Source organism: Tsukamurella sp. M9C (assembly GCF_020169415.1).
In the GTDB taxonomy this organism is placed as follows: Bacteria; Actinomycetota; Actinomycetes; order Mycobacteriales; family Mycobacteriaceae; genus Tsukamurella.
Map to the genome: position 1 here is coordinate 55837 of NZ_JAIULG010000005.1, position 57209 is coordinate 113045.

The following is a 57209-nucleotide window of genomic DNA, read 5'->3' on the forward strand; positions in this document are numbered from 1 at the left end:
CTGCTTGTTGGTGAGCCCTTCGGCGAGCAGCTCGAGCACCGCCTCCTCCTGCCCGGTCAGGCCCGTCGGTGCCGGCGGCGCCTCCTGGCCCCGGCGGATGCGCTGCAGCACCCGGGCGGTGCTGGCGGAGTCGAGGAGGGAGCCGCCGGCCGCGACGGTGCGGATCGCCGATACCAGCTCGGTCCCGCGGATCTGCTTGAGCACGTAGCCCTGTGCGCCCGCGGTGATCGCCTCGAGCAGGGCCTCGTCGTCGGAGTACGAGGTGAGCACGAGGCAGGGCAGGTCGGGCAGCTGGTCGCGGAGCGTGCGGACGAGGTCGATGCCCGAGCCGTCGGGCAGGCGCACGTCGACCACCGCGACGTCCGGGCGCACGGCGGGGATGCGGGCGAGGGCCTCGCGGACCGTCGACGCCTCGCCCACCACGGTGTGGCTGCCGTCGGAGGCGAGGAGGTCGGCCAGGCCGCGCCGGACGATCTCGTGGTCGTCGACCAGGAATACCGAGGACATGCCTTCAGCGTAGGCCCGTACGGGGCGTGGGCCCTCCTCGGCGGACCGTCGCCGGGCGAGGACGGGACATACGTCCCGGCCCGCCCGGTACGCACGTCCCCACCTGCGGTGACGCACCGCCGGGCCGGGATGCGGGACGCCGTCGGGGACCATCGCCCCTGCCCGTGCCGGCCGCGGCGGGCCAGGCTGGGAATCATGAGTGATCTGACCGACCTGGAACTGCTGTACGAGCTCTCGGAGACGGCCGAGCGGGAGGTCGACCGGCACCTCCGGCAGGCGGTCGACTGGCACCCGCACGACTACGTGCCGTGGAGCCGCGGCCGCGATTTCGCCGCGCTCGGGGGCGAGGACTTCCGGGAGAGCGACTCCGCGCTGTCGCCCGTCGCCCGGGCGTCGCTGGTGATGAATCTGCTCACCGAGGACAACCTCCCGAGCTACCACCGCGAGATCGCCGAGAACTTCACCCTCGACGGTGCCTGGGGCTACTGGGTGCACCGCTGGACGGCGGAGGAGGCGCGGCACTCGATCGTGCTGCGCGACTACCTCACCGTGACCCGCGGGGTCGATCCCGTCGAACTCGAGGGCCTGCGGATGACGCAGATGCAGCACGGCTTCGCGCCGGGGATGAACTCGATGCTGCTGTCGGTGAGCTACGTGACCTTCCAGGAGCTCGCGACGCGGATCAGCCATCGCAACACCGCCGCGGTCTGCGACGATCCCGTCGCCGACCGGATGCTCGCCCGGGTCGCCGCCGACGAGAACCTGCACATGCTCTTCTACCGCAACATCCTCGGCGCCGCGATCGAGGTCGCGCCGGCGCAGGCCCTCGCCGCGATCCACGCCGTGCTCACCAACTTCCAGATGCCCGGTGCCGCGCTCCCGCACTTCCGGCGCGACGCCGTGCTCATGGCGAAGAGCGGCATCTACGACCTGCGCCAGCACCGCGACGCCGTGGTCGTGCCGGTGCTGCGCCATTGGCGGCTCCTCGAGCGCACCGACCTCACCGGCGAGGCCGCGCGGCTGCGCGACCTGATCGGCGACTTCGTCGACGAGCTGGACGTCCGGGCGCGGAGGTTCGAGGCCGCGCGCGACCGCGCACTCGAGCGGGACGCCCGCCGCCGGGAGCGTGTCGCGGGGTGACCGGATTCGGCTAGATTCGACGGCATGCAGGTACAGCTCCGTCACAACCCGTCGTTCTCCATGGCCCGCTGCCAGCTGGCGCCCAACGAGCCGATGACCGTGGAGTCGGGCGCGATGGTGGCGCACTCCGCGGGGATGAACCTCCAGTCGCAGTCGCAGGGCGGCATCATGCAGGGCCTCAAGCGCAGCCTGCTCTCCGGCGAGTCGTTCTTCGTCTCCACCTTCACCGCGCCGCCGCAGGGCGGCTGGGTCGACATCGCGGGCACGCTGCCCGGCGACATCGCCGTCCTGCAGATCCAGCCGGACCGGCCCTACTACGTGACCCGCGGCGGGTGGCTCGCGAGCTCCCACGGCGTGCAGACCACCACCCAGTTCGGCGGCGCGAAGACCTTCTTCGGCGGCGAGGGCGCGTTCGGCCTGCAGGCCGCGGGCCAGGGCGAGGTGCTCGTCGCCTGCTACGGCGCCATCGACGTGATCGACCTGCGGCCGGGCGAGCAGGTGGTCATCGACACCGGGCACGTCGTGGCCTACGACCTCAACATGCAGTTCACCATGCGGCGCGCCGTGCAGGGGAAGTGGATCCAGTCGATGAAGTCCGGCGAGGGCATGGTCTTCGAGTTCACCGGCCCGGGGCGGGTGCTGCTGCAGACCCGGAATCCGCGCGGCCTCGAGGGCTGGGTGCGGTCGGTCGTCCCGTCCGGTTAGACGTCGGAAGGTTTCTCCGGCGTACGAACGCCCAGGTCGGGCAGTGTAGTTCGCCGCGTCAGGGCCTGTGGGACTTCACCGGAGATTTGACCGGTGCCATGTCCACTGTGATCTAGTGGGATCATGGCTACTGTAACTAATACGACAGGAGACCATCGCCGGACGACCGACTGGGTCGTTTTCGGTGTGACGGCCGCCGCGGTTCTGGCGTTCGTCCTCTGGGGTTTCCTGGATTCGGACGGGTTGAAGAAAACGACCTCCGATGTCCTCAATTGGATCATCACCGATTTGGGTTGGCTGTTCCTGATCTCAGCCAGCTTCTTCGTCCTTTTCGCAGCTTTCCTCGCCTTCTCCCGATTCGGTCGCATCCCGCTGGGACGCGACGGTGAGAAGCCCGAGTTCAAGACCGTCTCGTGGATCGCGATGATGTTCAGCGCGGGCATGGGCATCGGCCTGATGTTCTTCGGCGCCGCCGAGCCGATCTACCACTTCGTCGGCGCGCCTCCCGGTATGAACGGCCACGACGTGGCCGTCGCGATGGCGACCACCATGTTCCACTGGGGCTTCCACCCGTGGGCGATCTACGCCGTGGTCGGCCTCGCGATCGCGTACAGCACCTACCGGTGCGGTCGCAGCCAGCTGATCAGCTCGGTCTTCGCGCCGATCTTCAATCGCACCGGCGGGCACGGCGTCGGCGGCCGGATCATCGACATCCTGGCCATCTTCGCCACGCTGTTCGGCACCACCGCCTCGCTCGGCCTCGGCGCCGCGCAGGTCGGCGCCGGCCTGGAGCGGCTCGGCTGGGCCGAGGACGGTTCCAGCAAGCTGCTGCTCGTGGCCATCATCGCCATCCTGACGCTGGCCTTCGTGGCCTCGGCGGTCTCGGGCGTCGCCAAGGGCATCCAGTGGCTCTCGAACACCAACATGGTGCTCGCGCTGGTGCTGGCGGTCTTCGTCTTCGTGGTCGGCCCCACCGTGTTCATCCTGAACCTGCTGCCCACGTCGATGGGCGCGTACGCGGCCGACTTCATGGACATGTCGGCCCGGTCCGCCGCCAACGAGCCGGAGGCCGGCAAGTGGCTGGCCTCGTGGACCATCTTCTACTGGGCCTGGTGGGTCAGCTGGACGCCGTTCGTGGGCCTGTTCCTCGCGAAGATCTCGCGCGGCCGCACCATTCGCGAGTTCGTGATCGGCGTCATGGCCGTGCCCACCCTGGTCTCGTTGGTCTGGTTCGCCGTCTTCGGCGGCACCGCGATCAACCAGGAGCAGGCGGGCCTCGGCATCAGCAAGGCGGAGAACGAGGAGGTCATGCTCTTCGACGTCCTCGGCAACCTGCCGTGGCCGACCATCACCGCCTTCCTGGTGGTGCTCCTCGTCGGGATCTTCTTCGTCTCCGGCGCCGACTCCGCGTCCATCGTGATGGGCACGCTGTCGCAGCGCGGGGCCGAGGAACCGAACCGGATGATCACGATCTTCTGGGGCGTGCTCACCGGTACCGTTGCGGCGCTACTGCTCTGGGTGAGCGGCGACGATGCGCTGACCGGCATCAAACAGATGGCGATCATCGCGGCGGCGCCCTTCCTCGTGGTGATGGTCGGGATGTGCGTGGGCCTGATGATGGACCTCTGGCACGATCCGCTGATCGTGGCGGAGCGGGCGCACCGCGACGAGCTCGGCGAGCGGATGCGCTGGCACGCCAACACGCTCGCGGTGACCGACGACAGCACCGACGTGCTGCCCTCGGACGACCTGCCCGTGTACTCCGACGGCGAGGTCCCGGAGGACCTCTACCACCCGCCGCACACCGGCGAGCTGGTCACCGTCGAGGTCTACGACGCCGATCACTCCGGGCCGATCGAAATCGATCCGAAGGACGACGCCTCCCGGTAGACAGGGAGGCATGACCTCCTCCGTCACCGCCGAGACCCGTTCCGGCCGCGTCCGCGGCACCGTCGAGCAGGGTGTGGCCCGCTTCCTGGGCCTGCCCTACGCAGCCCCGCTCGACGGTGCCGGCCGGCTCCTGCCCGCCGCGCCGCCCGCGCCGTGGGAGGGCGAGCGCGACGCCTCCGCCTTCGGCCCGACGGTGCCCAAGCCCGGCTACCAGGGCCCCGTCGCCGAGATCCTCACGGCCGAGCCGGACTTCCCCGGCGCCGAATGCCTCAACCTCAACGTCTGGGCGCCCGAGGGCGCCGACGGGCTGCCGGTCTTCGTGTGGATCCACGGCGGCGCCTTCCGCAACGGCAGCGGCCGCAGCGGCTACTACGACGGCGCCGCCTTCGCCCGCGACGGCGTCGTGTGCGTGACCATCAACTACCGGCTGGGCGCGCTCGGCTTCCTCGACACCGGCGATGAGCACACCAATCTCGGCCTGCGCGATCAGATCATGGCGCTGGAATGGGTGCGCGACAACATCGCCGGCTTCGGCGGCGACCCGGCGCGGGTCACCGTCGCGGGCGAGTCCGCCGGCGGGATGAGCGTCGGCTCGCTGCTCGGATCGCCCCTCGCACAGGGCCTGTTCGCCCAGGCCGTGCTGCAGAGCGGCGCGGGCCACCACGCGATCACCCGGGAGACCGCGCAGAAGGTCACCCGCGCCCTCGCCGAGCGACTCGGCGTGGAACCCAGCCGTGAGGGCTTCGCGACGGTCGAACCCGCCGCCCTCGTCGACGCCACGACGGCCCTCGACGCCGAGATCCAGGCGAACCCGGACCCCGCCGCGTGGGGCGAGCTTTCGCGGAACGTGATGATCTTCGAGCCGGTGATCGACGGCGACGTCCTGCCGCAGCTGCCGATCGACGCGATCCGCGCCGGCTCCGGCGCCGGCGTACGGGTCCTGGTGGGCGCCAACGCCGACGAGGCCCGCTTCTTCATCGTTCCCGGCGGGCTGATCGACCTGCTTCCCGAGGAGGCGCTCGCGCCCACCGCCGCGAAGTACGGCCTGCCCGACCCGGCTGCCGCGGTCGCCGCGTACCGGGCGACCGAGCCCGCCGCGTCGCCCGGGGACCTGTTCTGCCGCATCATGGCCGACTGGTTCTTCGGCATCCCCGCAGTGCGGATCGCCGAGGCCCGCGCGGACGCGCCGGCGGAGACCTTCTTCTACCGCTTCGACGAGCCGTCCACCGCGCTCGGCGGCCGCCTCGGCGCTTGCCACGCCGTCGAGCTCGCCTTCACCTTCGACAACCTCCACGCCGACGGGGTCACCAACCTGACCGGGCCGGACCCCTCACAGGCCGTCGCCGACGAGACCCACGGCGCCTGGGTGCGTTTCACCCGCGGCGAGGACCCGGGCTGGGCGCCCTACCTCCCCGCCCGCACTGTGCGGGTGTTCGGCGGGGAGGGCGGCACCGTCGTCGATCCCGCACCGGAACTCCGCGCCCTCTGGGACGGAGTGCGCTAGCTGTACTGACCCCGGCCGGTGCGCCGGCGCCGATCAGTACGGCGCGGAGCGCATCGGACCCGGCGTGTACCAGCCCGTGCGGGTCGTGGTGCCGAGCTCCAGCTGCGCCGGTTCGGCCGCGGTCCACGGGGTGAATCGGATGAGAGTGCCCCAGTCGATCGCCCACTTGCCCGTGAGATAGGTGGGCACGATCTGCTCGTGGTACAGCGCGTCGGTGACGCCCAGCGGGCCGCCCGTCTTCCAGCCCTGCCAGGTGGCGGACGTGGTCGAGGTTGCACCGAAGTCCGGCGTGATGCGGTACTCGGGTCGCTCGAATACGCCGTTGACGGCGCGCACCTGGTGCTGGCACGGGAAGGCGAAGGCCACCATGAAGTCCAGCGCGACAGGGGTGTCGGTGCCCAGGAACTCCTGCAGCGTCTTCATCTCCGTCATCCGCGGCGGCGTGACCACGACGGGGTCCGGTGAGGGCACCTTGTCGTCGATCACCACGCGCACCGTGTTCGTGCCGCGGGGCAGGTCGGCCGTCGGGAAGCGCAGGTTGCGCCAGTTGTTGTTGGTCCACGCGTCGAGCGGGACCATCCGGCCCAGCGGCTGTACCGCGCCGTTCTCGGACCGGTGCCCGGCCTCGAGGAACAGGGTCCGGCCGTCTCGTGCGACGTCGTTGTTCCCCTTGGCCGCGATGGGTCCCGCGACCGACAGCGTCACCAGGGGAGTGCGATCCGTGACCGCGCCGAGCGCGTACCAGTCGGTGGTGAGGTTCGCCAGCCCGGTGGCGCCGGAGGACCCGAGCACCGGTGTGGTCTCCGGGTTCAGGCCGAACGGCAGTGGCACGCCGTCTTTCTTCGGGTCCGGGTTGCGCTTGCCACCCACCACCTCCGGCTGGTCGACGTTGGTGACGTCGTTGTTGTGCCCGGGGTTGGACTTCGTCGGTGAGAGCCAGCCGGGGATGCCGGTGGGGGAGAAGCCCGTCGACTTCCCGGCGAGCGCCTGCGCCGCGCTCGGCACGGAACCGTCGGGCCGCGGCGCGGGCCGCAGCAGCCCCGCGTTGGGGTCGGTCTCCATCAGTGCGTAGTCCGCCATCGAGCAGATGTCGCCCTGCAGCGCACGGACGTTCGACGCGGTCCAGGAGAAGCTGCCGCGTTGGACGTACGCGCCCTTGGCCATGGTCGCGACGTCGAACAGGGCCAGGATCACGGTGATGATCGCCAGCGTCGGGAGGGTCCGAGATCCGGGCTTGGTGGGCTCCGGCGCGTAGTCGCGGCGGTAGTGCAGCCACAGGCCGTACAGCGTGGTCACGACGGCAGCACCGAAGAACACCCAGGACAGTTTCACGCCGAACAGCTGCGGCGGCATGGTGTTCCACGGGATGCCGTAGGTGCCGACCCAGTAGTAGCCGACGCGGGCCGCGAAGGAGATCGCGACGACGAACAGCGCTGCGGCGGCGAAGAAGACGCGGTTGCGTTTCGAGCGCATCATCGGCGCCATCGTGAGTGTGGCCGCCACCGCGGCGATGCCCGCGGCGTAGCCGGCGAAGAGACTGAGGTGGTGGGTCCATTTGGTGGGCGTCCACGCCAGCAGCACGATGGTGGCGAAGAAGACCGCCATGAGCCGCCACACGGGGCCCGCGGAGATGCCCGCCGGGCGCTTCCGCCGCAACATGATCATGAGCACCGTGAGCACACAGAGGAACGAGGTGAGGATGCCGATGCGGCGAACCATCGAGCCGTCTTCGGTCTCGAGCATCAGGTAGTAGTACCGGACGCTCTCCTCGTACCAGTCCAGCGTGGGCCCGGTGACGCCCTTGACCGTGATCGCCTCGCGGAGCGAAGCGAAAGTCGGCGTGTAGAAGGCGTAGAACAGGTAGGCCATGCCCGCGGCCAGGATCGGCGCGAGCATGGGCAGCAGCCCGTCGCGCCCCCGGCGCTTGACGATGCGCGTGATGATCTGGCGCGACGCGGCGAGCAGGGCGGCCACGGCGACGAGTCCGCCGGGCGCGGCGCCCACGCAGAGCGCGGCGCACGGGACGGCGATCGCGAGCGGCAGCAGTCGACCGGTCGCGATGGTTCGCTCCACCGAGACCCAGGTCAGCAGGGAGAAGAAGACCACCGCGGGCTCGGGACGCAGCCCGTTGTTGAGCGGCAGCCAGAGCAGCAGGAAGCCGCCCGCGCCGGCCCACAGCGCGGCGGGGTTGTTGCGCACCGCGCGCCCCAGCCGGGGAATCATCTCGCGCGAGATCACGAGCCAGGTCAGGAGTCCGAAGACCAACGCGGGCAGGCGCATCGCGGGCGCCGCCGTCGTGAAGTGCGAGATCGCAGTGAAGATGTAGTCGTTCCAGCCGACCGGGTTCTCCGGCACGCCGAAGCTGCGGAAGTAGTTGATCAGATAGCCGCTGTACTTCGTCTGCGTGGCCATCGTGAGCTGGTAGCCGTCGTCGGACGTGTTCGGGCCGATCAGCCACCAGAGCCCGAGGATTCCGATCACGGTGAAGTCGACCGGCCGCGGGCGCAGCCAGCCCTGGGGCATGAAGCGGATGTGGCCGCGGCCGTCCCGCAGGTCAAGGAAGCCCAGCGCGACCAACGCCAGGATGGTGGCGGCGATGCCGACGATGATCGCGATCAGCTTGATCGTCGACGGCGTGGTGTTGAAGCGGGTGTCGACCTGAGTCGAGACGGCGATTCCTGTGGTCGGGACGCTCGCGGGGATGTCCGTGTAGAAGCCGGCGATCTGCGGCCGCAGGTTGGGGTCGTTGACGCTGACCGAGAGCTGGTTCGCCGCCGGGTCGGAGGCCGTGACCCCGGTGAACGAGGCGCTCGTCGACTCCGGAGTCGAGACGAAGCGGATCGCACACCCGGCACCCGCCCGTGCGACGTCGGCCCGGCTCGCGGTCGCCAGCGCGACGTCGCGGTCGGCGATGATGACGTTCTTGGCGTCGGCCCGGATCACCAGGCCCTGCAGGCCCGGTCGCGGTCCATCGGCAGGAAGCGTGCGCAGGAGCGTGCCGCCGGCTGCCGGCAACTCGTTCACCAGGGCGCAGGGGAGCGAGACGTCCAGCCGGACCGGCGTGTACGAGACCAACGGGAGTTCGACGTTGGAGATCCGGCCGTTCTGGGGCCAGTGCACCGCGGTCGTCGTCTCCTTGACCGGCAGGAACGGGGTGAGGATCGCCAGCACGAAGCCCACCACGCCCGCGACGGCGGCGACGATCCGCCACTTCCCGTAGCGCTGCTCCGGCGGCACCGTCGCGGGTGCGGTCGAGTTCTCGCTGCTCATCATCGATTCCTAGTTCTTCACGGTCTGGTTGGTCAGCGCGCGGATCGGGCCCTGGCGCCACCACCCCGACCGCGTCTGGACACCGACCGTCAGGTTCGCCGCGGGGGCGTCGTCGGCGAGGGGCGTGTACTGCTGCAGCTCGCCCCAGTCCCGGGTGAGGTCCCCGGTCATGTACGTGGGCAGCGTCGTGGTCCGCAGCAGCGTGTCGGGCACCGTCAGCAGGCCGCCGGCCTCCCGCGCCTGCCAGGTCCCCGACGTCGAGAGCGCGTCCTTGCGGGTGGGCAGGATGCGCCATTTCGGGACCTCGTAGGTACCGTTGCGGATGGCCAGCGGGCGCTGGCACGGGAACTGCTGTCCCACGAGCAGGTCGAGCAGGACCGGGTCCTCCTCGCCCACCACGTCCTGCAGGGTCCGCAGGCGCGGCACGCGCGGCGGCGTCACGCCGACCCACTGCTGGTCGCCCAGGTTCGGGTCGCGCACGTGGATGCGGACCACGTTCGCGGCCGGCGGGATGGCCTCCATCGGCACCCGCAGGTTGCGCCAGGGCTTGTTGGGGCCCGGGTCGATCGGGTCGATCACGCCGCGGGCGCCGATCGAGCCGTCGGCGCGGCGCTCGGCCCACTCCAGCGTCACGGGCTGGCCGTACTCCTTCTTGCCGGTCGGGCCGACCGAGGAGATCGCGCCGGAGGCGGCGAACGCCACGAGCGGCCGGTCCACCGACCGCGCGGGGAGGCTGTACCAGTCGCTGAAGAGCTCCGCGGGCACGGTGTTCTGGCCGTACGAGCCGACCACGGGCGTACGCGCCGGGTCGAGCCCGAAGGGGAGGGCCGCGGTGCTGCCGTTGACGGTGCGCGGACCGGTCCCGCCGCCCGTGCCCGCCGTCGCCGCTGTGGAGGTGAACGGCGAGGTGATCGGCGACGCCATGTTGATCTGGCCGGGCGCTGAACTGATGGCCAGCGGCTTGAGCTCGTTCGCGATGCCGTCGGGAGTGAAGCCGTAACTGCCGGGCCCCGTCAGCGCCTGCGCGGCTGGACGGCCCTCCGCGGAGGTCAGCATGTCGGCGTTCGGGTCGGTCTCCACGAGCACCGAGCCCGCCATGCCGCAGCTGTTGCCGCGCAGCGCGTCCAGGTTGCCCTTGGCGACCGTGTACGTGGCCGGGTTCGAGACGTAGGCCTTCGCGAAGATCGCGCCCTCGCCGAGCACGAGCAGCCCGAGGACGACGACGAGCGGCATGGAGGCCAGCTGCAGCCGGCGCCGGCTGCGCAGCGCCTGGTCGCGGTCGGCCCGGGTGTGCGTGGCGAGCTCCGCGTCGTCGAGCGCGGATTCGTCGACGGTGCCGTCCTCGACCAGGCCGCCCTCGCCGCGGCTGCGGAAGTCGATCCGGAAGTGCTGCCACGCGGCGAGCGCGCCCGCCAGGCCGGCCAGGATCAGGAAGGCCTTGCTGAAGGTGATGCCGGCGACCTCGGGCTGCCGGTCGAACCACGGCACGCCCCACAGGTAGGGCCAGGACCACAGGTTGAAGCCCGCGAAGGCGGCGGCCAGCGCGAAGAGCATCCCGCACAGGAAGAAGGTGAAGTTCCGGACGGAGGTGCGCGCGGCCTCGACCACCGCCACCGTCGTGACCGCGGCGAGGGCGGCGGCGAGTCCGGCGTACACGCCGAAGTGCACCGTCCACTTGGTGGGCGTGAGCGTGAGCAGGGCCGCCGCGATGAAGACGGCGCCCACCAGGCGCCACACCGGGCCCGGCGCGATCCGCGGGATCCGGCTGCCCCGGAGCATGACGAACAGCGCGACGAACAGGCTCATGATGAACAGGTAGACCGGCACGCGGCGCACGAGTGTGCCGTCGGTCGTCTCGTTCGTGAGGAAGAAGTAGCGCAGGTACTCCTGCGTCCACGGCGCGGCCGGCCCCACCTCGAGCCGGATCCGGATGGCCTCGGCCACCGACGCCAGCGACTGGTCGCGGAAGGCGATCGGCACGATCACCGCAGCGGCGGCGAGCACCGGCAGCACCAGCGCGGCCAGCCCGGCCTCGCGGCGGCGCGCGACGAGCACGCGGAGCACCGCGGCCGACGAGGCCAGCAGCACGGCCGCCGCGACGACGCCCTGCGGCGCGAGGCCCAGCGTCAGGCCCGCGGCCATCGCGGCGACCGCCGCCGGTAGCGCGCGGTGCGTCGCGACGGACCGCTCGACGGCGGCCCAGGTGACGATGGTGCCGAGCACGATGATCGGCTCGGAACGCAGGCCCGAGGCCAGCGGGAACCAGAAGGCCAGGAGCATCGCGCCCGCGGTCCACACGGCCAGCGGGTAGCGGCGCACGCCCGGGCCGAGGCGCGGCAGTAGCACGCGGCTGAGCAGCAGCCACGTGAGTGCGCCCGCGGCCAGCATCGGCAGCCGCATCCAGATCGCGTTCGCGCTGATCGAGCCCCAGTGCGAGAGGAAGGTGTAGTACCAGTCGAAGGGCGCCTCGGGGGCGCCGAAGAATCGGTAGTAGTTGGCCGTGTAGCCGGCCTCGGGCGCGACCTTGCCCATCGACAGGATGTAGCCGTCGTCGGAGCTGCCCGCGCCGAGCACGGTCCACAGGGCGAGGCCGCCGAGCACGGCCACGTCGACGAGGCGGGGGCGCAGGATCTGCCCGACGGTCCGGTGCGGCGCGCGACGGTGGTGGCCGAAGTTCCGGTCCAGCAGCCACAGCGCGATCAGCGAGGCGAGCACGCTGAGCAGGCCGATGCCGATCGCCGCGGCCTTGAGGGGCGACGGCGACAGCTCGAAGCGGGTGTCGAGGTCCGCGTGCAGGCGCAGGCCCGGGCCCGCGGCGGCGACGTCGGCGGCCTTCAGGGAGGTGAAGACGCCGCCCATGACGGGGCGGTTCTCCGTGGGGATGGACCCCGCCACGTCGATGCCCTCGAAGCGCGCGCCCACCTCGGCGGCGTTGGACCACAGGCGCAGCTGCGAGCAGCCGCGCAGCCGGTCGACGGGCGCCGCGGCGATGACGGTGTTGCGGGAGGAGACGGTGACCGCCTGGCCCGGCCCGGGCGCCCCGACGGTGACGTTCAGGCCCAACTCGCGGGCGGCGCCCGAGCCCACGGGCAGCGTCGAGAGGACGGTGCCCCCGGAGCCGGCTGCGCGGGCGATCGCCGAGCACGGCACCGTCGCCGTGAGGTCGGCGGGCGACTGCGTGACGAGGGAGGCCGTGACCTCCGCGCTCTCGGCCCCGGGTCGCAGCTGCGGCCAGTCGAGCGAGGCGGTGGCCTGCTGGACGGGCAGCAGCGGGGTCAGCAGGCAGAGCAGCAGGCCGACCGCACCGGCGACGACCGCGGCGAGGCGGGCAATACCGGCGGCTCGCGGCGGCGCCGCGGCGGCGGCTCGACGCTGGGGGCCGGGCTCCGACTCGGAGCGGGACGTAGGCACGGACACGGGTGCTCATGGTATGCGAGTCAGCTGCGAGAACCGATTCGCCGTCCGGGGAAGACGGGATCGCTTAAGGGATTCTCAGTCCGTGCGATGCCGCAGGTCAGGAAAGTCCGTCAGGAATCGGTCCGGTCCTTGCGGATCGGCGCCTCGACGTGCGTGCCCCAGACGGTGCGGGTCCCGAGTGTGAGATCCGCCGCACGCGCCTGGGAGTACGGAACGAGCCGCATCACGTCGCCGAAGTCCTGGCCCAGGTCGCCCTGGAGGTAGCCGGGGATCTTCTCCTGCTGGAGCAGCATCTGCGACCAGCCGAGCGGGCCGCCGCCGAGGGTGCCCTCCCACTCCGTGGTGACGGGCGACAGGTTCTGATCGGGGGTGATCCGCCACTGCGGCACCTCCGCGACGCCGTTGGCGTGGCTGAACGGCCGCTGGCACGGGAAGGCCAGGCCGGACGTCCAGTCGAGCAGCACCGGCTCGGTGGAGCCGATCAGTTCCTGCGCCGTGACCAGCTTCGACACCCGCGGCGGGGTCACGGCGAGCCAGTGGTCGATCGCCAGGTCGTCGTCGAGCGCGACGACCCGGATCGCGGTGGCGTCCGCGGGCAGGTCGGTGCGGGGCAGGCGCAGGTTCCGCCACGCCGGCTTCGGCCCGATGTCGATGAAGGACTTCTTGCCCGCGACCTTCGGCTGGGCGCCGGCGGCCGGCGCATCGGTGGAGTACTCGACGTACAGCTCGTCGTCGGTGAACTTCCCGGCGGCGGAGAGCGTGATGAGCGAGCGGTCCGCGGCGTTCGCCGGCAGCGGGTACCACTTCGAGACCACCTGGGCCTTGACCTGGCCCTCCTGCGAGTAGGAGCCGAGCACCGGGGTGCGCGCCGGGTCCAGGCCGTAGGGCAGGCGCATGTGCGAGCCGTTGATCCCGGCCGTCGACGTGCGGCCCGACGTGGTGTCCTGCGGCAGCCGCGCCATCGCGTCGAGCGAGGTGCTCGAATCGTCGGTGTTGGAGCTGGTGGTGGCGTTGATGATGGTCGGCACCCCGTCGGGCGAGACGCCGGTGGTGCCCGGCCCGGCGAGGCCGTCGCGGATGTTCCCGTCGAGCGGCAGCAGCAGGCCCGACGTGGGATCCGGCTCGGTGAGCACGTAATCGGCCAGGTTGCAGCCGTCGCCGCCGAACGCCCGGAGGTTCGCCTTGCCGTTGGAGAACGAGGAGAACTGGGTGATGCCGGTCGTCGCGAGCATCGAGCCGACGCACAACACGACCACCGTCCAGGCGGCCCACGTGATCGACGACTGGCGACTGAAGAAGTCGACGACCCGCTTCGCCCGCGGCGGCACCGGGGCCGGATCGGGCTCGTGGAAGTGCAGCCACCCGGCGACCAGCAGCGCGACGCCCGCCCCGGCGAAGAAGACCGTGCCGAGGGCGAGCACCGTCGACTCGCCCCAGGGCACGCCGTAGTTGCTGGCGTACCACCAGCCGTTCGGGCCGCTGAAGGACAGGCCGAGCACCAGGAGGACCACGGAGGCGCTCAGCGCGCGATTGCGGGCGCTGCGCAGGGCCGCGGGGGCCAGCGCGATCGCCGTGAGCGCGGCCAGCGCGCCCGCCAGGCCCGCGAAGGCGCCGAACTGGTGCGTCCACTTGGTGGGGGTGAACATGAGCAGCAGTAGGCCGCCCAGCGTGACGGCCACGAGGCGCCGGCTCGGCCCGAGGCTCGCGCCGGGGATCCGACCCTTGCGCAGGAGCACCGCGCCCGTGAGCAGCAGGCAGGCGATGGTGACGATGACCGCGAACCGTCGGGCGACGCCGCCGTCGGCCGTGAACGTGAACAGGGCCGAGTACCGGTCGATCTCGTTGTACCACTTCTTGGTGTCGACGACGGTGCCCACGTCGGACTGCATCAGCGTCTTCTGCACGAAGGCCGACGCGGTGAGCTTGGAGAAGATGATCGGCACCAGCAGCACCCCGGCGGCGAGCACCGGCGCCACGTACGCGGCGATCGTGAGCCGGAACCCGGCGGGGCTCGTGCGGGCCCGGGCGAGGATCCGCCGGCCCACCGGCCGCACGCCGGCCAGCAGCGCGGCCACCGTCATGATGCCCGTCGGCCCGGCCGCCACCGTCCACCCCGCGAAGACCGCGGCCGCCGCGAAGGGCAGGACCCGGCCCGTCGCGATCGCCCGCTCCACCGAGCACCAGGTGAGCAGCGCGCCCAGCGCGATCACGGGCTCGGGGCGCAGCCCGTTGTTGAAGGCGAACCAGTAGACTAGGAAGACCCCGGCGGCGGCCCACAGCGCGAACCGCGAGCGCGCGGCCCGGCCCAGCCGGGGGACCACCTCCCGGCTGATGATCAGCCAGGTCGCGATACCGCAGATCAGGGCGGGCAGCCGGACCCACGGGCTGGCCGTCGAGAGGTGCGAGAGCCACGCGAAGGCCTGGTAGTACCAGCCGAAGGGGGTCTCGGGCGCGCCGTACCAGCGGTAGTAGTTCGCGGTGTAGCCCGCGGCCTCCGCCGTGCGGGCCATGGTGAGGATGTAGCCGTCGTCGGAGGTGTTCGCGCCGATCACGTGCCAGGTCGCCAGCAGGGCGAGGACGGTGCTGTCGAGCTTCGTCGGGCGCCACCACCCCTCGGGCATGATCCGACGGTGCCGGCGGCCGTCGGCCGCGACGTCGAGCCGGTGCAGGGCGACGAGGCTCGCGAGGATCAGCGCGATCGCGAGGACGATGACGACCCACCGGGCGGCGGCCGGAACCGTCGAGTAGCGCGTGTCGATATCCGCACGGAACTGAATTCGCGTGCTGTCCGTGACTGTGCCATGCAGGTCTGTGAACACCCCGACGACCTGGGGCCGGTAGTCGAAGCCGTTGTCCTTGCCGCCCGCGAGCGGCGTGCCGTCGGGGGCGGAGACGCCCGTGACCTCGGCCTTCACCGTCTTGGTGTCGCCGGAGAAGACGATCGCGCGGCAGCCCGGGGCGCTCAGCGCCGCGACGTCGACCGTGAGCAGGGGGGTGTTGCGGACCACCACTTCCAGCATGCGCCGCTGGTCGGGGAGTGTGTTGACGCCGATGGTCATGCCCCGTCGGACGGTGTCGGGGGAGTCGACGGGGCCCGTCGCGACCAGGGTCCCCGCACCCCCGGGAAGTCCGCCGACAGCGGAACAGGGGATTGTGACGTCGATCCTATCGGGCACGTAGGACATGAGCGGCGCCGTGACGGCCTCGAGCGATCCGCGCTGCGGCCAGTCCAGTGCGGCGGTGGTCTGCTGGACCGGCATGAACGGCGTGAGCAGCGCGAACAGGACGCCGAGCACGCCGGTCAGTGCGGCGGTCCGGGCCGTGGAGCGGACGGTGCGGGCAGCGTCGGACGGTTCGGGCACCCCGCGAGTCTAGACGTCGCGACCTGGCGGAATCCGGGCGAACCGGTTCTATGAGTGGCTTGGTGTACAACGAGCCGACGAACCGACGTATCGTTTCGGTCATGAGGGGATCCGACCGGCCGACACGCGCAGTCCGCGCCGTCGTGCGTGCGGTGACCCCGCAGTCCGGATCGGGTCCGGGAACCGTCGCCGAAGTGGTCGCCGCGTACTCCGAGCATCTCGGCCGGCGGATCGACGTGCAGCGCATGACGCTGCCCGTCGGCGTCTTCGGGATGTGGCTGCGCTCCGACGAACGCGACCTGCTGGTGGTCTCCAGCGGCGTCGCCACCTTCGAGCAGACGCTCGCGCACGAACTGGGCCACCTGGTGCTCGGCCACGAGCAGGGCTGCTCCTCCGATCCCGACAGCGGCCGGGCCGCGCGGTGCGAGGCCGAGGCGGAGTCCTTCGCCACGCTGCTCGTGCGCCGTGTCAAGGCCGGGCACACGATCACCCGCGTCGACTCGGTGGTCGACGAACTGCTCGGATGATCGCGTCGCTCGTCGCACCGATCCTCTGGCTCGGTGCGCTGGAAAGATTCAGCCGGTGGCAGACGAACCGGAACCCTCCGGCGGGCGGTGCGCTGCTCACCGCGGTCGCGCTCGCGCTGATGGTCACCATCGACACCCCGGTGTCCATCGAGGCGCTGGGCCGACTGGGCCTGTCCGAGTACGAAGTGGTGACCATCGAGCGGGTCCTACTGCTCGTGGCCTGCTACGGCGCGCTCGTCTTCGCCTTCGCGCTCGACGGGCGGCTGAGCCGGGCCCGGCTCCTGGTATGGGCGCCGCCGCTCGTCGTGGTCGGCGTGATCATCGTGACCGGGTCCGCCCTCGGCCACCTCGGCGACCCGACGGGCTTGGGCTTCGGCGGCGACTTCGGGCTCGCGGTCGAGACGGCGCTGGTCTACACCTGCCTCGGAGCCACGGCGCTGGTCGTGGCCGTGTCCACGTGGCGGGTGTCCAAGCGCAGCCGGGTGCACCGCGCGCAGCTCCGGCTTCTGGCGCTGGGTGGGGTCCTGCTCGCGGTCGTCGCGGTCGCGAACGTCATCGCCGGCGGCGTCCTGCTCCAGCAGCTGCAGGTGGGCGTGTGGGTGCTCCGGCTGAACCGGTTCATGCTGGACGCCGCGTTCGCGAGCTGGACGCTGGTGCTGATGGCTTCGTGGCTCGCGTCGATCCTCATCTCGGCGCGGGAGTGGCTGCACTTCCGGCCGGCGTACGAGCAGGTCAAGGAGTTGTTCCCCGACCTCGAGGCCGTCGTGCGGCAGGGCGGCGGCTGGGTCGAGACGGCGGAGGCGCGTGCCGTCGTCGTGCTCGACGGCTGGGCGATGCTGGCCAGCCCCGGCGACGGCAAGTTGTCCGACGCCTCGCCGGTCGACCGCGCCGCCGCGGTGGCGCGATGGCTGGATCGTGAGGCGCCGTACGGCTCCGTGCACGCCGTCGATCTGGAGCCCCCGTCGGGCTGGCGGACCTCGCGCTGGACGGCCGCAGTGACGAAAAGGGCCCAGCACACCCCGTCGCCCCTGTTGGAGCGGGTGCGCTGAGCCCCGGTGGGCCGCTGCCGGCCCGGCGGGCCAGAGGCCCGGAGAGGTGCGCGGCCTAGGCCTTGTCGTCCTCCGCCTCGAGCTCGGCGAGCAGGCCGGCGAGCGCGGCCCGGCGGTCCGCCGAGAGCTTCGTCGAACGGCGCGCCATCTCGAGCATGCCCGACTCGCGAAGCTCGCGGGTCAGCTCCAGATCGCCCAGGACCTCACGCTCGTAGAGCGGGTCCGAGAAGTACTCGGCGCGGACGCCGAAGGTCTGTGCGATGGACGCCACCATGTCGTACGCGGGGCGCGAGCTCCGGCCGGAGCGCAGCTGCGACAGATAGGGAACGGACAGCTTGCCGCCGCTCTCCTCGACCATCCTGCAGAACTCCGAGGAGGTGTAGGGCCCCCGGTCTGCGGGATGCACGACCTCGAAAAGTCGATTCAATTTGGCCGCGAACGTTGTCATAAGGCCCTCCCTTCCAGATTGCGAATACTGGGAGATTACATGATCCGCGGGTCAGATGCGCACGGCGTGGGACATGTATCCCATTTCCTGTGATCCACCCCGGGCTATTCTGGGCCCATGGGAGCCCGCATTCTGGTGCTGAACGGACCGAATCTGAACATGCTGGGCGTGCGGCAGCCGCAGGTCTACGGGCAGAATTCGTACGCCGACGTCGTCGACGTTTGCCGTCGGGCGGCGGCCGCGCGCGACGCCGAAGTGGAGGTCCGTCAGACCAATGACGAGGCCGAGCTGGTGGGGTGGATCCACGATGTCGCACGCGACCGAAAATTCTCCGCGATCGTGGTTAATCCGGCAGCATGGACACATACTTCAGTGGCTGTCGCCGATGCTTTGGTGATCCCCGAGGTGCCGATCATCGAGGTGCACATCTCCAACGTCCACGCCCGTGAGGCCTTCCGGCACCACTCCTACGTCTCGCCTATCGCGGCCGGCGTGATCGCCGGATTCGGGATCGCCGGGTACGGCTACGCGGTGGACCGCGCCGTCGACCTGTCCTGAGGTCAGGCCGGCGCGGACGTGCGGGCGCGCAGCCCGTCGACGATGAGGTCGACGCCGCCCGCGAAGGCCCGATCGGTGGCGGTCTGGTCGAGCTCGCCCGCGGCTGCCCCGGCGCGGGCCATCGCCTCGCGGGTCTGCTCCTCGAAGGTGAAACCGACGACGAAGTGCGTCAGCGTGAGGGCGACGGCGCTAGCGTCCGCAGGACCCGCGCCCGCCGAGGCCGCGATCTCGGCGATCTGCGACTGCAGATTGCTGGTGCCCAGCTGCGAGGCCAGCGATGCGGAGACCACCTCCGCGCCGTCCCGGTGCTTGCGGAGCACGGCGCGCAGCGCGTGCGCGTAGCCGGTGAGCTGGCGGTCCCAGCGCATCCGCGACTTCGACGCCGCCGCGGCCAGCGCCGGATCGGCGAGGATGGTGTCGGCGATCGCCGCGAGCAGCGACTGCTTGTTGGGGATGTGCCAGTACAGCGCGCCCGGCGCGACGCCGAGGTCGGCCGCCACCCGACGCATCGTCAGGTCCGGGAGGCCCGACCGGTCGAGGACGCCGATCGCGGAGGTCAGCACGTCGGAGCGGTTGATGGCCACGGACTTGACTCTAGCCGAGCGCCCCGATACTTCTTGAACCGTGTTCAACGCCGCCACGTATCGCGCCACGCCGCGCGATCTCGCCCTCGTCGCCGTCTTCACCGCCCTCACCGCGGTGCTGGCGATGCCCACCATCACGATCAGCGGCATCGCGCCCATCACCCTGCAGACCCTGGGGTTCATGCTCGCCGCGTCGCTGCTCGGCTTCCCGTGGGGCGGGGCCTCGGTGGCGCTGTACGTGCTGCTCATCGTCGTGGGGCTGCCGATCGGCGCGGGCGGCCGCGGCGGCCTGGCGGTGCTCACCGGCCCTACGGGCGGCTTCCTCATCGGCGGCATCATCGGGGCCCTGGTGACCGGCTGGCTCGTCGACAAATGGGGCCGCACGAATCCCTTCACGGTGGGCCTCGCCAACATCATCGGGCTGGTGCTCATCGTGTACGCGATCGGCCTGCCGTGGCTGGGCTGGCGCACCGGCTCGGGCCTGTTCGCCAAGCTCACGCTCGGTTTCCAGTTCGTCCCCGGCGACCTGATCAAGGTGGTCATCACGTCGCTCGTGGTGGTGACGGTGGCGCGGGCGTATCCGGCCATCGCGAAGAAGGGGGCATGACCCCGCGCGGGGTCGCCCGCCGCGCCCCCGCGAGGGCGTGGGCGTGATCCGGCTCGACGACGTCCACCACGCCTACGACGAGCGCCCCGTGCTGCGGGGCATCACGGCGGAGCTGTCGGAGCGGCGGATCGGGATCATCGGGGCCAACGGCTCCGGTAAGTCGACGCTCGCGCGCACGTTCAACGGCCTCGTCGTCCCGGACAGCGGCACCGTCGAGACCCTGGGGCTGGACGTGCGGAAGAAGCGCTCCGAGGTGCGCCGCAAGGTGGGCTTCATGTTCGCCGACGCGGCCGCGCAGATCGTCATGCCGACGCCGGCCGAGGACGTCGCGCTGTCGCTGCGCCCGCCGGGCCGCGGCCGACGGCGGCCCGTCGACACCGATCGGGTGATGGCCGTGCTCGCCGAGTTCGGCCTCGCCGACCACGCCGATTCCCCCGCGCAGCTGCTGAGCTCGGGGCAGAAGCAGATGCTTGCCTTCGCGTCGGTGCTGGTCACCGACCCGGAGATCCTCGTCTGCGACGAGCCCACGACCCTGCTCGACCTGCGCAACGTGCTCAAGGTCCGGGACCGCCTCGCCGCGCTCGACCAGCAGGTCGTCCTGCTCACGCACCACCTCGACATGCTCGACGACTTCGACCGCGTGTTGGTCATGGACGACGGTGCCCTCGTCCACGACGGCCCGCCCGCCGAGTCGATCGCCTTCTACCGCGAGCTGGCGGCCCGCTGATGCTGGGCCGCTACGTCCCCCGCGATTCCCCGATCCATCGCACCCCCGCGGCGGTGAAGCTTCTGGCGATGCTGGCGCTCGTCACCTTCCTGGCGATCCTTCCGCGGCCGGTCCCGCTCGCGGTGTCGGCGCTGGTGGTGGCCGCGCTGTTCCCGGTCGCCCGGCTGCGCCCGGTGCACCTGTGGCGGGCCCTGCGCCCGGCGCTGCTCTTCTCGGTGGTGCTCACGGCCTTCTACCTGCTCAGCCAGGGCCTGTCCGATGGTGCGCGCGCGGCCGTCGGCCCCGTCGGGCAGCTCGTGGTGGGCGTGCTGGCGGGCAACCTGCTGGTCTTCACCACCCGCGCGACGGACCTCGCCGCGCTCGCCGGGCGGGTGCTCGGCTGGCGCGTGGAGCTGCTGATCGCCCTGACCATCCGCTCCATCCCGACGGTGATCGCCGTCGTCCGGGAGACTCGCGAGGCCGCGTGGGCGCGGGGGCAGCGAGCCTCGCTCGTCCGCGTCCTCCCGACGGTGCTGGTCCGCCTGATCCGCGACGCCGACCTCCTCGGCGAGGCCCTCGCCGCCCGCGGCCTGTAGTCGCGAGGACCGCGTCAGCGCAGCGGGTGGGTGAGGAGCAGCTCGCAGTTGCGGTCGGCGGCGGCGCCGAGGAGGGCGTCGTCGCGGTGGATGTCGTTGTAGGACAGCTCCCGGTACAGGCTCGCGAGGCCCTTCGCGCTGAGGTCCGACGGGTTCGCCGTCGCGGGGCTCGCGGCCTCGATGAGCGGCGTGAACAGGCTCAGCGTGCCGTCGCGGTTGTCGGCGACCTCGATGATCCGCGCCAGCTGCGGGAAGTCGACGTGGCTGGCGGTGTTGATCTCCCAGAAGCTCTGCTTCGGCGTGGGGCCGGTGTGCGGGATCATCTCGTTCTTGTGGGTGTGGCCGTTCACCCAGGCGATCACGTTCGGGTGGTCGGTGAGCGTCTTCACGACCACGCCGCCGTCGTACTGCTTCTCGCCGGGCTCCTCGGGGTCGGGGAGCTTGGCGGTCATCGACTTCGACGTGTGGTGGCTGAAAACGATGACCAGCTGGTCCGGGTGGGCCTTCAGCTGCGCGATCAGCCAGGCGAGCTGCTTCTCGCCGATGGTGCCCTCGGCGATGCCCAGGTTGTTGGTGGTGTCCAGCGCGATGCCGAGCACGCCGGGCGCGATCTGGAAGGTGTACCAGGTGGGGCCGTCCGGGCTGGAGAAGCCGTGCCCGACGGGGCCGGGGCCGGTCACCGCCGGGTCGAAGTGCCGGCGCACGAAGTCGCGGGGGCTGAACGGAGCCCGCTTGGCATCGACGGTCACGGGGATCACCGGCCCGGAGAGCTTGAGCTTGGTGAGCATCGGCCCGACCTGCGACGGATCCGTCGTGAGCGCGCGGGCGATGGCGAGCGCCGCCGGGTCGGTGTGCGGGATGTCGAGCTTGACCGGCGAGAGGTAGAGCCAGTCGGCGATACCGTTGGGCAGCGTGCCGAGCAGGCTGTCGTCGTGGTTGCCGACCACCGCGTACCAGGGCATGCGCAGCCCCGGGCTGGTGGTCATGGGTAGAGACCCTAGCCACAAGTCACATGAGACACATGAACAACACGCGTAACATCGTTGACCGACGGATGACGCCCGGGTGGTGCCACCCGGGCGTCGCGTCGTGCGCTACTTCGCCAGGTACTCGCCCAGCTGCTTGACGATGAGGTTGGCGCCGGTCGGGCCCAGGCCCAGGTACCAGACGTCGTCGTCCACGCGGAAGGCCTTGCCCTTCTGCACGCCGCTGAGCTGCGACCATGCGGGGTTCGCCAGCGCCGCGGTCTCGCCGGTGTTCTCGGGCTTGCCGTAGCTGGAGTAGAAGATGTAGTCGCCGTCCGCCTGGGAGATGTTCTCCAGCGAGATCTCGGTGGCCAGCTCGTCGACGCCCTGGTTGCCGGCGCGCGGCAGGCCGGCGTCCTGCAGGATCACGCCGATGAGCGACTTGTTGCCGTAGAGGCGCAGCCGGTTCGGCATGAACCGGACGAGCGAGATGGTGGGCTTCTGGCCGGTGAACTTCGCGCTGAGCGCCTTCGCGTTGTCCGCGTAGGAGTTGAGTGCGTCGACGGCCTTCGTCTCCTCGCCGAGAGCCGCGCCGATCAGGCGGAAGTTCTCCTTCCACGGGAAGCCGGGGCGGATGGAGAAGACGGTCGGCGCGATCGCGGAGAGCTGGTCGTACTGCTTGTCCACGCGCAGCTGGCTGCCGAGGATCAGGTCGGGCTTGAGCTTGGCGATGGCCTCGAGGTTCAGGCTCGTGTTCTTGCCGACGGTCTCGACGCCCTGCACCTTGTCGGCGAGGTAGGTCGGGATCGGGCTGGCGCCGTCGGTGACCACGAGGCCGACGGGCTTGATGCCGAGGGTGAGCACGGAGTCCAGCTCGCCGCTGTCGAGCACGACGACGCGCTCGGGCTTCTTCGGGATCTCGGTCACGCCGCGCGCGTGCTTGATGGTGCGCGGGAAGACGCCGGGCGCCGCGTCGGTGCCGAGCTTGGCCGTCTCGGCGTCGGCGGTGCCGAAGCGCTCTCCGCCGGTGGCGACCTCGGTGTTGCCGGGGGTCTTGGCGTCGTCGTTCGAGTTCGAGCAGGCGCTGATGCCGACGGTGGCGGCCAGTAGGACGACCGCGGGCGCGAGCCGGCGGGCGAGGGATCGTTTCATCACGCGCCGAAGCGTACCGCGCACGTTAGGTGAGGCAAATCAAAGTTACGTCGGGTAAGGGGTGCGATCTCGACGGCCGGCCCCGCGCGATGGCTCAGGTCAGCGACGAGATCGTGCGGTCGGCGGTTCCCGGCGACAGGAGGTCCATCACCGGCAGGACGGCGCGCAGCGCCGCGGGCGAGACCTCGACCGGCTGGTGCGTGATCGCGCGGACGATCCACCGGCCCGCCTCGTCGGGCTCGAGGGCGGAGGCCCCGGAGTACTCGGCGGTCGGCGCGATCATCTCGGTGCGGACCAGCGGGAAGTAGACGTTGGTCGCGTGCACGCCGGGGTGCGGGCGCTCGGCGTTGAGGCTGCGGCCGAAGATCGCGAGCGCGCTCTTCGACGCCGCGTACGCGGAGAACTTGGGGAAGGTGTTCGCGAGCAGGCCCCACGTGCAGACGTTGACGATCTGCCCGCGGCCGCGCTCGATCATCCCCGGCAGCACGCCCAGCGAGAGCTGCACGGCGGAGAAGTAGTTGAGGTTCATCGTGCGCTGGTAGTCGTGGAAGCGCTCGGTGGAGTCGGCGATGGTCCGCCGGATGGAGTGGCCGGCGTTGTTGACCAGCACGTCGACCTCGCCGAGGTCGGTGAGCAGCCCGTCGATCGAGTCGGTGTCCGTCAGGTCGCAGACGCGGTACTCGCCGCCGGTGAGCGCGCACAGTTCCTCGAGCTCCTGCTCGCGCCGCGCCACCGCGATGACGTGGGCGCCGCGCTCGGCGAGCTGCAGGGCGGCCTCGCGGCCGATGCCCGCCGACGCCCCGGTCACGACGATCCGCAGGCCGCGCAGCGTCCGGCCCTTCCCGGCGAGGGCCGCGTCGACGGAGTCGGGCAGCAGGCTGCGGCGCTGCATGAGGTCGCGCACGGAACGGGACAGGGACATGGTCACTTCCTCACGATCACGACGAACGGGCCCGTCTCGGTGACGGCGAATCTCGGGTCCTCGAAGAGCTTCTCGGGGAAGACGACGGTGTACCGGCGCACGTTCGGGTCGTTGGGGTAGACGTCCTCGGCGAGGCGCAGGGAGAGGCCGTCGGCGGACCGTCGGAAGACGAAGGCGTCCGGGGCGCGCCACGGCGTCTCGCCGAGGGCCTTGAGCAGCTCGTCCGGCGTCTCCAGCTTCGCCCACGCCTCGATCGCCGCGGACCGGGCGGTGAAGTGCGCCAGGGGGTTCGCGTAGTTCGACGTGAGGTTCTGGAAGCCCCAGTACGGGTAGATCGCGAGGAAGCCGTAGTCGGCCGTGAGCACGACGGTGTCGGTCCGCGGCCTGCCCGTCGCGGCCAGGATGGCGGCGTCCACGTCCTTGTACGACGATTCCGCGCCCGCGGGTCGGCGGTCGCCGCGCTCGCCGTGGCCGTCGGTATCGGAGTAGGCGACGGCGATCTCCCCGGCCAGCTGCGCCGGGATCGTCTGCGCCACACCGATCGCGGCGAGCACGCCGAGGACGACGCCGGCGTCGCGGTACCGGGGGTAGCCGTCGCCGAGCGCGCCGACCATCGTCACCGCGCCGAGCGCGCCAGCGGCGGCGAGCAGGATGTGCAGCACCGGCTCGGTGCGGAAGCCGAGGAGCGTCGTGCCGGCGGGGGAGGCGGCCATGGAGAGGATCGCCCACAGGTACGAGCCGGCGATGCCGAGGCCGAGCGCCTGCGCGGGCAGGCTGGAGCGGGCCTTCACCAGGACCCAGATCACGCCGATCATGCCGAGCGCACCGAGCAGCGTGAAGTGCAGCATCGGCAGCGAGAGAACGGAACCCTGCTCGGGCAGGTAGTGGAACGCGGAGCCCTTGGAGTCGGTGCCGTCGCGAACCACGCGCAGCAGGAACGGCCCGTACGCGGGGAGTCCGATCGCGATGGCGATGACGCCCATTGCCGCGACCCGCGCCGGGTAGCGCCACTCGAACCGGCGCTCGCGGATCCAGGCGGCGATCAGCGCGACCAGGCCCATCAGCACGATGGTGAACGCCGCGACGCCCAGGTACAGCGTGTAGAACCACACCGCGACGCCGAGGTACACGCCCACCAGGACGATCGCCCTGCGGCGGCCGCGGAGGATGGCGGACCAGGCGACGATCAGCGCGGGCGGCAGCAGGATCGCGACCGCGGCGCCGTAGGGCTCGGCGGAGCCGTAGAGCAGCATCGCGACCGTGGTGGCGAGCGTCGCGGCGATCGCGCGCGCGGGACCGACGACGGTGAGCCACAGGGCCAGCGCGACGGCTGCCGCGACGGCCAAGGAGATGATCGACCAGGGCTGGAACGCCGCCCAGCCCTCGAGCCCGAAGAGCTTCGCGAAGCGCCCGCCGAGCCAGAACCAGCCGGGGGAGTACAGCGGCGGCATGTCGATGTAGGTCATGTCGGCCAGCCGCGGCGACGAGGTGAACCGGGTCAGGTACTCGGTGCGGAACTGCTGGTCGACCGAGATGCCGCCGAGGTAGAGCTTGGTGCCGCCCAGCGGCAGGGCCAGGGTGACGGTGACGAACCCGGCCACCGTCGCGAAGGAGAGCAGCCGGGCGACGCGGGCCTGCCAGGCCGGGACGGACCGCGACAGCAGTACCGCGCACGCGGCGAGCACGACGATCGCGATCACCTGGAAGACGGTCGAGAACGCGCGGGTGACGTTGGAGCTGCTGTACGCGGGCCACTCGACGGAGCTGATGGCGAACCACCCGACGACGCCGACCGCCGCCGCGAGGATCGCGGCGGCGGCGAGGTCGAGGGCCAGGTCCCGCCCCCGGGCGGGGGCCTCGGGGGCGTCGACGGTGCGCGTGTCAGTCACGCGGGCCAGCGTAAAGGGTGGTTCCGAGAATCGGACGCGCCCCCTAGATCGGGAGCTTCTTGAAGATCGGCTGCGGGATGTTCTTCAGGCCGAAGCTGACGAAGCCCCACGGCGCGGGCGCGTAGATCAGCGACTTGCCCTTGATCGCGGCGTCGACGGCGAGCTTGCCGATGACGTCCTTGTCGATCGTCAGCGGCGCCTCCTTGACGTGCGCGGAGAACTTGGTGCGCACCATGCCCGGGCGGACCACGAGGACGGAGCCGCCGAAGGGCTCCAGGGCCTGGCCCAGGTTGAGGTAGAAGCCGTCGAAGCCGGCCTTGGAGGAGCCGTAGACGAAGTTGCTGCGGCGCGGGCGCAGGCCGGCGACGGAGCTCATGGCGATGATCTGGCCGTGGCCCTGCTCCTTGATCTTCTGGCCCAGGAGCACGCCGACGGACACGGCGCCGGTGTAGTTGACCTGCGCGAGGAGCACGGCCTTGCGCTGGTTCTGCCACAGTTCCTCGGCGTCGAAGTCGAGGGCGAAGGCCACGATCGCGACGTCGATGTCGCCGCCGGAGAAGGCGGCGTCGATGGTCTTCTGGTGACCGTCGAAGTCGGTCGCGTCGAAGTCGATGACCTCGACCGACGTGGCGCCGGCGGCCTCGACCTGGGCGACGGCCTGCTCGCGCAGCGGGTCGTTCGGCAGCGCGGCGAGCACGACGCGCATCGGGCCCTTGGCGAGGTACTCCTCGACGATCGACAGGCCGATCTCGGAGGTGCCGCCGAGCAGCAGCAGGGACTGGGGAACGCCTACGGCGTTGATCATGTGACTGATTCCTTACGGGTCTTAGGCGAGTTCGAGGCGGCGGCCGAGGTCGGAGATGAAGACCCCCGTGGGATCGATCCGCCGACGGGTGGCGATCCAGTCGTCGATCTGCGGGTACATGGCGTGGAAGCGGTCCGCGGTGGTCCGCGAGTCCTTCGCCGTGTAGAGCCGCCCGCCCATGGCCATCACGCGGCGGTCGAGGTCGTCGAGGAACTCGGCGAGGCCACGCTTCACGGGGAAGTCGAGGCACACGTTCCAGCCCTTGAACGGGAAGCTGAGCGGTGCCTGGTTACCGTCGCCGAACAGCTTGATCACGTTGAGGAAGCTGACGTTGCCCGACGCCTGGATGTGCTCGATGAGCTTGACGAACTCGGGCTCGTTGCCGGTGGGGACGATGAACTGGTACTGGCAGAAGCCGCCGGGACCGTACGCGTAGTTCCAGCCGCCGAAGGCGTCGAGCATGTGGTAGAAGGCCGTGAGGTTCTTCACCTTGCCCTTGCTGGGCGGGCCCGCGCGGTAGTAGCCCTCTCCGACGATCGAGAAGTCGAACTTGTTCGCCAGCCCGGGGGGGAAGACGTTGGGGAGGGTGAACAGCGGCTTGTTGTTGAAGCTCAGCGGGTTCTTCCGGTACTTCTCGGGCAGCTCGTCGAGCGTGGCGAGGTTGCCCCGGGAGAACGTGCCGCGACCCAGCTTCGGCGGCGCGCTGATCGCGTCGAACCAGCCCGACGCGTACTCGTAGCCGTCCTCGAAACCGTCCTGCAGATGCAGGTCGAGGGTCTCCTGCAGCGAACCCGTGCGCTCGGTGTCCGCGATGAAGTACGCACTCTCGGTGCGCTTCATCTGGAGCTTCGCGCGCAGGATGATGCCGGTCATGCCGACGCCGGCAACCGTCGCCCAGAACAGTTCGCCCTGGGGGTCGTCGGACGAGCCCTTCGGGGTCAGGGTGAGCACCTTGCCGTCGGCGGTGAGCAACGTCATCTCGGTGATGTGGTTGCCGAACGAGCCCTGGCTGTGGTGGTTCTTTCCGTGGATGTCGTGGGCGATGGCGCCGCCGATCGTGACCTGGCGGGTACCCGGGAGCACCGGGACCCACAGGCCGTACGGCAGGGCGGCCTGCATCAGGTCGTCGAGGCTGACACCCGCGTCCAGGTCGATGATGCCGGTCTCCACGTCGATGTCGTGGATCGCGCTGAGCGGCGTCATGTCGATGGTGAGGCCGCCGGTGTTCTGCGCCGACTCGTTGTACGAGCGGCCCAGCCCGCGCGCGATCACGCCGCGTCGCAGGTAGGCGGGCTTGTCGGCCTCGGCGTCGGCCACGACGGCGACGGCCTTGGCGATCTGGTCCACGTCGGGCGTGGACAGCACGTGGCCCTCGATCGGCGTGGTGCGCGACCAGCCCACCAGCTTGCGCGTCGAGATGGGCAGATAGGGAAGAGTTGTCTCGGACATCGCCCATCAGATTACCGCGCCCAACCTGAGTCGATGCTGAGGTTGAAGCTGCTGTGACCTCGTCTTGGTCACACGTCGGGGCCGTGCGACCCCGCGGGCTCGGTGCTCACCGACAGTCGCGGTTTGTCGTCCGACGGTGCGCCCGGCTCGCGCAGGTGCTCCCACATCGCGTCGACGAGCGGCTGCAGGAACAGGGTGCCCATCTGGCGGACCATCATGGCGATCACCTGGTCGGACTCCGCCCGGTCGGTGGAGGCGAGGTGCGCGGCGCGCAGGCGGACGACCTCGCTGCGGCCCAGTTCGGTGAGCCGGATTAGGAGCTGCGAGCCCGCCGGGTCGAGGAAGGAGCGCCGCAGGTAGTCGACGACCGCGGGGTGCCGGGCGAGCATCTCGCGGACGGAGGCGTCCCGGGCCGCCGCGACGTCGGCGGGCGGACCCTCGTCGGGGACGCGGGCGATCGCCTGCGCGTGGTACTCGACGATCTGCTCCTCGACGGCGGTCCGGAGGCCGTCCTTGGTCGTGAAGTGGTGTTGCACCAGGCCGACGGTGACCCCGGCCCGCGCGGCGACGGCGCGCAGGGAGACGGCGCTCGTCCCGTGCGCGGCGAACAGCTCGAGCGCGGCGTTGCGGATCCGGGCCTTCGCGGTCAGGTCGTCGTTCGACGCGGGGAGGCCGGCCGCTGGTGTCCCTTCCACCTGCGTGATCCTAGCGGCCCGGGCCTTGCGCTGTACACACGCATCGTGGACTATACGAATGTATTGCCCGATCGTGCGCCGAAGAGAAGAGACCGCCCATGACCGCACTGTTCCCCGACTACCGCCCCGCCTGGGAGACCCCCGAGCACACGGAACTGCGCAAGCACGCCGCCGAGTTCTTCCGCCGGGAGGCCACCCCGAACCAGGAGCGGTGGGCCGAGCAGCACCAGGTGGATCGCGAGTTCTGGAACAAGGCGGGCGCCGCGGGGCTGCTCTGCACCGAGTTGCCCGAGTCCCTGGGCGGCGCGGGCGGCGACTTCGGGCACGACACCGTCGTGCTCGAGGAGCTGGTCTTCTCGGGCGACGGTGCCTTCGGCTACGGCGTGCACTCCACCATCTGCGCGCACTACATCGACGACTGCGGCACCGAGGAGCAGAAGGCCCGGTGGCTGCCCAAGGCCGCGTCGGGCGAGGCCGTGCTGGCCGTCGCGATGACCGAGCCCGGCACCGGCTCGGACCTCCAGGCCGTGCGCACCACCGCGGTCCGCGAGGGCGACGAGTACGTGATCAACGGCTCGAAGACCTTCATCTCCAACGGCAGCCACTGCGACCTGCTGATCATCGTGGCGAAGACCGATCCGAGCCAGGGCGCCAAGGGCATCTCCCTCATCGTCGCGGAGACGAAGGACCTCCCCGGTTTCGAGCGGGGGCGGGTGCTCAAGAAGATCGGGCAGCACGGGCAGGACACCCGCGAGCTCTCCTTCACCGACATGCGCGTCCCCGTGGAGAACCTGCTCGGCGGCGTCGAGGGCCAGGGCTTCTACCAGCTGATGCGCCAGCTCCCCCGCGAGCGCCTGAGCATCGCCATCGGCGGCGTCGACGCGGCGGAGAAGGCGGTGGTCGAGGCCATCGCGTACACCAAGGAGCGCAAGGCCTTCGGCCGTCCGATCGCCGACTTCCAGAACACCAAGTTCGTGCTCGCCGACGCCAAGACCGAGGTCTTCGCCGGCCGCACGCTCATCGACCACTGCATCGGCCGCGCCATCGACGGCACGCTCGACGCCGCGACCGCGTCGATGGCCAAGCTCTGGGCGTCCGACATGCAGTGCCGCGTCATCGACAACGTGCTGCAGCTCTTCGGCGGCTACGGCTACATGATGGAGTACCCCATCGCCCAGCTCTACGCCGGCGCGCGCGTCCAGAAGATCTACGGCGGCACCAACGAGATCATGAAGGAGCTGATCGCGCGCAGCCTCTAGAGGCCGCCGCGGATCCGTTGCAGCGCACGGTGTTGGCGCAGCCGCACCGTCGACGGGGCGATCCGCAGCAGTGCTGCGGTCTCGTCGACGGTGCGGCACTGCACCACGCGCAGGTGCAGCACGCGGTACAGCTCGGGCGGCAGCTCCGCCCGGATTCGCGCGTCGTGCGCCCCGTGCCCCATGCGGATTCACGCTAGGCATCGCGGGGCCCGGGCACATCCGCCGTTCGGGTGATGTCCGCGCGCCTCACGTCGGATCGCGGTACGTTGGTCTGGACCGAAACGGACACCCATCCGAGGAGGTCCGATGAACGATTCTTGGGCCGAGACCGTTGCCCGGGCCACCGAACTCCGACGCGAACTTCATCGCCGCCCCGAGCTCGCCTGGGCGGAGCACGCCACCGCCGCGGCCGTGCGCGCCGAACTCGACGCGATCGGCCTCGCGTGGCGGCCCTGCGCGGACACGGGCACCGTCGTCCGCCTCGCCCCGACCGCGACCGGCCGGCACGTCGCGCTGCGCGCCGACCTCGACGCCATGCCGATCCGCGAGGCCACGGGCCTGCCGTACGCCTCCGCGACCGACGGCGTCATGCACGCGTGCGGGCACGACGGCCACACCGCCGCCCTGCTCGCCGCGGCCCGCTGGCTCCACTCCCACGAATCGAGCCTCCCCGGCCCGGTCACGCTGCTGTTCCAGCCCGCCGAGGAGGGCGGGCACGGCGCACGCGGCATGATCGCCGACGGTGCCCTCGACGGCGTGGAAGTCGTCTTCGGCTGGCACAACTGGCCCGGACTGCCCCTCGGCCGCGCCCTCTGCCCCGACGGGCCCGTCATGTCCGCCAACGGCACCTTCGAGATAGAGCTGATCGGCCGCGGCGGCCACGCCTCGCAGCCCGAGGCCACCCGCGATCCCGTCCTCGCCGCGGCCGCCGTCGTCGTCGCGCTGCAGCAGATCGTCGCGCGCCGCACCTCGCCGCAGCAGGCCGCCGTGGTGGCCGTGACCTCTCTGCACGCGGAGAGCGCCGCCACCGTCACCCCCGATACGGCCCGCCTCGCGGGAAGCGTGCGCGCCGCCGACGACGAAGCCCGCACCGGGGTCTTCGCACTCATCGACGAGATCGCGGGCGCCACCGCGGCGGCGCACGGCGTGCGCGCCGCGACCGTGACGACGGTGCGCTACGGGGCCACCGTCAATCATCCTCGCCCGGCGGCCGACCTGCGGGAGCGCCTGTCGACGGTGCTCGGCCCGAACTGGCCCGAGCCCGCCGCCGCGACGCCCGTGCTCGCCTCGGAGGACTTCAGCTACTACCTGCAGCGGATCCCAGGGGCCTTCGCGCTCCTCGGCTCCGGCACCGCGGCGCCGCTGCACAGCGCCGAATACGACTTCGACGATGCCCTGCTCGACCCCGCCGCGCGCCTGCTGGTGGGTCTCGCGGGGGCGCCGGAGCCGCCCTGACAGAAGAGAGTCGAACGGAACGAAAGGAATTCGCATGGACACTGCTGCGTTCGAGAACTGGGAATCGGAAGTCCGTGGGTACTGCAGGAACTTCCCGACCGTCTTCGCCTCCGCGTCCAACGCGCGGCAGGTGGACGAGGCCGGGAAGAGCTACATCGACTTCTTCGCGGGCGCCGGCGTGCTCAACTTCGGGCACAACAACCCGAACATGAAGCGCGCCATGATCGATTTCCTCGAGGCCGACGGCGTGGCCCACAGCCTCGACACCTACACGACCACCAAGCGCGACTTCCTCACCCGCTTCCACGACGTGATCCTCGCGCCGCGCGGCATGGATCACCGCATGCAGTTCACGGGACCGACGGGCACGAACGCGGTGGAGGCGGCGCTCAAGCTCGCCCGCCTCGCCACCGGTCGCCGCGAGGTGGTGGCCTTCAGCCACGGCTTCCACGGCATGACGCTCGGGGCGCTCGCCGCCACCGCCAACCACGCCTTCCGGCAGTGGGCCGGAGTGCCGTTGCGCGACGTGGTGCGGCTGCCCTTCGAGACGGCCCCCGGCGGCAAGACCGCCCTGTCGGACTACGCCGCGGCCCTGGCAGATCCGTCCAGCGGCCACACCCCGCCGGCCGCCTTCCTGGTGGAGGCCGTGCAGGCCGAGGGCGGCGTCAACGTAGCGAGCGCCGACTGGCTGCACGCCGTGCAGGACCTCGCGCGGGAGACCGGTGCGCTGTTCATCATCGACGACATCCAGGCCGGATGCGGGCGCACCGGAAGCTACTTCAGCTTCGACGGCTACGGCCTCGACCCCGACGTGATCACCCTCGCCAAGGGCCTCGGCGGCTACGGGACGCCGATCGCCATGAACCTCAACAAGCCGGCCGTCGACGCGCACTGGTCGCCCGGGGCGCACACCGGCACCTTCCGCGGCCAGGGCCTGTCGATGGTGGCCGGCACCGTCGCCCTGGACTACTTCGCCGACGACGAGCTGATGACCGCCGTCGCCGCGAAGGGGGAGACGATGCGCGAGCGTCTCGCCGCGCTCGCCGCCGCGCACCCGGACCGCGATTGGGAGGTGCGGGGCAAGGGCATGATGCAGGCCCTCGACACCGGCGACGGGGCCTTCGCCAAGGCCGTCCAGGCCGCCTGTTTCGACGCCGGGCTCCTCGTCGGGCCGTGCGGCAGCGGCGGTCGCGTCCTGAAACTCATCCCGCCGCTGACGATCCCCGACGAGGACCTCGCCGCGGGGCTGGAGATCCTGGAGGCGGCCGTGACGGAGGTGGCGCGATGAAGCGGCGCGACGACATGACCTTCCCGCCGGAGGAGTACGAGCGGCGGCTGACGGAGCTGCGGGAGCGGATGGACAAGCGCGGGCTCGACGCCGTCGTGATCACCGATCCCGAGAACCTGATGTACCTCACCGATTATCAGACCACGGGCTACTCCTTCTTCCAGGCGCTCGTGGTGCCGCTCGACGAGGAGCCGGTGATGATCACCCGCGCGATGGAGGAGTCCAACGTGATCGCGCGGACCTGGGTGGAGCGCACCCGCCCGTATCCCGACACCGGCGACGCCATCCAGGAGCTGGTGCTCACCCTCAAGGAGGGCGGCCTCGGGACCAAGCGGGTGGGCTACGAGCGCAACAGCTACTTCTTCCCCGCATACCAACAGGACCGGGTGCACACGTCCTTCCAGCAGGGCGTGCTCATGGACTGCTTCGGGATCGTCGAGGCGGGGCGGGCCACCAAGTCCGACGCCGAGATCGCGGTGATGCGCAAGGCCGCCCGCGCCGCGGAGGCCGGCATGGCCGCCGGGCTGGAGGCGGCGGTCCCCGGGAACACGGAGAACGACGTGGCGGCGGCGATCAGTGCCGCGATGTTCCGGGCCGGCGGCGAGTTCCCCGCCGTCATGCCCTACGTCGCCTCGGGCCCGAGGTCGATGATCGGCCACGCGACGTGGGAGGGCCGCACCATCGAGTCGGGCGAGCACGTCTTCCTCGAGGTGGGCGGCTGTTACCGCCGCTACCACGCCGCGCTCATGCGCACCGCGGTCAACGGCGAGCTCTCGCCCACCATGTACGAGGCGCAGGAGAAGATGAAGCTGGCGCTCTCCGAGCTGAAATCGCTGATGCGGCCGGGGATGACGGTGTCCGACGCCGACTCGCTGGTCCGGCGGATCATCTCGGACAACACCGTCGGCGCGCGGTTGATCACCCGGTCGGGCTACTCCATCGGGATCGCCTTCCCGCCGTCATGGGACGAGGGCTACATCCTCAGCCTCAACCCGGGCGACTTCACCGCGCTGGAGCCGGGCATGACCTTCCACGTGATCCCGTGGATGTGGGGCGTCGACGGGGACAAGACCGTCGGCATCTCGGACACCATCCGGATCACCGACGACGGCTGCGAGTCCTTCTTCACGCTCGACGAGGATTTCGCCGTGCACGACGGCGCCGGTTCGGGTTCCGCGGTGAACGGCGCCGCGATCGATCCAGGGCCACAGCAGGAGACGACCGAGGCGGAGGTGCTGCCATGACCACGATGCTGACCGCGATCGACCCGTCGACCGGCGAACCGATCCGGGAGGTGCCGGCCGCGGGCCCCGTCGAGATCGAGACGACGCTCGAGCGCGCCGAGACGGCGTACCACGACTGGCGGCGGGCGGGCTTCGCCGAGCGGGCGCACCTCCTGCGCGCGGTGGGCGCCGAACTGCGCCGGGGCGTCGAGGATTACGCCTACGTGATGACCGAGGAGATGGGCAAGCCCATCACCGAGGCGCGGGGCGAGGTGGTCAAGGCGGCGTGGGCCGCCGAGCACTACGCCGAGCACGGCGAGCAGTACCTCGCGTCCGAGTCCGTCGAATCCGACGCCACCTCCAGCTACGTGCAGTACCTGCCGATCGGCCCGGTCCTCGGCGTGTTGCCGTGGAACGCCCCGTTCTGGTTGGCCTTCCGGTTCTGCGCGCCCGCGCTCATGGCGGGGAACACCGCCGTCATGAAGCACGACCCGCACGTCCCGGGCTGCGCCGCCGCCATCGCCGGCGCCTTCCGGGCCGTCGGTGCTCCGGACGGCGTCTTCGCCTCGCTCCCGGTGGCGACGCCCGACGTGGCGGGGGTGATCCGCGACCGCCGGATCCGCGCCGTCTCCTTCACCGGCTCCGACCGCGCGGGTTCCGCCGTGGCGTCGGTCGCGGCCTCGGAGATCAAGCCCGCGGTGCTGGAGCTGGGCGGCTCGGACCCGTCGATCGTCCTGGCGGACGCCGACATCGAGGCCGCCGCCGAGGTGCTCGCCCTGTCCCGGATCATCAACGCCGGCCAGTCCTGCATCGCGGCGAAGCGGATCATCGTCGAGCGGTCCGTGCACGACGAGCTCGTCGAGGCCCTGCGCACCCGGCTCGCCGCGCTGCGGATGGGCGACCCCCGGGAGGACGACACCCAGGTCGGGCCGATCGCGCGCGCCGATCTGCGGGACAACCTGCACCGCCAGGTCGCGGAGACCGTGACCGCCGGTGCCACCTGCCTCCTGGGCGGGACGGTGCCCGACGGACCGGGGTTCTTCTACCCGCCCACGCTGCTGACGGGCGTGCGGCCGGGGATGGCGGCGTGCTCCGAGGAGACCTTCGGTCCCGTCGCCGCGGTGATGACGGCCGTCGACGCCGACCACGCCGTCGACCTCGCGAACGCCACCCCGTACGGCCTCGCCGCGAGCGTGTGGACCGACGCCGCCCGCGGCGAGGCCATCGCGCGGGAGCTCGAGGCCGGGCAGGTCAGCGTCAACGGCATCGTCAAGACGGACCCGCGGCTGCCGAGCGGCGGCGTCAAGCGGTCCGGCTACGGCCGCGAACTGGGCCGCGCCGGCATCCACGAGTTCGTCAACGCCCAGCAGGTCTGGGTGGGGCCGAAGCGGGACTGACGGGAGTTCGACGGTGCGCGGGCCCGAGACCGCGTCGTAGAGTCGGTGCGGTGAGGTACGAGGAACTCGGCGATCTTCCCTGTTCGATCACCCGGCCGCTGGTGGTGCTCGGTGATCGGTGGACGCTGCTGGTCCTCAAGACGGCGTTCGCCGGGGTGCGCAGGTTCAGCGCCTTCCAGGAGTCTCTGTCGATCTCGAAGAGCCGTCTCCAGGACCGGCTGACGCGCCTCGTCGAGCACGGGATCCTCGTGAAGCAGCCCAGTGCAGAAGGCGCCCACGACGAGTACCGGCTCACGCCGAAGGGCATGGACCTCTATCCGATCCTCATGGCGATCAAGGATTGGGGCGACGAGTACATGGCGCCGGACGGCCCTCCGGTGCACTACCGCCACGCGGACTGCGGCGGCGAGGCTCACGCGGTTCTGACCTGCGGCGATTGCGGCGAGCGGCTGACAGCGCGCGACGTGGTGCCGGAGGCCGGGCCGGGCATGACGGCATAGGTCGGTGCGCGAAGGGGTTCCCCTCGGAGGCGATCCCTGCTAGCTTTTGGTCTCAAAATAAGACCGACTGATCGGAGTGCTCATGCCGGGCATCGCGCACGCTCCCCGTCTCGACGACCTCCTGGCCGACCGGTGGACGTGTCGGCAGTTCATCGCCGACCGCGAGGTCCCACTCGAGACCATCGAGGAGCTCCTGGCGGCGGCGCAGCGGACGCCGTCGTGGTCGAACACCCAGCCGTGGGGGGTGTGGGTGACCACCGCGGCGGCGACGGACCGGTTCCGGGCGGAACTGGGTGCGCATGTGGCCGCGGGCGGAGAGGTGAAGCCGGACATCGACTTCCCCGTCGCGTACACCGGGCGGCACCGGGACCGCCGACGGGAGTGCGGGCACGCGCTCTACGCGAGCCTCGGTGTCGAGCGGCACGACCACGCCGGTCGCGCGGAGCAGTTCCTCCGCAACTTCGCGCTGTTCGACGCCCCGCACGTCGCGGTGATCACCAGCCCCGTCGAGCTCGGAACGTACGGGGTGCTCGACTGCGGGCTCTACATCGCCACGTTCCTGCTCGCGGCGCAGGACCGCGGCCTGGCCGCCGCGCCCCAGGCGGCCCCGGCCGCGTACTCCCCGTTCCTCCACCGGCACTTCGGGATCGACGACTCGCGCCACGTGGTGGCGACGATCGGCTTCGGCTACCCCGACCTCGACGACCCGGCCAATCGGTTCCGCACCGCGCGCGCCGCGCTGACCGAGAACGTCGTGCTCGTCAGCGATCGGCCGCACGATGCGGCACCGGTTCGCCTACTCGACGGTGACCGACTTCGCCAGGTTGCGCGGCCGGTCGATGTTGAGCCCCAGGCTCAGCGCCGCGTAGTAGGCGAGTAGCTGGGTGGGAATCATCAGCAGGATCGGGTCCAGCTCGGGCTCGTTCTTCGGCACCGTCAGCGTCACCTTGGCTTCGGGCAGCTCGACGCCCGGGTTGGTGATGGCCACGATGTCGCCGCCGCGGGCCGCGATCTCGTGCAGCGCACCGATGTTGCGGTCCAGCAGCTCGTCGTCCGGGACGATCGCGACGGTCGGCATCTCGGGGCTGATCAGCGCGAGCGGGCCGTGCTTGAGCTCGGAGGCCTGGTACGCCTCGGCGTGGCGGTAGCTGATCTCCTTGAACTTCTGCGCGCCCTCGCGGGCGGTCGGGTAGCCCCGCACGCGGCCGATGTAGAAGAGGCTCGGCGCCTCGGCCAGCAGCTTCGCGGCGTCCTCGACGTCGCCGGGGGAGTCGATGATCTCGCCGATCTGCGCGGGCAGGGCCTTGAGGCCCTTGACGATCCGCGTCCCGTCGGTGATCGAGAGATCGCGGACGCGGCCCAGGGCGAGCGCGAGCAGCGCGAAGCCGACCGCCATGTGGGTGTTGGCCTTGGTGGAGGCCACCGAGACCTCGGGGCCGGCGTGCAGGTAGATGCCGCCCGAGACCTCGCGCGCGATGGTCGAGCCGACCACGTTGACCAGGCCGACGATGGTGCCGCCCTTGCGCTTGACCTCCTGCACGGCGAACGCGGTGTCGGCGGTCTCGCCCGACTGGCTCACCGCGACATACAGGGTGTCGGGCTCGACGATGGGGTTGCGGTAGCGGAACTCGCTGGCGGGCTCGGCGTCCGCGGGGATGCGGGCGAGTTCCTCGATGACGGAGGCGCCCAGCTGGCCCATGTAGTAGGCGCTGCCGCAGCCGAGGATCTTGACGCGCTTGAAGCGGCGCATGGCCTGCGCGTCCAGGTTCAGGCCGTCGAGGCGGGCGGTGGCGAAGCGCTCGTCGAGGCGGCCGGAGAGCATGCGCTCGAGCGAGCTCGGCTGCTCCGCGATCTCCTTGAGCATGAAGTGGCTGTGGTTGCCCAGCTCCAGGTCGTCGGGCGAGATGTCCACGGTGGTGGCGGACTTCGCGACGGCGCGGTTGTCGTCGGCGCTGAACATGCGGAAGCCGGAGGCGGTGACGGTGGCGCACTCGCCGTCGTCGAGGTGCACGACCTGGCTGGTGTGCCGCACCACGGCGGAGATGTCGGAGGCGACGAACATCTCCTTGTCGCCGACGCCGATGATGAGCGGGGAGCCGTTGCGGGCCACGACGATCCGGTCGGGATGCTCGGTGTCGATGACGGCTAGGGCGTAGGTGCCGCTGAGGCGGTGCAGCGTCTGGCGCACGGCGTCCTCAAGGGTCTCGGCGCCGCTGCGGGCGATGAGGTGGGCGACGGCCTCGGTGTCGGTGTCGGAGGTCAGCTCCACGCCGTCCGCCTCGAGCTCGAGGCGCAGGTCCCGTGCGTTGTCGATGATGCCGTTGTGCACGACGAAGATCCGCTCGTGGCCGTCGGCGTCGGGGGCGGAGGTGTGCGGGTGCGCGTTGGCCTCCGACGGGGCGCCGTGCGTGGCCCAGCGGGTGTGGCCGATGCCGGTCTTGCCCGCGAGCCGCTTCGGCAGCGCGGCCTCCAGGTCGCGCACGCGGCCCACGCTGCGGACCCGCTTCGCGCCGGACGGGCCGAGCACCGCGATGCCCGCCGAGTCGTACCCGCGGTACTCGAGCTGGGTGAGTCCGTCGACGAGGATGTCCACGGCCGTCTGGCCACCGATGTATCCGACGATTCCGCACATGCTGGGGCGGCTCCTAGCTGTAGATGAGGCGGCGCAGCTGCCGCTCGGTGAGATCGGGTGCGGCGACGAGCCGGCTGCTCAACTCGTCGGCGAGGGTCGCGAAGATCTCCGCGTTCTTGGCGCCGCGTCCCTGCAGGTCGCGATGCCGGCGGCGGACGAACTCCTCGACCGGTTCCCGGTAGTAGGCCGTGACGTCGTCGATGACACGCACGGCCTCGGTGGCGGAGAGCCCCGTGGTCCGCGCGATGTGATCCACGAGATCGCTATCCGGCACGGCTTCGATCTTCCGTGCCCGACGGTGTCGTGTCAATTATCTGCCCGTAATCGGGCAGAAATGAGATCGATTCGGTCGGGCGAAGCCAACCGAGCCAAGAATGACAAGAATACTTGACACCAAATGTCAAGGCTGCTTGACTCGATGGTGTGGACGACGACGAGAACCCGGTGCGGGCGCGGCGACGCGTCCAGCGCATCACCCAGGCCGAACTGGCCGCCGCCGTCGGCGTGAGCCGGCAGACGGTGGTCTCGGTCGAGAAGGGCGACTACGCGCCCAGCGTGTACCTCGCGCTGAAGGTGGCCCGGGCCCTCGGCGCCACCGTCGAAGAGCTGTTTCCCCTGGAGGAGGACGATCATGTCGGCTGAGAGTCGTATCGAGGACTTCATCCTCGCGCCGTCGGACCCCGCGTGGGGCGACGAGCGCAACCGCGAGGAGTACTACCGGGCGATGGCGGTGGGCTACTACTGGGCGGCCCCGGCGGCGCTCGTGGCCTCCCTGATCGCGGCGGCGGAGGGCGCCCGGATCACCGCGATGGCGGTGCTCCTGCTGCTGCTGGCGACGCAGCTCGCCACCTACCGGTACTGCACCCGGCACGACGTGCCGTTGGCGTCCATCTCCCGCGCCTTCATGACCCCGAAGCGCAAGGCCGTGATGGCGGCGATCCTGATCCCGTACCTCGCGGTGTGGTGTTCGCTGCAGCTGGACCGCGACCCGAGCACGATCGCGGGCGCCGCGGTGGGCGGGCTCGTGGGTGCGGGGATCGCCGCCGGCGCCGTGTTCCTGGCTGCCCGGACCGAGCGTCGGCGGGAGGCCGCGGCGGCCGCCGACGACGACGTATTCGAATAACGAAGGATCCATCGGTACGCTGTGACCTCGTGACCGCCTCCGAAGCCGCCGATCGAGTACCCCTCGATCTCAAGACCCAGCTCGTGCGCTTCGTGCTGACCGGCGGCTTCTCGGCGGTGGTCGACTTCGGAACGCTCTTGATCCTCACCAAGGGATTCGGGGTCGACGAGGCCCTGGCCAAGACCGTCGGCTTCATCCTCGGCACCACCACCGCGTACCTGCTCAACCGCCGCTGGACCTTCCAGGCCGAGCCCTCCGCCAAGCGGTTGATCGCGGTGTGGGCGCTGTACATCGCCATGTACGGCGTGCAGCTGGGCATCTACATGGCCTTCTACACGCTGTTCCCGCCGCCCGAGGACGGCATCGGCAGCTACGTGAACCGCCTCGTCGCCTTCGTCGTCGCCCAGGGCACCGCGACGGTCGTCAACTTCATCGTCCAGCGCACGGTGATCTTCAAGCTGATGTGATGGCCCGGGCAATTCGGCCGCGGCGAACACTGCTCGTCCCCGGGGCCCTCGCGCTCCTCGGCGTCCTGCTGTCGCTCTGGCACGGCGGGCGTCCGTCCGTCTGGTTCGACGAGCTCGCCACCGCCTCCGCCATCGACCGCTCGCCCGGCGAGCTGTGGCACCTGCTGACCAACATCGACGCCGTGCACGGCCTCTACTACTGGGGCGTCCGCACCTTCTCCCTCGTGTTCGGGCTCGATGAGACCGCGCTGCGGGCCTTCTCCGCGCTCGGCGTCGGCGCGGCCGTCGCGGCCTGCTACTGCCTCGCGCGGCGGCTCGGCGGGGAGACCTTCGCGCTGGTCGCGGGCGTGATCGCGCTGATCCTGCCGCGGCTCACCTGGTCGGGCGTCGAGGCCCGCTCCTACTCGTGGGTGATCGCCTCCGCGGCGCTCGTGCTGATCGCGGCGCACCGGGCGACATCGTCGACCGGGAAGCCCGGTGCCCGTCGGGCCTGGCTCGCCTACGGCGCGGCGCTGCTCCTCGCGACGGTGCTCTTCCTCTACTCCGCGACCCTGGTGCTCGCCGTCGCGGCGGTCCTCGTCGCCGACGAGCGGACCCGCACCCGCGCCGTCCTGAAACCCGCGGCGATCGCCTCGGCGGCCGCGATCGCGCTGGCGAGCCCCGTGGTGTTCCTCGCGGCGACGCAGCGCGACCAGGTGTCCTGGCTGCAGTGGCCGGGGTGGCGCATCTTCCAGAACGTGCTGGTCGACCAGTGGTTCGACCACTCGTACGCCTTCGCGATCGCGGCCTGGCTCGTGATCGCCGTCGCCGCGCTGCTGTGGTGGCGGCGCGGCGACGCCGGATCCGCGCGGGCGAGGAACGCTGGACCGGCGGATGCGGCACCGTCGGGCGAGTCCCCCATGGACCTGACCTGGGCGCTGCGCTACGGCCTGGCCGGCGCCCTGGTGCCGCTCGCGGCGATCCTGCTGGTCTCGCCGATCGTCCCGTCGTACGTGGGGCGGTACGTGAGCTTCACGGTGCCCGGCGTGGTGCTCGTGCTCGCGGCCGCGGTCACGACGGTGGCGCGGGCCCTGACGCGTCCGCGGGTCGCCGGCGCGGCGCTGCTCGCCGTGCTGACGGTGGCCGCGATCCCGGGCTACCTGTGGCAGCACAGCCCGCTGTCGAAGCCGGGCGGCAGCGACTTCAGCTACGCGGCGCGCTACATCCGCGACAACGCGCGGCCCGGCGACTGCGTGTTCTTCCAGGTGCAGCCGAGCTGGGCGTGGCCCTCGCTGCGCATCGCGCACGACGGCCTGCCGGGCATGTTCGACGGCCTGCGGGACATGGGGAACGACGGGGACCGCCGCTCCGACGGGAAGCTCTGGGACAAGGAGAAGGGCGTCAACCAGTGGGCGTCGTGGGCGGCCGACGAATGCACCGCCGCCTGGGTGCTCGCCGACGCCGACCGGTCCGAGGACGACTTCCGGCAGGAGAACGGCAACCTGTGGTGGACCTTCCGCCCGTTCCGGTTCATGGGCACCGACATGCAGGTCTCGCTCGACTACGGCGGGCTCGCGGTGGTGCACCAGGAGCAGTTCCACATCCTCCAGGTGGTGCACCTGGTGCAGCCGCCACCCGCGGAGGGGCCGGACCCGCAACCACTGCCGCAGACCCGCCATACCTACTGGTGAACGGTTGCAAAGCGGTTCGTTAGACGTATATACGACTTTGTCCGTCGTGTCCACCCTTGTCCGATGTGACATATGCGGGGTTGTCCGCCGCGCGGACCTTCGCGACGATCGTTACGCACAGGTAACGATCGAGGGGAGAGCGTCGTGGTGTCAGTCGGGATCGTCGGAGGGGGTGCCGCGGCCGTGAGCCTGCTGCGGCAGCTGCCCGTGAGCGACGATCTGTCCGTCTCCGTCTACGCCGACCGGGTCATCGGCCCCGGCCGGGCCTATGCGGAGGAGTCCGATTCCGCCCTGCTCAACCGGCAGGCCTTCGCGATGTCCATCTCCGCGGAGGAGCCCGACGAGTTCGTCGACTGGTGCCGGGCGAACGAGCCGGAGCTCCTCGTCGAGGGCGGGCACAGCTTCGTCCCGCGCTGGGCGTACGGCCGCTACCTGCGGCAGTGCACGCAGGCCCGCGCGGTGGACTTCGGCGACTCGCTCACGCGGATCACCGGCCGCGTCACCGACGCGGCGCGCGAGGGCGATGTGTGGCGGCTCGTCGTGCACCGCCCCGGCTTCGCGCCGGAGACGTACCGGCACGACGTGGTCGTGCTCGCGCTGGGTTCGAGCCCGCCCGCCGACCCGTACCGGCTCGAGGGGACGGAGCACTACACGCAGGACCCGTACCCCGTCGACGAGTGGCTGCCGACGGTCCTCGCCGGGGAGTCCGCCGCGGTGATCGGCACGGGCCTCAGCGCGATCGACGTCGCGCTGGCCGTGCGCTCGCGAAGCTGGGACGGCCGCCTGCTGATGGCCTCGCGCCAGGGCATCCTGCCCGACGTGCGCAGCGACCTCGAGCCGCTCGACTTCGATCCCGATGTGGGCGCGCTCATTCGGCGCGTGCAGCTCAAGCACGGAGGCCTCGAATGGGAGGACGTCGTGAACATCGTCGACTACCTCGCCGTGGGCGAGGGCCTGCGCCGCTCCGAGGTGCGCGCCGCCTTCCGCGCGATCACCGAGCCCGCCGGGCCCCGGCTCGCGGGCTTCGCCGGCCGCCCCGTCTCCATCGCGCCCGAGGTGCAGCGGCTCGTGATCTGCGTGGCCCAGTACTACGCGAACGACCTGTGGTCCGCGATGACCCGTTCGGCGCGGTCGGCGATGGTCGCGTCGGTGCACGCGCCCTTCCAGGCGCTCGCCAACCCGCTGCCCGCCCGGAGCGCGCAGGTGCTGGGGGACATGGTGGTCGACGGTGCGCTGACCGTCCGGCACGGCGTCCGCGACGTGGCCCCGTCGGCCTCGGGGCTGGTGGTGAGCAGCGCCGACGGTGACGAGGCCGTCCAGCACGTGGTCAACGCGACGCGGACGCCGGCCGGTGCGCCCTCGGGTGCCGCGGCGAGCCTGGTCTCCTCGCTCGTCTACGGCGGCACCGCCCGCCGCAATCCCTACGGCGGGCTGCGGATCAACGTCGCCGACAACGCGATCGTCGGCCGCGACGGCACGTCGGTGCCGGGGCTGTACGCGCTCGGCGAGATCGCGTCGGGCGACCTCTACTACATCAGCAGCATCGCCAAGATCCGCCGGCGCGCCCGCGCTGTGGCGCGGTCCATCGCCGAGCGGGTGAATCCGGCGGTGCCGCAGTCGGACCCGATGCCCGCGTCGGTGGCGGTGACCGGTGGCTGAGGCGAGCGCGGTCGCCGACCGGACGGAGGCCGCGGTGGGCACGCCGGGCCGGTGGTCCACGATCATGCTGCTCGTCGCGGTCACCGCGCCGCAGCTGGGCCTGAGCCTGCTCAACCCGTCGACGCCGCAGATGGCGATCGACCTGCACACCTCCGTCTCCGCGGTGCAACTCACGCTGTCCTGCTACATGGCCGGCTACGCGGTCTCGATGTTCGCGGCGGGCGTGCTCGCGGACCGCTTCGACGCGCGGGCCCTCCAGGCGTTGGGCCTCGTGCTGTTCGCGCTGGGCGGGGTGCTCGCGGCCGCCGCCCCGACGGTGGCGGTGCTCGGCGTGGCGCGGTTCGTGCAGGCGGTCGGTGGCACCTCGGCGACGGTGCTGTGCCGCTTGGTGATCCAGCGCCGGTATCCGACGGATGCGCGGATGCACCTGCTCACGTCGCTGTCGATCGTCATCGCGGCGACGCCCGCGATCTCACCCTTCTTCGGCTCGGCGCTGGTCCAGGTCGCGCCGTGGCGCGCCCTCTTCCTCGGCCTGGCCGCGGTCGGTCTCGTTCTGGCCCTCGCGTTCCTGCGCCTGGTACCCACGGCCGCGCCGGCCACGCCCGTCGCGCCGACCCCGCGCGCCATCGGGCGGGGCGTTGCGGAGGTCTTTGCGCGCAAGGGCTTCCACCGGCACGCGGTGGTGATCTCCCTGGCCTGGATGGGATACTTCCTGTTCATCGAGCAGTCCGCGTTCATCCTGCAGGGGCTGCACGGCGCGACGGAGATCCAGTACGGGCTGCTGCTCATCGTGCCCGCCCTCGGGTACATCGCGGGCAGCGTGGTGATCCGGCGGGCGGCCGTCGCGCGGACCGCGGTGCGGCTGTGCACGATCGGCTCGGCCGTCGGCGGCGCCGCCCTGGTCGCGCTGGCGGCCCTGGGTGTCCCGACGGCCGCCGCGGTCGTCATCCCGCTCGCCGTCGGCTTCCTCGGCGTGGGCGCGGCGATCCCGTTCGCCCAGGCCGGGCTGCTGGAGCTGGACCTGAAGGCCCAGGGCGTCGGCGCCGGGCTGTTCTTCTTCCTCCAGATGGGGGCCGGCGCGGTGTACTCCGTGGTCATCGAGGCGCTGCACCTGCGGTCCGCGGTCAGTACCTCGGTGGCGATCGGCCTGCCGCTGCTCGCCCTCGCCGCCGTCGTCTGGGGGACCACGCGCGCGAAGCCGTGACGCGGAACACGGCGGCTCGGGAATGATGCGGACCGAGGTCCGGTTATAGTTCCCGTATCGCGGCGCACGGTGCGCCGCCTCGAACGAGGAGCTCCACCATGGACGTCGTATTCCTGATCGGCCGCATCCTGCTCGCGGTCCTGTTCGTGATGTCGGCCGTCGGCCACTTCACCGCCGCGGAGGGCATGGCGCAGTACGCCGCCGCCAAGAAGGTCCCCGCCGCGAAGCTCGCCGTGGTCGGCAGCGGCGTGATCGCGCTGCTCGGCGGCCTGTCGCTGATCCTGGGCGTGTGGATCGACCTGGGCGCGCTGCTGCTCGTGCTGTTCCTGCTGCCCGTCACCGTGATGATGCACGACTTCTGGAAGGCCGTGGATCCCGAGGCGAAGCAGACCGAGATGATCTCCTTCAACAAGAACCTCGCGCTCATCGGCGGCGCGCTGATCCTGTTCTACTTCGTCAACGTCACCCAGTCGGTGCCCCTGGGCCTCACCGGCCCGCTGTTCCCCGCCTGGTGATCGCTCCCCGATAACGGGTTCGGCCCCGGTCCGCGTGCTGCGGATCCGGGGCCGAACTCGTCGTCGCGTCAGTCCTTCGGGAGTTCCCGGCGGACGATCTTGCCGGTGGGGTTGCGGGGCAGCGTGTCGAGGAAGACGACGTCGCGCGGGACCTTGAAGCGGGCGAGGTTGCCGCGCACGTAGTCCTTGAGGTCCTTCACGAGCGCCTCCTCGTCGGAGGGCGCGCCGCCGTCGATCACGACGAAGGCGCGCAGGCGCTGGCCGAACTCGGGATCGGGCACGCCGATCACCGCGGCCTCCACCACGTCGTCGCGGGTGACCAGCAGGTTCTCCACCTCGAGCGGGTAGACGTTCTCGCCGCCGGAGACGATCATGTCGTCGTCGCGGCCGTCGATGTGCAGCAGGCCGTGCTCGTCCCAGTGGCCCATGTCGCCCGACGAGAGGTGGCCGTCGATGATCTGCTTCGTGCGGCCGTCGCTGTAGCCCTCGAAGGGCGCGCCGGCGCGCACGAAGACCCGGCCGCGCTTGCCGACGCCCTCGACGAGCGCGTCGTTCTCGTCGTACAGGCGCACCGTCGTCAGCACCGGCGGCTTGCCGACGGTGCCGGGCGCGGTGCGCAGGTTGCGCGGCGTCGCGACGGTGGCGACGGCGACCTCGGTCGAGCCGTAGACGTTGTAGAGCACGTCGCCGAAGACGTCCTGGAACTTCTCCGAGAGCTCGGGGGAGACCGCGGACCCGGCCACGACCACGGACTTCAGGCAGCTGGTGTCGTACTTCGCGAGCGTCTCCGCGGGCAGGCTCAGCATGCGGGTGAGCATCGTGGGTACCGCGACCAGCATGTCGGCGCGGTTGTCCGCGATCAGCTTGAGGGTGTTCTCCGGATCGAACCGGCGCATCGTCACGGTGGTGCAGCCCACCGACATCCCGGCGGACCACATGGCGAAGCCCGTGGAATGGAAGATCGGCGAGGCGATGACGACGGTGCCGCGGCGCTTGAACGGGATGCGGTCGACGAGCATCGCGGTCGCCAGCGAGGGCACCTTGCTGCGGGTCGCGCCCTTGGGCAGGCCGGTGGTGCCCGAGGTCAGGATGATGAAGCCGCCCTGCTTCTCCGGCGGCGGGACGCGTTTGGCGTCGCGGCCGGCGATCAGCTGGTCGATGGTCTTCGCGCCCGCGGGCACGGCGTCGGCCTCGTCGACCCAGGTCAGGTACTGCGGCATGTCCTCGGGCAGGGCGTCCAGCAGGGAGGTGAACTCGCTGTCGTGGAAGACGGCCTGCACCTTCTCGCGGGCGCAGACCTCGGCGAATTGGGGCTTGGCGAAGCCGGTGTTCATCATGGCCAGGCGCATGCCCGCGCGGGCGGCGGCGCTGATGATGAGCAGGAGGCCGCGGTGGTCGCGGGCGAGCACGGCGATCACGTCGCCGGACTTGAGGCCGGATGCGCGCAGCCCGCGGGCCAGGGCGTTCGACTGCGCCTCGTACTGCGCGTAGGTGAGGGTGCCGCGCTCGTCGACGATCGCGATGCGATCGGGGTTCTCGGCGGCGCCCTTGATCACCAGCGCGGCCTGCGGGCCGTACTGCCGGTTGTAGCCGAGCGCGCGGAGCGCGACGTCGGGGCGTGCCGGGTCGACGACCCGGCGCTGGAGCATGCGCAGCAGGGCGTGGCCCTGCGGAAGAAGATCGGAGACCAGGCTCGTTCCCATGACGACGATGATAGAGGCATCGCGGGAGCTCTGTTGAGCCCCCTTCAATAAGAGGTGTGCGCCACCGGGATCAGGGCCGCGTGAACCGCTCGTCGCGGCCCAGCTTGCGCAGCCGCAGCCACTCGCGGAAGCCCGCGACGTCGCGCTGCTGCACCAGGAAGAACCAGCTGAACCGTGCCCACTCCTGCGGGATCAGCTTCCGCATCCCGGGCTGGGACTGCAGGTAGCCGCGGTTGCGGTAGGTGAAGAAGCGCTTGGTCTCGTTGTCCGGGTACTGGGTGTGCATGCGCCCGCCCAGGATCGGCCGGAACTCGTCGGCGCCGTTGGGGTGCAGGTAGGCGGTGGTCAGGCAGGTGCCGAAGGGCAGGCCCGAGCGCACCAGCCGGCGGTGCACCTCCACCTCGTCGCCGCGGATGAACAGCCGCAGGTCCGGCACGCCCACCGCCGCGACGGTGTCCTTGCGGAACAGCGCGCCGTTGAACAGGGAGGCGATCCCCATCAGCACGTCGTCCGACGGTGCCTCGGGGTCGATCAGCTCGGACCGCTTGCGCCGCCAGACGAGGCCGCGGCGCAGCGGGAAGGCCAGCGTCTCGGGGTCGTCGATCGCCGAGACCACGGGCGAGACCTCCGCTAGCCCGTGCCGCTCGGCGCAGTCCAGCAGCGTGCCGAGCACCTGCGGACCCTCGGGGCGGCCGTCGTCGTCGGCGAGCCAGATCCAGTCGGCGCCCAGCGCGAGCGCGTGCAGCATGCCGAGGGCGAAGCCGCCGGCGCCGCCCAGGTTGAACTGCGAGGGCAGGTACGTGGTGGCGACGGGCTGGGACTCGACCAGCGCGCGCACCTCGTCCTGGGCCGCGTTGTCGACCACGATCAGGTGGTCGACGGGGCGCTCCTGCGAGCTGAGCACCTCGAGGGACTTCGCGAGCAGGGCCGCCCGGTCGTGGGTGACGACGACCGCGACGACGGTGCCCCGACCGTCACTCATTCTTCTCGGCCTCGAGCATGTCGAGCACCTTGCGGACCTGCGCGCCGGCGTCGAGGCCCTCGTAGGCGGTCACGACCTCCTCGATGCCGCCCTCCTGCCGGATCTCGCCGTGATCGATCCACATCGCCCGGTCGCAGAGCTGCGCCAGGAATTCGTTCGAGTGCGAGGCGAAGACGAGGATGCCCGAGCGCTCCACCAGCGCGGAGAGCCGCTTGCGTGCCTTGCGCATGAACTCGGCGTCGACGGCGCCGATGCCCTCGTCGAGGAGCAGGATCTCGGGGTCGATCGACGTGACCACGCCCAGGGCGATGCGTACCCGCATGCCGGTGGAGTAGGTGCGCAGCGGCATCGACAGGTAGTCGCCCAGCTCGGTGAACTCGGCGATCTCGTCGGCCTTGCGCAGCATCGACTTACGGGTCTGCCCCAGGAACAGCCCGCGGATGATGATGTTCTCCATGCCGGAGATCTCGGGATCCATGCCCACGCCGAGGTCGAAGACGGGGGCCACGCGGCCCTTCACGAGCGCGGAGCCGCGGGTCGGCTCGTAGATCCCGGCGAGGAGCCGCAGCAGCGTCGACTTGCCGGCGCCGTTGTGGCCGACGAGCCCGACGCGGTCGCCCTCGTCGAGGCTCATGGTGATGTTGCGCAGCGCCTCGACGACGACCACGTTGTCGTCGGCCATCACCTTGCCTCCGGCGGAGCCCATGACCGCGCGCTTGATCGAGCGCGATTTCGCGTCGAACACCGGGAAGTCGACGCAGGCGTCCTGCGTCCGAATGGAAACGCTCATCTCACACCCAATACGCGACTCGGGAACGGAACTGCTTCATGAGCACGAGGGTCAGCCCCATGCCGACGATCGTGCAGCCGATCACCACGTACCAGTGCTGGGGATCGAAGGGCTTGCCCGTGAGCGGCCCGCGCACCATCTCCAGGTAGTGGTAGAGCGGGTTCAGCTTCACCAGCTGCGCGCGCTCGCTGTTGCCGCCGGGCACGGTGTCGAGCGTCCACACCACGGGGGTGATGTAGAAGAGCAGCTGCGTCAGGGCGGTGAGCAGCGGCGCGATGTCGCGGAACCGGGTGGCGAGGATGCCGAAGAACATCGAGACCCAGACGCCGGTGATGGCCAGCATGGCGAACCCGGGGATCACGCTGAGCTGCGTCCACGACCACTGCTTCGGCGGGAAGATCGCCAGCACGACGACCACGATGATCATGTTGTGGGCGAGGAAGAGCATGTGCCGCCACACCAGGCGGTAGACGTGCACCGACAGTGGCGCGGGGAGCTGTTTGATCAGACCCTCGTTGGCGATGAACACCTCGGCGCCGTCGATGATCGAGCTCTGGATGAAGGCCCACAGCACGAAGCCGACGGTGAGCTGCGGCAGCAGGTCCTTGACGTTGGCGCCGAGCAGCACCGACCACAGCAGCGCGAGCGCGCTGGCGGTGACGCCGGTGGCGATCGTGATCCAGAAGGGGCCGATCACCGATCGGCGGTAGCGCTGCTTGATGTCCTGCCAGCCCAGTTCGAGCCAGAGCTCGCGATGCACGGTGGCGCCGTCTACCAGGTCGCGGATCGCGCGCGAGAAGGTGCGCGAGTCCGAGACGAGGGGCGCCGAAGGGGCGGCGTGGGGGCTATCGACGGGCACGGTAGGCCAGGGTACCCGTCCCGACGGTCCGCCCGGCGCACGTCGAGCGGGAGCGCCCCGGCCGCCTTCCGGCGGTGCGCCCGCCGCCCGCGGGCGGCACCGTCACAGGTACTGCCCGTGACCGGTCTGCGACTCCGGGCCGGGGCTCATCGCCGGGGGCAGGGCGCCCTGGCGCATCTGCTCGAGCTGGGCCCGGGCGGCCATCTGCTGCGCGAAGAGGGCGGTCTGGATGCCGTGGAAGAGGCCCTCCAGCCAGCCGACGAGCTGCGCCTGCGCGATCCGTAGTTCGGCGTCCGACGGGGTCGACTCGTCCGTGAAGGGCAGCGCGAGACGCTCCAGCTCGTCCTGCAGGTCGGGGGAGAGCCCGTCCTCGAGCTCCTTGATCGACGTCCGGTGGATGTCCTTGAGCCGGGCGCGGCTGGCCTCGTCGAGCGGTGCGGCGCGTACCTCCTCGAGGAGTTGCTTGATCATCGTGCCGATCCGCATCACCTTCGCGGGCTGCTCGACCATGCCGTGCAGCTCCTCCGCGGCATTGTCCGGTTCATCCGCTTCGGCGTGCGCGCCGGCGCCGGCACCCGCGGGAATGATCTCCACCTCGTTGCGATCGCTCATACCACCATTCTGGCAGCTCCCCGCGGGCGGACCACGGTGTCGTCGGTGCGGCGGTGTAATCTGCGTCCCAGTGAACACGTTCTCAGAAGGCCAGGGTGAACCCGGCCGGGCATCGACTGCGGTTGCGGTATCCGCATTCGACGTTGCCCGCGTCCGGGGGCTTTATCCTGCCCTGGGGGACGGGTGGATCCACTTCGATCCGCAGGCCGGCGCGCAGATCCCCGGGGCGGTGTCCTCGGCGGTGGCGAACGCCTTCCGCGGATTCGTCAGCAATCCCTACGGCGTCTACGCCGGGGCCGCGCACACGCGCTCGATCGTGCAGGCCGCCCGGGTGGCGGTGGCGGACCTCGTCAACGGCAAGCCCGAGGGCGTGGTGCTCGGGCCGAGCCGGGAGCAGTTGCTCACCTCCCTCGCCGAGTCGCTGAGCGCGCGCCTGGGGCTCGGCTCGGAGATCGTGCTCTGCCGCCTGGACGACGATGCGAATCAGTCGCCGTGGCTGCGCGTCGCGGATCGCGGCGGCGGCCGCGTCCGGTGGGTCGAGGCCGACATCGAGACCGGCGAGGTCCCGGCGTGGCAGTTCGAGGAGCTGGCCGGGCCGAGCACCTCGGTGATCGCGGTGCCGTACGCCTCGTCGACCATCGGCACCGTCATCGACGTGGCCGCGGCGGCGCAGGCGGCGCACCGCGTGGGCGCGCTCCTCGTGGTGGACGCGACGAGCGCCGCGCCGTACGAGCTGCTCGACATCGAGCGCCTCGGCGCCGACGTGCTGCTCGTGAGTGCGAACCGCTGGGGCGGCCCGCAGGTGGCCGCGATGGCCTTCCGCGATCCGTCGCTGTTCGGCCGGTTGCGCGCCGTGAACCCCGATCGCAGCCTGACGGGGCCGGAGCGGTTCGAGCTGGGCGAGCATCAGTACGCGATGCTGGCGGGGCTCATCGCCTCGATCGACCACCTCGCCGGCCTCGACGAGTCGTCGGTCGGCACGCGCCGGGACCGGCTGGAGCAGTCGATGTTCGGCCTGCGCCAGTACCAGCAGCGGCTCCTGTTCTACTTGCTCAACTCCCTGGCCTCCGCTCCGCAGGTGGCGATCATCGGCCGCGCCGAGCGCCGGGTGCCCACGGTCTCCTTCACGATGCCGGGCGTGCCGGCGGCCAAGGCCGCCAAGCGCCTCGCCGACAACGGCGTGTGCGCCCTGTCGAACGTGCCGAGCCGGTACTTCGCCGGGCTGGGCGTGCCGGAGTACGGGGGCGCGGTCACCGTCGGCCTCGCGCCCTATTCGACCCCGTACGACGTGGACCAGCTGGTCCGCGCCCTCGCTTCCCTGGGTTAGCCGGTGGGACCGTCGGCGCTGGCGGCCGCCTTCGGCGCGGGGATCCTCGCGGGCCTCGGTGCCGTCCTCCCGCTCGGCGCCATCGGCGTGATGCTGTTGCACGAGGGCGCCTCCCGCGGCTGGCGCCGCGCCGTCCCCGCCGCCGCCGGCGTCGGCACCGCGGACCTGATCTTCGCCGTGCTGGCGCTGGCCGCCGGTTCGGTGCTGGCGCCGCTGGTCTCGCAGTGGGGGCGGTGGCCCGCCGCCGTCGGCGGCCTGCTGCTGCTCGTGGTCGCGGTCCTCATGGTGCGCAAGGCCTTCCGTCCCGAGCCCGCCGAGCCCGACGATGCCGAGCCCGCCGGCGGGAGCGGGGGATGGGCGCGGTACGCGATGTTCTTCGGGCTCACCGCCGTCAACCCGTTCCCGCTCGTCTACTTCGGCGCCATCGCCGTCGGGCTGGGGGAGGGGCTGCACCGCCCGCCCGTGGCGACGGCCTTCGCGATCGGCGTCGGGATCGCCTCGTTCGGCTGGAATCTCGTGCTCATCGGATTGGGGGCGGTGCTGCGGGCGCGGTCGACGGCGCGGATGCGGCGGATCGTCACCGCCGCGGGCGGAGGGATCGTCGCGGTGTGCGCCGTGGTGATCCTGGTGACCGCGTTCGCCTGATCCGCTCAGCCGTCGATCGCGGCGCGGTACTCCTCGGACTCGAAGAACGGGGTGAGGCGGCGGCGCAGCAGGTCCTCGATGACGCCGCGCTCGTCCAGCGTCGCGATCACCGGCGGGCCGAACCGCAGCGCCTCCTCGATCATGTCCTCGCGGCCCACGCCCAGCTCGGCGAGCAGCTCGTACAGCGAGGCGTCGCCGTACTTGTCGAAGACGTGGTCGATGCCCTCGTCGAGCAGCGCGCGGAAGTAGTCGGTGTCGCGGAAGGTGCGCCAGAACTCGAAGATCAGCACCACCACGTCCTCGACGTCGCCGTCGGTGAGCACTCCGCGGTACTCCGCGACCGCGCTGCCGCGGTGCTGGCGCCAGAAGTCCCGGACGGCCTCGGCGAGGGTCTCGTCACCGTCGGCAGCGACCCGGCGCAGGGCGAAGCGCACGCCCTGCCGTGCGGCGGCGTCGGCGCGCTGGCCGAGCGCGGGGAGGGCCGGGCGCAGGGCCCGCGCCGCGGCCCCGGCGACGGTGCGCGTCACCGCGTTCCGGGCGAGGGCGCGGTTCGCGTCGTCGGCCGCGGACGAGGCGGCGGCATGCAGTACCGAGGCCACCGCGTCCTCGGTGACGGGGCTCTCGGACAGGGCCTGCAGGACCCGCCCGGTGAGGTCCATCTCCGTCACGGTGCTCACCAGCTTCTCGAAGCTGTGGCTGTCGATGACCTCGTCGAGCCGCGTGGTGTCGTTGACGGTGTGGCGGTACAGGCGGCCGGCGATCTCCCCGACGAGCTCAGGGATCGCGCCCTCGACCGGGACCTGCACGGCGTACTTCGCGGCGACGGCCTTGATCATGTCGGGCGTCACCGCCTCCGCGAGCGTCAGCTCGGAGGCGACGGCGAGCGCGTGGTCCACCTCGTCGATGACCAGCGAGTGATAGGCGGTATCGCGGAGCTGCTTGCGCGCGAAGGCGATCTGCGCCTCGAGGAGGCGGGCGGCGAGGTCGTCGATCATGGGGTCAGGAGCACCTTTCCGACGGACTCGGGGGAGTCTAGGAGGTCGTGGGCGGCGGCCGCGTCGGCGAGCGGGAGGCGCGCGGAGACGACGGGGCGCACGGCACCGTCGGCGATGAGCGGCCAGACCTGTGCGCGGACCGCGGCCACGACCTCGGCCTTGCTGTGCGGCCCGACGGCGGGGCGGCCACGCAGGTTCGTGGCGCTGACCCGGCCCCGCTTGCCCAGCAGCGCACCGATGTTCAGCTCGCCCTTGACGCCGCCCTGTAGGCCGATGATCACGAGCCGGCCGTGCGGGGCGAGGGCGCTCACGTTGCGGGGCAGGTACTTCGCGCCCATGATGTCGAGGATCACGTCGGCCCGGTCGCGCAGGATCTCCGCGAAATCCTCGTCGTGGTAGTCGATCACGATGTCGGCGCCCAGCTCGCGGCAGCGCTGCGCCTTGAACTCCGAGCCGATGGTGACGGCCACCGTCGCCCCGAGGGCCTTACCGAGCTGGATCGCGTGCGTGCCGATGCCGCTGCCGCCGCCGTGGAGCAGGAGCGTCTCGCCGGCTCGCAGGCCGGCCTCGGTGATGAGGTTGGAGTGGACGGTGCAGGCGACCTCGGGGAGCGCCGCCGCGTCGACGAGGGAGACCCCGGCGGGGACGGGCAAGCACTGGGTGGCGGGCGCGATCGCGTACTCGGCGTAGCCGCCGCCGGACAGGAGAGCGCACACCTCGTCGCCGACGGCGAGCCCCTCGACCTCCGGGCCGACGGCGTCGACGGTGCCCGAGACCTCGAGGCCCAGGATCGGGCTGGCCCCGGGCGGCGGAGGGTAGAGGCCGCGGCGCTGCATCAGGTCGGCCCGGTTGACCGCCGTCGCCGCGACGGCGATCCGCACCTCGCCGGGGCCGGGTTCGGGGATCGGGAGGTCGATGATGCGCAGGTCCTTCGTGGTTTCGTCGACGTCGATGGCCCTCATGGTTCATGGGTAGCACACCGGGCGCGGCCGTCGCGCGGGCTGTGGTGTGGGTCCCGGCTTCGCGGGAATGCGGTAGCGAGGGCAGCCATGTGTTAGAAGTGAATGAACATTCTGTCACTTGGAACGGTGGCGCGACGGCGAGGAGACCGCGATGGACCTGAAGAACAAGACCGCACTCGTCACGGGCGGCGCCTCCGGCCTGGGTCTGGCGACGGTGACCCGTCTCGTCGCCGGCGGGGCCCGCGTCGTCGCGATCGACCTGCCGAGCGCCGACACCTCGGCGCTCGCCGCCCTCGGCGACGCCGTGCGCTTCGCCCCCGCCGACGTGACCGACGAGGCCGCGGTGCAGGCCGCCGTCGACCTCGCCAACGACGAGGGCACCCTCGCGATCGTCGTGAACTGCGCCGGCATCGGCAACGCGATCAAGACCACGGGCAAGAAGGGCGCGTTCCCGCTCGACGCCTTCTCGAAGGTGATCTCGGTGAACCTCATCGGCACGTTCAACGTGATCCGGCTGGCCGCTACCGCGATCGCCGAGAACGCGCTCGACGGCGAGGAGCGCGGCGTCATCGTCAACACCGCGTCCGTCGCGGCCTTCGACGGCCAGATCGGCCAGGCGGCGTACTCGGCGTCGAAGGGCGGCGTCGTGGGGATGACCCTGCCGATCGCCCGCGATCTTGCCTCGCTCGCGATCCGTGTCGTCACCATCGCGCCGGGCCTGTTCCTCACGCCGCTGCTCGGCACGCTGCCCGAGGAGGCCCGCGCCTCCCTCGGCGCGCAGGTGCCGCACCCCGCGCGGCTCGGCGACCCGTCGGAGTACGCCGACCTCGTCGCCGCCATCGTCGGCAACCCGATGCTCAACGGCGAGACCATCCGCCTCGACGGCGCCATCCGCATGGCCCCGCGCTGGACCCCCTAGTCATCTGAGATCGAAGGAAACACTGCCATGACCGACGCCGTCATCGTCGACATCGTCCGCACCCCGTCCGGCAAGGGCAAGCCCGGCGGCGCTCTGCACCCCGTCCACCCCGTCGACCTGTTCGCGGGCGTCATCTCCGCCCTCATCGAGCGCAACGACCTCGATCCCGCCCTCGTCGAGGACGTGATCGGCGGGTGCGTCCAGCAGGTGGGGGATCAGGCGCTCAACATCGCGCGCGTCGCCGCGCTCACCGCCGGCCTCCCGATCGAGGTGCCCGGCACCACGATCGACCGGCAGTGCGGATCGTCGCAGCAGGCAGCGCATTTCGCGGCGCAGGGCGTGATCGCCGGCGCGTACGACGTGGTGATCGCCGGCGGCGTCGAGTCCATGAGCCGCGTGCCCATGGGCACCAGCCCCACCGGAGGCGCGCCCTTCGCGCCGCTCGCCGCCCGCTTCCCGAGCCTGCCGCACCAGGGCATCGGTGCCGAGTTGCTCGCCGCACGAGGCAAGTTCGACCGCGAGGCGCTCGACGCCTTCGCCGCCGAGTCGCACCGTCGGGCCGCGGCGACGCAGGCCGCCGGCGGCTTCGACCGGGAGATCGTGCCCGTCGCGCTCCCCGACGGCGGAGTGCACGCCGTCGACGAGACCGTGCGCGGCTCGACCACCGCGGAGGGACTGGGTGGTCTCAAGCCCGCCTTCGCCGATCCCAGGTTCGCGGAGCGGTACCCCGAGATCGATTGGTCGATCACGCCAGGCAACTCGTCGCCGCTGACCGACGGTGCCTCCGCCGCGCTGATCATGAGCGCGGAGAAGGCCGAGGCCCTGGGCCTGACCCCGCGGGCGCGGTTCCACGCCTTCTCCGTGGTCGGCTCCGACCCCGAGGTCATGCTGAGCGGCCCGATCCCCGTGACGCACAAGGTGCTCGCCCGCGCCGGCCTGCGCGCCGACGACATCGACGCCTTCGAGGTCAACGAGGCCTTCGCCTCGGTGCCGATGGCGTGGGCCGCCGAGTTCGACGTCGACCCCGCCCGCCTGAACCCGCGCGGTGGCGCGATCGCGCTCGGCCACCCGCTCGGTGCGTCCGGCACTCGCCTGCTCGCGACGTTGGTCAACCACCTCGAGCAGACCGGTGGCCGCTACGGCCTGCAGACGATGTGCGAGGGCAACGGCATGGCGAACGGCACCATCATCGAGCGTCTCTGAGCGGTGAGCCTCTGGTGGGTCCGGTATCGTACGGCGCTAGGGAAGCGTGGCAGAGCGGCCGAATGCACTCGCCTTGAAAGCGAGCGTGGGTGAAACCACCGGGGGTTCAAATCCCTCCGCTTCCGCAGGTAGAACAGGGTCCCGGTGCCGGACACGGCATCGGGCCCCTCGAGACTTGCCACACCTTGCCACTATCGCCGAAGGAATTCTCGGCGCTAGTTTCGGCGTGTCGTCCCGGCTGGCTGGTGATCATAGAAATCACCGATGGGATGTACACATGGCTCGACTACCCAGCTACATCACGCGCATCGACGGTTCGCGTGGACCCCGATACGAGGCGCGGATCAACGCCACGCTTTCCACTGGGAAGCGACTCCAGCACCGGAAGCGGTTCCGGTCGTTCGACGAGGCGAAGGCATGGCACGCGAAGACGCTCACCGAACTCGAATCCGGTACCCATACGCCGCCCAGCGACCTGACGGTGCACGAGGCGGTAGAGGCGTGGCTCACTGCGAAGGCTGCACGGACGAAGCCGAGCACGGCCGCCGCGTACAAATTCTCCTTGGCACCCGTGGTCGCCGCGTACGGCAACACGAAGGTGCAGAAGCTCTCGAAGGCGGATGTTGAGCGACTCGTCACCGACCTCCGCACCGGCGCGGGCGACCGCGGATTGTGGAGGCGCACCTCGATCAATCCGATGCTCGCTCGGTGGCGGAAGGTCTGGGCCGACCTGCATGCGGAGGGAGTCGTAGCGCGGAACGTCGTGGCATTGGTAGAGCCGCTGCGCAAGCCGAGTGGTGAGCCCGCGATGAAGGTCGACGACAGCCTCTCGGAGGCTGAGGTGGAGCTGCTGATCAAGGCACACAGCGACGGCGCGAACGGTTACGCCCGACGGCGTGAACCGTTCGTGCACTTGGCGCTGCTTGGACTCCGCCGCGGAGAGCTCAGCGGGTTGCGCTGGAGCGCCGTCGTTCTCGAAGGGGGTGCGCCCTCGATCGCAGTCGCCGCGACCCGCGTGACCGTCACAGGGAAGGTTATCGAGCAGGATGACGCAAAGACCGCCTCCTCGTCGC

Annotated in this window: 52 protein-coding genes and 1 tRNA gene (2 of these 53 only partly in view); 30 read left to right on the forward strand and 23 right to left on the reverse strand. The window is 71.1% G+C overall.

Annotated features, from left to right (window positions below; genetic code table 11):
• Positions 1–507, reverse strand: the 5' portion of a protein-coding gene (locus LB823_RS04635; protein WP_224645595.1) for a response regulator transcription factor. 141 nt of this gene lie to the left of the window's left edge; 507 of the gene's 648 nt are visible here — the first part of the coding sequence; it begins with the start codon at positions 505–507; its stop codon lies off the left edge, out of view.
• 195 nt (positions 508–702) lie between these two features.
• Here LB823_RS04635 and LB823_RS04640 point away from each other — a divergent pair, with 195 nt between their 5' ends.
• The 4 genes from LB823_RS04640 to LB823_RS04655 all read left to right on the forward strand — a co-directional run bounded on the left by LB823_RS04640 (position 703) and on the right by LB823_RS04655 (position 5746).
• On the forward strand, positions 703–1647 hold the full coding sequence (locus tag LB823_RS04640; protein WP_255602950.1) for an acyl-ACP desaturase: 945 nt from the start codon (positions 703–705) through the stop codon (positions 1645–1647).
• A 24-nt stretch (positions 1648–1671) separates the two neighbouring features.
• Complete coding sequence (locus tag LB823_RS04645; protein WP_224645596.1) at positions 1672–2352, forward strand: TIGR00266 family protein; 681 nt, start codon at positions 1672–1674, stop codon at positions 2350–2352.
• 123 nt (positions 2353–2475) lie between these two features.
• Positions 2476–4242 (forward strand): BCCT family transporter, encoded by a 1767-nt coding sequence (locus LB823_RS04650; RefSeq protein ID WP_224645597.1) that lies wholly within the window; start codon positions 2476–2478, stop codon positions 4240–4242.
• 10 nt (positions 4243–4252) lie between these two features.
• On the forward strand, positions 4253–5746 hold the full coding sequence (locus LB823_RS04655) for a carboxylesterase/lipase family protein (protein WP_224645598.1): 1494 nt from the start codon (positions 4253–4255) through the stop codon (positions 5744–5746).
• Between the two features lie 33 nt (positions 5747–5779).
• Here LB823_RS04655 and LB823_RS04660 read toward each other — a convergent pair whose 3' ends face one another.
• The 3 genes from LB823_RS04660 to LB823_RS04670 all read right to left on the reverse strand — a co-directional run bounded on the left by LB823_RS04660 (position 5780) and on the right by LB823_RS04670 (position 15795).
• Positions 5780–9016 carry an arabinosyltransferase domain-containing protein gene (locus tag LB823_RS04660; protein ID WP_224645599.1) on the reverse strand — a complete coding sequence of 1079 codons (3237 nt, stop codon included), beginning with the start codon at positions 9014–9016 and terminating at the stop codon, positions 5780–5782.
• 9 nt (positions 9017–9025) lie between these two features.
• Entirely contained in the window at positions 9026–12433 is a 3408-nt protein-coding gene (locus LB823_RS04665) for an arabinosyltransferase domain-containing protein (protein ID WP_224645600.1), read from the reverse strand.
• A gap of 110 nt (positions 12434–12543) precedes the next feature.
• Positions 12544–15795, reverse strand: coding sequence for an arabinosyltransferase domain-containing protein (locus LB823_RS04670; RefSeq protein ID WP_224645601.1), 3252 nt, complete (start codon positions 15793–15795; stop codon positions 12544–12546).
• Positions 15796–15896: 101 nt separating this feature from the next.
• On the opposite strand from LB823_RS04670, the gene LB823_RS04675 reads away from it, so the two are divergent.
• Entirely contained in the window at positions 15897–16322 is a 426-nt protein-coding gene (locus LB823_RS04675; RefSeq protein ID WP_224645602.1) for an ImmA/IrrE family metallo-endopeptidase, read from the forward strand.
• The gene (locus LB823_RS04680) at positions 16319–17371 is read left to right on the forward strand and encodes a hypothetical protein (RefSeq protein ID WP_224645603.1); all 1053 of its coding nucleotides are present in this window, start codon (positions 16319–16321) and stop codon (positions 17369–17371) included. Before LB823_RS04675 ends, LB823_RS04680 begins: the two co-directional genes overlap by 4 nt.
• 55 nt (positions 17372–17426) lie before the next feature.
• Here LB823_RS04680 and LB823_RS04685 read toward each other — a convergent pair whose 3' ends face one another.
• Complete coding sequence (locus tag LB823_RS04685) at positions 17427–17777, reverse strand: transcriptional regulator (protein ID WP_224645604.1); 351 nt, start codon at positions 17775–17777, stop codon at positions 17427–17429.
• Positions 17778–17936: 159 nt separating this feature from the next.
• Between LB823_RS04685 and aroQ the strand changes: the two genes are divergently transcribed.
• A complete protein-coding gene (gene aroQ / locus LB823_RS04690; RefSeq protein WP_224645605.1) occupies positions 17937–18377 on the forward strand; it encodes a type II 3-dehydroquinate dehydratase in 441 nt (146 codons plus the stop codon).
• 2 nt (positions 18378–18379) lie between these two features.
• Here the strand turns inward: aroQ and LB823_RS04695 are convergent, their stop codons facing one another.
• Positions 18380–18961 (reverse strand): TetR/AcrR family transcriptional regulator C-terminal domain-containing protein, encoded by a 582-nt coding sequence (locus LB823_RS04695; RefSeq protein ID WP_224645606.1) that lies wholly within the window; start codon positions 18959–18961, stop codon positions 18380–18382.
• A 40-nt stretch (positions 18962–19001) separates the two neighbouring features.
• Here LB823_RS04695 and LB823_RS04700 point away from each other — a divergent pair, with 40 nt between their 5' ends.
• Genes LB823_RS04700 through LB823_RS04710 form a run of 3 tightly spaced genes read left to right on the forward strand, consistent with a single transcriptional unit; the run spans position 19002 to position 20870 of the window.
• Complete coding sequence (locus tag LB823_RS04700) at positions 19002–19568, forward strand: biotin transporter BioY (RefSeq protein WP_224645607.1); 567 nt, start codon at positions 19002–19004, stop codon at positions 19566–19568.
• A gap of 37 nt (positions 19569–19605) precedes the next feature.
• Positions 19606–20295 carry an energy-coupling factor ABC transporter ATP-binding protein gene (locus tag LB823_RS04705; protein WP_374201273.1) on the forward strand — a complete coding sequence of 230 codons (690 nt, stop codon included), beginning with the start codon at positions 19606–19608 and terminating at the stop codon, positions 20293–20295.
• A complete protein-coding gene (locus tag LB823_RS04710; protein WP_224645609.1) occupies positions 20295–20870 on the forward strand; it encodes an energy-coupling factor transporter transmembrane protein EcfT in 576 nt (191 codons plus the stop codon). Before LB823_RS04705 ends, LB823_RS04710 begins: the two co-directional genes overlap by 1 nt.
• Positions 20871–20884: 14 nt before the next feature.
• Here LB823_RS04710 and LB823_RS04715 read toward each other — a convergent pair whose 3' ends face one another.
• The 7 genes from LB823_RS04715 to LB823_RS04745 form a co-directional block, all read right to left on the reverse strand.
• Positions 20885–21856, reverse strand: coding sequence for a TIGR03767 family metallophosphoesterase (locus tag LB823_RS04715; protein WP_224645610.1), 972 nt, complete (start codon positions 21854–21856; stop codon positions 20885–20887).
• 108 nt (positions 21857–21964) lie between these two features.
• Positions 21965–22987 (reverse strand): ABC transporter substrate-binding protein, encoded by a 1023-nt coding sequence (locus LB823_RS04720; RefSeq protein ID WP_224645681.1) that lies wholly within the window; start codon positions 22985–22987, stop codon positions 21965–21967.
• A gap of 94 nt (positions 22988–23081) precedes the next feature.
• Positions 23082–23909: an SDR family NAD(P)-dependent oxidoreductase gene (locus LB823_RS04725; RefSeq protein ID WP_224645611.1), complete on the reverse strand. Its 828-nt coding sequence runs from the start codon at positions 23907–23909 to the stop codon at positions 23082–23084.
• 2 nt (positions 23910–23911) lie between these two features.
• Complete coding sequence (locus LB823_RS04730) at positions 23912–25798, reverse strand: galactan 5-O-arabinofuranosyltransferase (protein WP_224645612.1); 1887 nt, start codon at positions 25796–25798, stop codon at positions 23912–23914.
• Positions 25799–25841: 43 nt separating this feature from the next.
• Positions 25842–26603, reverse strand: coding sequence for a decaprenylphospho-beta-D-erythro-pentofuranosid-2-ulose 2-reductase (locus LB823_RS04735; RefSeq protein ID WP_224645613.1), 762 nt, complete (start codon positions 26601–26603; stop codon positions 25842–25844).
• A 21-nt stretch (positions 26604–26624) separates the two neighbouring features.
• A complete protein-coding gene (locus LB823_RS04740; RefSeq protein WP_224645614.1) occupies positions 26625–28052 on the reverse strand; it encodes an FAD-binding oxidoreductase in 1428 nt (475 codons plus the stop codon).
• Between the two features lie 68 nt (positions 28053–28120).
• On the reverse strand, positions 28121–28747 hold the full coding sequence (locus LB823_RS04745; protein WP_224645615.1) for a TetR/AcrR family transcriptional regulator: 627 nt from the start codon (positions 28745–28747) through the stop codon (positions 28121–28123).
• Between the two features lie 98 nt (positions 28748–28845).
• Between LB823_RS04745 and LB823_RS04750 the strand changes: the two genes are divergently transcribed.
• Complete coding sequence (locus LB823_RS04750; protein ID WP_224645616.1) at positions 28846–30006, forward strand: acyl-CoA dehydrogenase family protein; 1161 nt, start codon at positions 28846–28848, stop codon at positions 30004–30006.
• Here the strand turns inward: LB823_RS04750 and LB823_RS04755 are convergent.
• Positions 30003–30188, reverse strand: a complete 186-nt coding sequence (locus LB823_RS04755; RefSeq protein ID WP_224645617.1) for a sigma factor-like helix-turn-helix DNA-binding protein — start codon at positions 30186–30188, stop codon at positions 30003–30005. The two genes, LB823_RS04750 and LB823_RS04755, sit on opposite strands and share 4 nt — an antisense overlap.
• Before the next feature lie 124 nt (positions 30189–30312).
• On the opposite strand from LB823_RS04755, the gene doeB2 reads away from it, so the two are divergent.
• The 6 genes from doeB2 (at position 30313) to LB823_RS04785 (ending at position 36749) form a co-directional block, all read left to right on the forward strand.
• A complete protein-coding gene (gene doeB2 / locus LB823_RS04760; RefSeq protein WP_224645618.1) occupies positions 30313–31461 on the forward strand; it encodes a N(2)-acetyl-L-2,4-diaminobutanoate deacetylase DoeB2 in 1149 nt (382 codons plus the stop codon).
• A 34-nt stretch (positions 31462–31495) separates the two neighbouring features.
• Positions 31496–32749 (forward strand): aspartate aminotransferase family protein, encoded by a 1254-nt coding sequence (locus tag LB823_RS04765; RefSeq protein ID WP_224645619.1) that lies wholly within the window; start codon positions 31496–31498, stop codon positions 32747–32749.
• Positions 32746–33993 (forward strand): ectoine hydrolase, encoded by a 1248-nt coding sequence (gene doeA / locus LB823_RS04770; protein WP_224645620.1) that lies wholly within the window; start codon positions 32746–32748, stop codon positions 33991–33993. Before LB823_RS04765 ends, doeA begins: the two co-directional genes overlap by 4 nt.
• Positions 33990–35369 carry an NAD-dependent succinate-semialdehyde dehydrogenase gene (locus tag LB823_RS04775; protein WP_224645621.1) on the forward strand — a complete coding sequence of 460 codons (1380 nt, stop codon included), beginning with the start codon at positions 33990–33992 and terminating at the stop codon, positions 35367–35369. The genes doeA and LB823_RS04775 overlap by 4 nt, the downstream gene beginning before the upstream one ends.
• Before the next feature lie 50 nt (positions 35370–35419).
• A complete protein-coding gene (locus tag LB823_RS04780; RefSeq protein ID WP_224645622.1) occupies positions 35420–35869 on the forward strand; it encodes a helix-turn-helix domain-containing protein in 450 nt (149 codons plus the stop codon).
• Between the two features lie 82 nt (positions 35870–35951).
• Positions 35952–36749: a nitroreductase family protein gene (locus tag LB823_RS04785; RefSeq protein WP_224645623.1), complete on the forward strand. Its 798-nt coding sequence runs from the start codon at positions 35952–35954 to the stop codon at positions 36747–36749.
• Here LB823_RS04785 and glmS read toward each other — a convergent pair.
• Positions 36666–38501 carry a glutamine--fructose-6-phosphate transaminase (isomerizing) gene (glmS, locus tag LB823_RS04790; protein WP_224645624.1) on the reverse strand — a complete coding sequence of 612 codons (1836 nt, stop codon included), beginning with the start codon at positions 38499–38501 and terminating at the stop codon, positions 36666–36668. The two genes, LB823_RS04785 and glmS, sit on opposite strands and share 84 nt — an antisense overlap.
• Positions 38502–38514: 13 nt before the next feature.
• A complete protein-coding gene (locus tag LB823_RS04795) occupies positions 38515–38775 on the reverse strand; it encodes a hypothetical protein (RefSeq protein WP_224645625.1) in 261 nt (86 codons plus the stop codon).
• Positions 38776–38924: 149 nt separating this feature from the next.
• Here LB823_RS04795 and LB823_RS04800 point away from each other — a divergent pair, with 149 nt between their 5' ends.
• The 7 genes from LB823_RS04800 (at position 38925) to LB823_RS04830 (ending at position 45139) form a co-directional block, all read left to right on the forward strand.
• A complete protein-coding gene (locus tag LB823_RS04800; protein WP_224645626.1) occupies positions 38925–39143 on the forward strand; it encodes a helix-turn-helix transcriptional regulator in 219 nt (72 codons plus the stop codon).
• On the forward strand, positions 39133–39624 hold the full coding sequence (locus tag LB823_RS04805; RefSeq protein ID WP_224645627.1) for a hypothetical protein: 492 nt from the start codon (positions 39133–39135) through the stop codon (positions 39622–39624). The genes LB823_RS04800 and LB823_RS04805 overlap by 11 nt, the downstream gene beginning before the upstream one ends.
• 29 nt (positions 39625–39653) lie before the next feature.
• A complete protein-coding gene (locus tag LB823_RS04810) occupies positions 39654–40091 on the forward strand; it encodes a GtrA family protein (protein WP_224645628.1) in 438 nt (145 codons plus the stop codon).
• Positions 40091–41761 (forward strand): glycosyltransferase family 39 protein, encoded by a 1671-nt coding sequence (locus LB823_RS04815; RefSeq protein WP_224645629.1) that lies wholly within the window; start codon positions 40091–40093, stop codon positions 41759–41761. The genes LB823_RS04810 and LB823_RS04815 overlap by 1 nt, the downstream gene beginning before the upstream one ends.
• Before the next feature lie 144 nt (positions 41762–41905).
• Positions 41906–43420 carry an FAD/NAD(P)-binding protein gene (locus tag LB823_RS04820; protein WP_224645630.1) on the forward strand — a complete coding sequence of 505 codons (1515 nt, stop codon included), beginning with the start codon at positions 41906–41908 and terminating at the stop codon, positions 43418–43420.
• The gene (locus LB823_RS04825; RefSeq protein ID WP_224645631.1) at positions 43413–44624 is read left to right on the forward strand and encodes an MFS transporter; all 1212 of its coding nucleotides are present in this window, start codon (positions 43413–43415) and stop codon (positions 44622–44624) included. The genes LB823_RS04820 and LB823_RS04825 overlap by 8 nt, the downstream gene beginning before the upstream one ends.
• 98 nt (positions 44625–44722) lie before the next feature.
• Complete coding sequence (locus LB823_RS04830) at positions 44723–45139, forward strand: DoxX family membrane protein (protein ID WP_068526096.1); 417 nt, start codon at positions 44723–44725, stop codon at positions 45137–45139.
• A gap of 68 nt (positions 45140–45207) precedes the next feature.
• Here the strand turns inward: LB823_RS04830 and LB823_RS04835 are convergent, their stop codons facing one another.
• From LB823_RS04835 to LB823_RS04855, 5 genes are all read right to left on the reverse strand, one after another.
• Entirely contained in the window at positions 45208–46842 is a 1635-nt protein-coding gene (locus LB823_RS04835) for an acyl-CoA synthetase (RefSeq protein WP_224645632.1), read from the reverse strand.
• 70 nt (positions 46843–46912) lie between these two features.
• Positions 46913–47824 (reverse strand): glycosyltransferase, encoded by a 912-nt coding sequence (locus LB823_RS04840; RefSeq protein ID WP_224645633.1) that lies wholly within the window; start codon positions 47822–47824, stop codon positions 46913–46915.
• Positions 47817–48614 carry an ABC transporter ATP-binding protein gene (locus LB823_RS04845; RefSeq protein ID WP_224645634.1) on the reverse strand — a complete coding sequence of 266 codons (798 nt, stop codon included), beginning with the start codon at positions 48612–48614 and terminating at the stop codon, positions 47817–47819. The genes LB823_RS04840 and LB823_RS04845 overlap by 8 nt, the downstream gene beginning before the upstream one ends.
• 1 nt (position 48615) lies before the next feature.
• Positions 48616–49473 carry an ABC transporter permease gene (locus LB823_RS04850; RefSeq protein ID WP_224645635.1) on the reverse strand — a complete coding sequence of 286 codons (858 nt, stop codon included), beginning with the start codon at positions 49471–49473 and terminating at the stop codon, positions 48616–48618.
• Positions 49474–49575: 102 nt separating this feature from the next.
• On the reverse strand, positions 49576–50085 hold the full coding sequence (locus LB823_RS04855; protein ID WP_374201274.1) for a bacterial proteasome activator family protein: 510 nt from the start codon (positions 50083–50085) through the stop codon (positions 49576–49578).
• 70 nt (positions 50086–50155) lie between these two features.
• Here LB823_RS04855 and LB823_RS04860 point away from each other — a divergent pair, with 70 nt between their 5' ends.
• Positions 50156–51412, forward strand: a complete 1257-nt coding sequence (locus LB823_RS04860) for a cysteine desulfurase-like protein (RefSeq protein ID WP_224645636.1) — start codon at positions 50156–50158, stop codon at positions 51410–51412.
• 3 nt (positions 51413–51415) lie between these two features.
• The gene (locus LB823_RS04865; protein WP_224645637.1) at positions 51416–52057 is read left to right on the forward strand and encodes a LysE family transporter; all 642 of its coding nucleotides are present in this window, start codon (positions 51416–51418) and stop codon (positions 52055–52057) included.
• 5 nt (positions 52058–52062) lie between these two features.
• On the opposite strand, the gene LB823_RS04870 is transcribed toward LB823_RS04865, so the two are convergent.
• On the reverse strand, positions 52063–53052 hold the full coding sequence (locus LB823_RS04870; RefSeq protein WP_224645638.1) for a hypothetical protein: 990 nt from the start codon (positions 53050–53052) through the stop codon (positions 52063–52065).
• Positions 53049–54014: an NAD(P)H-quinone oxidoreductase gene (locus LB823_RS04875; RefSeq protein WP_224645639.1), complete on the reverse strand. Its 966-nt coding sequence runs from the start codon at positions 54012–54014 to the stop codon at positions 53049–53051. Before LB823_RS04875 ends, LB823_RS04870 begins: the two co-directional genes overlap by 4 nt.
• 151 nt (positions 54015–54165) lie before the next feature.
• Here LB823_RS04875 and LB823_RS04880 point away from each other — a divergent pair, with 151 nt between their 5' ends.
• The 4 genes from LB823_RS04880 to xerC all read left to right on the forward strand — a co-directional run.
• Positions 54166–54933: a 3-hydroxyacyl-CoA dehydrogenase gene (locus tag LB823_RS04880; protein ID WP_224645640.1), complete on the forward strand. Its 768-nt coding sequence runs from the start codon at positions 54166–54168 to the stop codon at positions 54931–54933.
• Positions 54934–54960: 27 nt separating this feature from the next.
• Positions 54961–56136, forward strand: a complete 1176-nt coding sequence (locus LB823_RS04885; RefSeq protein ID WP_224645641.1) for a thiolase family protein — start codon at positions 54961–54963, stop codon at positions 56134–56136.
• A gap of 40 nt (positions 56137–56176) precedes the next feature.
• Positions 56177–56261, forward strand: a tRNA-Ser gene (locus tag LB823_RS04890).
• A gap of 152 nt (positions 56262–56413) precedes the next feature.
• A protein-coding gene (gene xerC, locus LB823_RS04895) for a tyrosine recombinase XerC (protein WP_224645642.1) crosses the window boundary here: on the forward strand, positions 56414–57209 show its 5' portion. It continues 386 nt past the right edge of the window; only the first 796 of its 1182 coding nucleotides appear in the window; its start codon is at positions 56414–56416; its stop codon lies off the right edge, out of view.

Coding starts and splice junctions, on each gene's coding strand:
- LB823_RS04640 (WP_255602950.1), top strand. CDS start 703: ATGAGTGATCTGACCGACCTGGAACTGCTGTACGAGCTCTCGGAGACG.
- LB823_RS04645 (WP_224645596.1), top strand. CDS start 1,672: ATGCAGGTACAGCTCCGTCACAACCCGTCGTTCTCCATGGCCCGCTGC.
- LB823_RS04650 (WP_224645597.1), top strand. CDS start 2,476: ATGGCTACTGTAACTAATACGACAGGAGACCATCGCCGGACGACCGAC.
- LB823_RS04655 (WP_224645598.1), top strand. CDS start 4,253: ATGACCTCCTCCGTCACCGCCGAGACCCGTTCCGGCCGCGTCCGCGGC.
- LB823_RS04660 (WP_224645599.1), bottom strand. CDS start 9,016: ATGAGCAGCGAGAACTCGACCGCACCCGCGACGGTGCCGCCGGAGCAG.
- LB823_RS04675 (WP_224645602.1), top strand. CDS start 15,897: ATGAGGGGATCCGACCGGCCGACACGCGCAGTCCGCGCCGTCGTGCGT.
- LB823_RS04680 (WP_224645603.1), top strand. CDS start 16,319: ATGATCGCGTCGCTCGTCGCACCGATCCTCTGGCTCGGTGCGCTGGAA.
- aroQ (WP_224645605.1), top strand. CDS start 17,937: ATGGGAGCCCGCATTCTGGTGCTGAACGGACCGAATCTGAACATGCTG.
- LB823_RS04710 (WP_224645609.1), top strand. CDS start 20,295: ATGCTGGGCCGCTACGTCCCCCGCGATTCCCCGATCCATCGCACCCCC.
- LB823_RS04715 (WP_224645610.1), bottom strand. CDS start 21,856: ATGACCACCAGCCCGGGGCTGCGCATGCCCTGGTACGCGGTGGTCGGC.
- LB823_RS04720 (WP_224645681.1), bottom strand. CDS start 22,987: ATGAAACGATCCCTCGCCCGCCGGCTCGCGCCCGCGGTCGTCCTACTG.
- LB823_RS04725 (WP_224645611.1), bottom strand. CDS start 23,909: ATGTCCCTGTCCCGTTCCGTGCGCGACCTCATGCAGCGCCGCAGCCTG.
- LB823_RS04735 (WP_224645613.1), bottom strand. CDS start 26,603: ATGATCAACGCCGTAGGCGTTCCCCAGTCCCTGCTGCTGCTCGGCGGC.
- LB823_RS04740 (WP_224645614.1), bottom strand. CDS start 28,052: ATGTCCGAGACAACTCTTCCCTATCTGCCCATCTCGACGCGCAAGCTG.
- LB823_RS04750 (WP_224645616.1), top strand. CDS start 28,846: ATGACCGCACTGTTCCCCGACTACCGCCCCGCCTGGGAGACCCCCGAG.
- LB823_RS04755 (WP_224645617.1), bottom strand. CDS start 30,188: ATGGGGCACGGGGCGCACGACGCGCGAATCCGGGCGGAGCTGCCGCCC.
- doeB2 (WP_224645618.1), top strand. CDS start 30,313: ATGAACGATTCTTGGGCCGAGACCGTTGCCCGGGCCACCGAACTCCGA.
- LB823_RS04765 (WP_224645619.1), top strand. CDS start 31,496: ATGGACACTGCTGCGTTCGAGAACTGGGAATCGGAAGTCCGTGGGTAC.
- doeA (WP_224645620.1), top strand. CDS start 32,746: ATGAAGCGGCGCGACGACATGACCTTCCCGCCGGAGGAGTACGAGCGG.
- LB823_RS04775 (WP_224645621.1), top strand. CDS start 33,990: ATGACCACGATGCTGACCGCGATCGACCCGTCGACCGGCGAACCGATC.
- LB823_RS04785 (WP_224645623.1), top strand. CDS start 35,952: ATGCCGGGCATCGCGCACGCTCCCCGTCTCGACGACCTCCTGGCCGAC.
- glmS (WP_224645624.1), bottom strand. CDS start 38,501: ATGTGCGGAATCGTCGGATACATCGGTGGCCAGACGGCCGTGGACATC.
- LB823_RS04805 (WP_224645627.1), top strand. CDS start 39,133: ATGTCGGCTGAGAGTCGTATCGAGGACTTCATCCTCGCGCCGTCGGAC.
- LB823_RS04815 (WP_224645629.1), top strand. CDS start 40,091: ATGGCCCGGGCAATTCGGCCGCGGCGAACACTGCTCGTCCCCGGGGCC.
- LB823_RS04830 (WP_068526096.1), top strand. CDS start 44,723: ATGGACGTCGTATTCCTGATCGGCCGCATCCTGCTCGCGGTCCTGTTC.
- LB823_RS04835 (WP_224645632.1), bottom strand. CDS start 46,842: ATGGGAACGAGCCTGGTCTCCGATCTTCTTCCGCAGGGCCACGCCCTG.
- LB823_RS04840 (WP_224645633.1), bottom strand. CDS start 47,824: ATGAGTGACGGTCGGGGCACCGTCGTCGCGGTCGTCGTCACCCACGAC.
- LB823_RS04845 (WP_224645634.1), bottom strand. CDS start 48,614: ATGAGCGTTTCCATTCGGACGCAGGACGCCTGCGTCGACTTCCCGGTG.
- LB823_RS04855 (WP_374201274.1), bottom strand. CDS start 50,085: ATGAGCGATCGCAACGAGGTGGAGATCATTCCCGCGGGTGCCGGCGCC.
- LB823_RS04870 (WP_224645638.1), bottom strand. CDS start 53,052: ATGATCGACGACCTCGCCGCCCGCCTCCTCGAGGCGCAGATCGCCTTC.
- LB823_RS04875 (WP_224645639.1), bottom strand. CDS start 54,014: ATGAGGGCCATCGACGTCGACGAAACCACGAAGGACCTGCGCATCATC.
- LB823_RS04880 (WP_224645640.1), top strand. CDS start 54,166: ATGGACCTGAAGAACAAGACCGCACTCGTCACGGGCGGCGCCTCCGGC.
- LB823_RS04885 (WP_224645641.1), top strand. CDS start 54,961: ATGACCGACGCCGTCATCGTCGACATCGTCCGCACCCCGTCCGGCAAG.